This window comes from Paenibacillus sp. GCM10027630 (genome assembly GCF_042676305.1).
In the GTDB taxonomy this organism is placed as follows: domain Bacteria; phylum Bacillota; class Bacilli; order Paenibacillales; family NBRC-103111; genus Paenibacillus_S.
Genome location: NZ_JBHTGY010000026.1, coordinates 1 through 57671 on the forward strand (window position 1 = coordinate 1; position 57671 = coordinate 57671).

The window sequence follows — 57671 nt, forward strand, 5'->3', positions numbered from 1 at the left end:
ATCTGGCTTTTAACACCTAGATTGAGCTTTGCGAGAACACTATTGAGAAATAGGGTGTATGGATTAAAATTTGAGAGATATTGAAAGCGCTTAATTCGACAGCCTAAAATCCTCACGCTAATCCAGCGTGGATATCGCCTGAAATCAATCTAACTGGAAAAACTAACTCTAATAGAGGTGATATGGTGGATATCAGCCAAAATACGTAGAATTAGCATGAGAAATTCCAGCTATAAGGCTTGGAACGCTATTTTCGGAGTAACTAACTTGACATTTTCCTGATAATTGCACGGAGTGCGCAAGACTGCCATGCAATGCCGTACGAACCACGAACCACGAATCCGATACCCGCGATGAGTACGCGCTGGAAAGCGACCTCATCTTATTCATCACTAAGAATACACAAGAATATGCAAAAAAGCCTTCAACTATTAAAGTGGAATTGAGGGCTCTTTTGCAACCATCTATTCAGGATAAAATGGTGGAGGGGTTGTCTCAAAGATATTAGATACAAAAGCCAGCAGATAAAACAATAACCAATAGGATAAACAGAACCAAGATCGTTGCAGTGGAAGTAAATCCGACGGTGCTCATTGCAATCCCTCCTTTTTCGTTTCTAAGGATATGTTATTCGCAGCAAACCTATTTTGAATGGACTAATATCCACTAATAGCATAAGTCCATTACAATATTATTTTTCATTCATATGATGAGATTAAAATGCTGTGAAAGGAAGTAAGCCGGATGGAATATTTAGATATGCTGGCCAAATTAGGAATCGGCAACGCTCATCCTGGAGGATTTACCGCAACATTAAAGCAACTTGAGCAGTATCCACTTCCAATGAACTCGCGAATTCTTGAAGTTGGTTGTGGTACAGGAAGAACATCTTGTTATTTAGCTGCACAAGGCCATGATGTGACAGGGATTGATATTCGCTCGGATATGATTTCAAAAGCAATTATGCGGGCAAATGAAGAGAATGTCTCTGCCGTCTTTTTGGAAGGAGACGCATGCTCACTTCCATTTGAAAGCTATTCTTTTGATGTGATTCTTGTTGAATCCGTATCAATATTTGTAGATACTGCTAAAGCCTTAACGGAATATTATAGAGTTCTGCGTACTGGAGGCAAGGTTTATGACAGAGAAATGGTTCAAATCAAACCAATGCCAAAAGAAATTTATGATGATATTGCCCTTTTTTTTCAGATAGGCACACTGTGGAATTATCAGGATTGGTCCCAATTAGTAAATAAAGCAGCCTTTAAAGACGTACAGATAGAAGGCCCTTTTTTGTTTCCCAAGATCAGCGAGGATCTTCTCGAACATCCCGATCACCATCAACACATAGATGCCGGTTCTTTTTATGACACAGCACTTTGGGAAGTAACTAATAAATATAATAGTATAATGGAACGATATCATGAATATATGGGATCCATCCATTTTATGGGGACTAAATAAATTTTGAATTTCTCCAAATAAACCAATCAACAATTTTCGGTTGATTTATTTGTCATGACGGTGGCCTTCTGCAAAAAAGTGGAGTAAAAGGGAGAGGACAAATGACAGCAGAAGACTACTTAAATCACGTAATAACAAGCCGCGTGGGGTGAGCGAAGCTTCCCCCTTATTTCAATTTTTGCGTCGGAACCCCACACCGAACTCCCTCCACTCGCACACACGTATGTGTTTGTATATAAAAGGACCGTCAATGTTCTGACGATTTTTCTTGATTTTTCTAATATCTGGGTTATTTTTCTAAATATAATCATTTAATGGGTTGACTTCGAGTGCGCTCTAACTTGTATGATAAAAAAATAGCAAAGAGGGAGGCCATTCAGTGATACAAAAGATGGACATTGAATTGACGATTCAGCAGGTTGCAGCAAGAACGGGCTTAAGCGTACATACACTTCGTTATTATGAGAGAATCGGTCTCATGGAACCGATCTGTCGAGCTTCCAATGGGCATCGATCCTATAAGGAGAATGATCTTGAGTGGATCATTTTGCTTACGCGGTTACGATCAACAGGAATGCCTATTTCAGAAATGCGGCGCTTCGCTGACATGATGCGTCACGGCGATTTGACCATTGCGCAAAGGCGGCAAGTATTGGAGGAGCATGAACAAAAATTACTGATGCAGGTTCAAGAGCTGCAAAACACCCTGACCGTGCTTCGAGATAAAATTGTGTATTATCGTTCATGGGAAGCCGCACAGCAGCAAGAGGAAAAATCGATAACAGGCTGACCTCAATCATTCAATTGCGATTTTAGGGGGAGGAGTTTGACATGCATAAGCTATCATTAGGGAAAACGGGCATGAAAGTCAGTGCTTTAGGTTTGGGATGTTTGAACTTTGGCTCCCGGGCGGACAAAGCTGCGTCCTATCGGTTGTTGGATCAGTATAGGGATGCTGGCGGGGATTTTTTGGATACGTCCAATAATTATGCATTTTGGAACGAGGGATGCGTCGGCGGGGAGAGCGAATTGCTGCTCGGTCAGTGGCTCAAGGATCGTGGAAATCGCAATAGTATTTTTTTGGCTACGAAAGTTGGAGCCAATCCGATTTTCCCGGGCGGCGGCTTTGAGAATAAGGAAGGATTGTCCCGAAGAGCTATCGAGAAGGCAATCGATGAAAGTCTGATGCGGCTTAAAACCGATTATGTGGATTTGTACTATGCTCACATTGATGACGAAAATACACCTCTTGAAGAGACAATGGAAGCCATGGATGGCTTGATAAAGGCTGGAAAAGTTAGAGCTTTAGGCTGCAGCAACCATTGGGCTTGGCGGATAGAGAAGTCCAAAGGCATCAGTCTCGCCAATCATTGGACGCCGTACTGCTGCGTACAGCAGAGGTATACCTATCTTCGCCCTAAGCCAGGAGCTGATTTTGGCGTACAGCTAAGTGTTACTGACGAGCTGCTGAACTATTGCAAGACTCATGATGATTTCTCCCTCCTCGCGTATTCTCCTTTGTTAAATGGCGCGTATACCCGTCAGGATGTATCCATCCCGGAGCAATACGAAGGTCCGGATACTCAAGCTAGAATCAAGGTTTTGACCGAAGTTGCCAGCGAAACGGGAGGAACCTTAAATCAGGTGGTGTTGGCTTGGCTCCTGCAGAACACTCCCAGGACCATTCCAATAATAGCGGCAAGCAAGCCTGAACAGCTTCAAGAGAATTTGGATGCTTTGAACATTCAACTCAATCAGGAACAGCTGCATCGGCTAAACACGGCTTAACATGGATTAACATGGATTAACATGGTTAAACAGAAGAACCTCTGGAAGGATTGAGCTAAACAGAATAGGAGTCGGATTACGATGAAAGCACCGATAAGAAAGGCAATTTGCCTACTCTTACCGGTGCTTTCGTCGTAAAGGACTTCATGAAATTCAACGCTGGGATCCTGATGTATTTTGACTAACCAACCTTTTTTGCTGCCGCTGTTCCTTGAGTAGAGAGGCCATCTGCTCTTGAATTATTTTCGATTGCTCAGAGGCATAAGCAGGATATGCGAGATTGCGGGTTTCGAGTGGATCATCGGTCAAGTTATACAGTTCATATTCATCGGGGAGAGGCTGGTTTTTAACTGAGGTGACGCAATAAGCAGCATACTGCGTTGACTGCATTCCAGCAGGATACCCACTCATTGGCTGGACGGTGACATCTTTTTTTCCTGGATGGCTCCAGAATTGATCGTTGTCGAAATAGCGGGAGTACTTCCACAGTTCTTTTCTGTTATTCCTTTCTATGCGTGAGATCACGGTTTCAATGTGATTTGGCTGCACGACGGAGGGATAGGGCTCCCCCAAGGGGTTGATTTGGTGCTGGCCTTGCGTAACATCATCGTCAATCATAAAATAGATCGGTTCTTCAACGGGATCGGACTTATTATGCCCTAGGAGGTAAGGAGAAAGGTCGCGTCCGACAAAGGGATGGACTTCGCTGAATTTATTTTGCAGGCGATTTTGAATATCTTCTGTATCGGCATGGGCCAGCCCCAGCATGGTGGGCAGTAAATCTAGATGGCTTGTAAGTGTGTTAAAATGATGCTGCTGCGGGAAAAGCTTCTTGTTATGAATGAGAAAAGGCACATGCAGCATTTCTTCGTAAGCACAGTAAAATTTTTGGTGAAGATGGCCGTGAGCCCCAAGCAGCTCTCCGTGATCGGATGTAAAAATGATAATTGTATCATCATAGAAGGAAGAGCGGGCAAGAGCTTCAAAAACCTTGAGCATTTGCTGATCGGCATTTTTTTGCAGCTGATAGTAGAGCTTGCGGTAATGCTGCTGGTTGATTATAGGCTGTAGTGCTCTGGGATATATATGCTGATAGCTGGCTTGACAGCGGGGCTTCGTATCCAAGGGTTCATTTATTGTAGGCGGGGGAGCGACCGAAGGCATAGGCTCCACATCAAAATTAAACATGGGAAGTCGTTCGGTAAGCGACCCATATAAAACAATATCATGCGGGTTCACGAACGAAGCTACAACAAGCCATGGCAACGCATCGTTGTCGATGGCTTTCTGTTGGTCGAGGGCTTCGATGAGCTCAACCACTTCCGAGGCGTAGACTACGTCTCGGCCGCTCACTCCGAAAGCAGCGGAAGAAGCCGAGTTTCGAGGATTTTTTCCATGGGGCTCCGGACCGATCCAGCTGGAAAACCCGAAGCTGTCCAGCGGGTCCGCGTTCAGGTATAAATCTTCCTTTTTTTGATCAGGTACGCCGGTTAGGGGATGATAGCTAGGGAGTCCTTGATGTGTACCGGGAATAACAATGTCTTCATACGATATATGCCATTTCCCTTTATAGTACGTCTGGTACCCGGCTTCACGAAAGTAATTTCCCATGGTAGGCACCGTGTTTCTGCCGAGCCAGAACATATCGGAGTCAAAGGCTCCTTTGGCGATTCCGTTTGTCTGGCTTACGCCATGAAGCGATGGATAGTGACCTGTAAACATCGTAGCTCGACTTGGGCAGCAGGCGGCACTTCCAATATAGTGCCTGTGGAATTCGATGCTGTTAGACCTCAAAAGCTCCTGTGTCACAAGATTTTCGCGGCGCCATTGTTGGATTTCCTTGTTTTCATATACAGGGGGATACCGCTCTTCATCTACCAGTATTACGAGAAAATTAGGTTTTTCACATGGGTATGAAAGAGACCTGTTACTAATCATCGTATACACATCCCTGCTTATTGAATAATTTTACACTAAATTATGTAGCAACTCTCTAAAAGAGAAGTATTTCAGAAAATGATACAAAACTCCGCTAACTTCCGTCTTTATAATAGCTGCAGCTGAAGGAGGACAATGCATTGGAAATTCCGGAAACAAAATTATTTCAAGAACTATTCTACACCCACTATCCCACGGTTCGCCGTAAGCTGATCGCTTTAGTCCGGGACGAAGCAGCGGCTGAGGATTTAGCACAGGAAGTATTCCTGAGGTTGTATCGCAACCCGCCGGACGACTTGAATGTGGTGGGCGCTTGGCTTCACAGGGTACTGACGCGAATCGGATACGATCATTTAAATAAAAAATCCCGGGAACGCTCTTTGCAGGAGAAGCAGGAGCATCAGGTGCTTCTCATGGGAAGCGATGAGCCGTCAGGGGAAGAAGCGGTGTTGCAAAAACTGGACCATGAGGAAGTTCAACAGTGGCTTAATGAACTGCCTGAGCGGGACCGCCAATTGCTGCTCCTCCGATATTCGGGTTATAGCTATGCGGAGATTGCGGAGCAATTACAGGTCAGACAGCCGCTTGTCGGCACGCTCATACATCGAGCCACAGCGAAGCTGAAACGTCAAGCAAAGACACATGTCCAGTTAGATTAGGAGGGAATAAACATTGTCAAATCAGCCAAAAGATGAGCAAATGCTAACGGATCAGGCTTGGGCGAAGCTTCAGGACAAGCTGGCCAAGGAGCCGCGGAGTTTGCAGTGGGCGCAATTAGAGCGCAATTCAGCAGCAAGAGCAAGCTCCTTACAGGGAGATAGATTCATACAACCTCTGCCAAGTGGTATTCATTCGGAAACAATGCACAATAGTGAATGGAACCAAACACCATCCTTGAAGAAGGAAGCTCCAGTAAAGACAAGGAAGGGATTCGCCCAGTGGATTCAAAAACGGCGTAAGCTGGTTGGCACGGCGACAGCCGCAGCTCTGCTGGTCATCATCGTAAGCACAACGGCTGGAAACGAAGCGTTGGCTGCGATACTCCATAAATTCCGCATGCAAGAGATGGCAGTCGTGCAGCAGGATGATCTGCAAATGATATTAAACGGTGCTTTCCGTGACGATAAAACGAGAGAAGCGATTAATAAGTTCGGAACGTTTACACAAAAGAGCGGCACACCTCGAAATGAACCTATATCAGCCGAGGAAGCCAAGCAGCTTATGAACGGCAAGCTGCGTTTACCGAAACAAGCCAAAACAGATAAGTTCAACGTTTCTCCCTCAAATACGATAACTTTCCAGATGAATGTGAACGAAGTTAATAGCGCTATGAAGCGGCTGGGAGCCAAAAAACTGCTGCCTGCATCCGTTGACGGGAAGCCGATAACGTTGGAGTTGGGACCAAGTATTCATGCAAGCTTCAAGAGCGGGGAAGGCAAAGGGCAAGAGACTAGTTATTGGATGTCCCAGCAGCCAGTTCCTGAGCTCACCGTAGATCCTTCTATTCCTATAGCGGAAGCGATGGAGGCTGTGCTTGATTTCCCGCTGCTGCCAGAAAACCTGAAGCAGGCGATGCAGACCACCAATATGCTGAAGGGCGGTTCCGTACCGCTGCCGGTTATTTCCAACCAAAAGATGGAGCAAATTAAAGTTGAAGGAATCCCGGTTCTTGTTAAGAAGCAGGGGGATGAGAGAAATCGGTACTATAGCGCCTACTGGGTTCAAGATGGCCACTTGCTTGAACTGGGAGCTCAAGGAAATGCAATTACCCAAGACAAACTAATCGCTCAAATTAAGGAGTTGATTCGCCCTTGAACAAGGCTGCCATTGAAGCCCGGGGACTGACCAAGGATTACGGAAACGGACGGGGATGCAGAAGTATTAGCCTAACCGTAGGACAAGGGGAAGTCTTCGGATTCCTTGGCCCAAATGGGGCGGGTAAAAGCACATTTGTTAAAATGCTGGTCGGACTTATCCAGCCTACCGGAGGAGAGGCCACCTTATACGGTCACCCGATTGGTTCACTCGAAGCGAGGCGCAATATCGGTTATTTACCTGAGCTGTATAGATACCAGGAATGGCTCAGCGGCGAGGAAGTGCTCCAACTGCATGCAAAATTATGCGGTTGGAAGCCCTCCAACCCCGTGGGGCGGATCCGGCAATTATTGGATGAGGTGGGTATTGGTCTCCGCGGCAAGGATCGGGTGAAGCATTATTCGAAGGGGATGCAGCAGCGGCTTGGATTGGCATGCGCTTTACTATCCGATCCGCCGCTTCTTTTTCTGGACGAGCCGTCATCAGCGATGGACCCAGTAGGTCGTAAGGAAGTTAGAGAGCTTGTACATAGGCTGAAGGCTGCTGGAAAAACGATATTTCTTAACTCACATCTGCTTGAGGATGTGGAGGTGCTTTGCGACCGGGTGGCGCTGCTGAACAATGGCACCATTCTGCAGAGCGGCACGGTTTCCGAGGTGTTGCAGGAGAAGAAGCTTTGGCAGCTTAGGATCGGCGGTTTTGAATCTTCTATGCTTAATTGGCTTCAAGAAACAACCGGGTTGTCCTTACATATTCACTGCGGAAGCGGAGCGGCTTCGATGGATGAGAGTATATGGCTCGAGGCTGAGGTTGAAACAGAGGAGCAAATCGGCTGGCTTAATCATCTGATTATCGAGCAGGGAATGACACTGTATGAAGTGAAGAAGGCAGGCGGGAAGCTGGACGAGTGGTTCGTCGGCGCAGTTGCCGGAAGGAGCCACAGGGGGGAAAGAGAATGATTACGATCACGCTGATGACTTGGAAAGAAATGCTGCGCAAGCGGGTGCTTATGCTCACGTTCCTGATGACAGCAATATTCCTGGTTGCTTTCTGGTTTGTTGCCGGAACGCTGGGAGATCAGACGAATAGGCTGTTGGAGAGATTTGATCCATCCAGCTCCCAGTTTCTGATTGAGCAGTACCAGGCCGGAGTGACAATTCTGACTTTGGGCTTCTTTTTTGCTTCGTTCGTGCTCGCCTTTTTATCCATATTCAGTTCATTCTCGGTTGTGGCCGGCGAAGCGGAGCAGGGGGTGCTGCAGGCACTCATTCCTCGCCCGTTGTCCCGCGCCGGATGGTATACGGGACGTTGGATCGGTTATGTATCGATGGGGGTGCTGTACGCAGCTATTCTATTTGTCTCCATCTTGGTAATTACCCAAATTCATGCTGCCGTTCCACGTGATATAGGAGCGCTTGTCCGCGCTTTCTTACTGTTTGCTGCTGTGGTTCCAATGCTCATATCTGTATCGATGCTGGGCTCATGCTTTTTGTCAGCCCTCGGAAATGGCGTATTTATGACCATGCTGTTCGGTGCAGGCTGGCTGGGCGGGATGATTGGCAAAATAACATCCTCATTTAGACTGGAGGAGATTGCCGCCAAGCAGCTTGCTACCATTGCGGGGTTGATGTCGATCGTCATGCCTGCGGATTCCTTGCAAAGCCGTATGCTGGCAGAGCTGTTCTCGCTGCAGGAAATGAATGAACTGGTTCAATTAAACAGGTTGACCGGAACTCTTGCTTTAGGGCCTATTCCATCCAATACCTTCTTATGGTATGTGGCGGGATATACCCTGCTCACCTTCGGAGGCGGGTTGTGGTTGTTTCGCAGGAAGGATTTATAGCTTTTAATATTCGATTATAGGGTTTATCTGTCGCTTAATAAGAGTTTTTTCAAAATAATGTTCGGAATTTGGTTATTAATTCAGTTGTTTTATTTAGTAAATCGTATTCAAATGCTGTAAACACGAAATATAAATGTTGACATCGTGACGGATCTGCTATAACATTCAATTTGTCTTAAAAAACAAGTGAATATTCATCCGTTCATATATCCTCAATAATACGGTTTGAGGGTTTCTAGTAGGAACCGCTAAATTCCTAACTATGAATGGGGTGCTGTCTATCCGCACACCCATTCACGGTTAGGGATTTTTTTGTTTGCTCGGAACCAAATGAATAATGATCTATGGAGGCCTGATATGAGCAAGTATGATGTAATTGTAGTTGGAGCCGGACCTGCGGGGATTTTTGCGTGTTATGAATTTATGTTGAAATCACCTCACTACAAAGTACTGTTGATCGATAAAGGTCAAGATATTTATCATAGACGATGTCCCATTTTGGAAGGAAAAATTAAACTCTGTCCTCCTGCGGCAGGAAAAAAAGACTTCGCTGGCTGTTTGCCTGCATGTTCGATCACGAGCGGTTTTGGCGGTGCGGGAGCCTATAGCGATGGGAAATTTAATATAACGACACAGTACGGCGGATGGATGACCGATTACTTGAGTCCTTCCAAAGTTTTGGAGCTTATTAAATATGTGGATCACATTAATTTGGAGCACGGAGCCACGCAGAACATAACCGACCCAACGACCGATACGATAAAAAATATTGAACAACGCGGGTTTGCCGCTGGTCTTAAGCTGCTGCGAGCCGAGGTCAGACATCTGGGCACCGAACAAAACCTGGAAATTCTGAGGTCCATCTATGAATATCTGAATCAACGGATCGACATGCAATTCAGGACCGAAGTGGAAGATATTATCACCGCAAAAGACAATGACGTCAGCAGCGTCCAAGGCATTCTTTTAAAAAATGGCAAGCAGTATTTCAGCGATCATGTAGTTATAGCTCCCGGAAGAGATGGCTCTGCGTGGCTTAGTGAAGTTTTCAAAAGAAAGAAACTGAAGATGTACAACAATCAAGTGGATGTTGGGGTGCGTGTTGAGACTTCAGATGTCGTGATGAGAGAGATTAATGAGCATCTGTATGAGGGTAAATTTATTTTCAATACGTCAGTCGGTACTCAGGTCCGAACGTTCTGCAGCAATCCTTCCGGCCATGTTGTTGTGGAGAATCACAGCGGCGTCATGGCGGCCAACGGACACTCTTATAAGGACCCGGAGCTGGGCTCAACGAATACCAACTTCGCTTTGCTGGTCTCCCATAAATTCACGGAGCCTTTTGATAAGCCGAATGAGTATGCGCGGGAAATTTGTCAAAGAGCTAATGATCTCTCCAGTGGCGGTGTTATCGTTCAGAAATACGGGGATATCATCAGGGGAAGGCGTTCAACGGTAAGCCGGATTAAAGAGGGGTTTATTGAACCGACATTAAAAGAAGCGGTACCCGGCGATCTGGGCTTAGTTCTGCCCTACAATACAATGAAAAGCTTAATTGAGATGATAGAAGCTTTGGAAAAGGTTACTCCCGGCATTGCTTCCGAGCATACGTTGTTTTATGGCGTGGAGGCCAAGTTCTACTCGGCTCGACCTAAGCTTACCGAAGCGTTCGAAACCGAGATCAAGGGCTTATATTGCGGAGGCGACGGTGCAGGAATAACGAGAGGTCTCGCACAGGCAGGCGCTGCCGGAGTATGGATAGCGAGAAATATTATTAGCGGTAAAGCGTAAGCGGATGCAGTACCAACTGAAACTAATCTTGACTGGACCGCTATTTGCTTCATACTGTATGCTTTTTGGATAGTTTATTGGTTGTCGTAAGTAACTGACCGGATAGCCCGATAAACCCAACGAGTGCTTACAGGCCAGTAGGGAAAAGGGGTAACTGGAATTTCTGGAGCTAATCTAGCCTTTAAACCCGGCATAAGGAGACTAACTGGAAAAGCTCCATCTATATGAAGCATTTATTGGGGAAAGTACTGTAAGGGGCGGAATTAGCTTGAGGTTTTCCTGTTACTTATAGTGATGGGCTCCCATGGACCACCATTAACTGGAGGTTTTCCCACTATTTCATGTTGGAGTCGTGTCTGCTTACTTTCAAGTACTGCTTAGTGGTATTGAGCTGTTAACTTAAAAGTGAAGCCAGTAAAAAGAGGAACCTGCATGCTTGCAGGTTCCTCTTTTTACTAGATATTCGGGACTAACCGTTCCATCCCATTCATGTAGGGCCGCAGGACAGCTTCATATCGGAATCCTTAAATAGACCACAGTTCCCCGGCCGTATTTGCTGCGAACTTTAACCCCGAACGATTCACCGTACAGCAATTTCATCCTCTTGTTAGTATTGAACAGGCCGATATGGTCGGTCTCGCCGGTGTCCATCTCCAGGACATGCCTAACTTCTCCAAGACGCTCCTTGCTGATACCGATTCCGTTATCTATCACGGCCAATTGAAGCAGCTCACCGGTCTGCCAAATTTTTATTTTGATACGGTAGTTGCCTTCCATCACTTTAATACCGTGGTAAATGCTGTTTTCAATAAGCGGCTGCAAAATCAGCTTCGGGACGTTGTACTTTTTCACGCGATCCTCATATTCCCATACGACATCGAACTTGTCCTGATACCGGACCTTCTGGATGTCGATGTAGCTTAACGTGTAGGCAATTTCCTTTTGCAGAATGACCGGCTTGTTATGTCCCTCCAAAGAATAGCGCAATATATCGGCCAAATTCTCGACCATCTTGTTCAGCTTTCCTGGCTTCCCGGTGAGACCGGAAATTTGCCAGTTGATCGTCTCAAGCGTATTGTATAGAAAATGAGGGTTCAGCTGAGACTGCAGAGCTACCAATTCCATGGCCTGGGCTTTGTATTTCCTTTCGGACAGCTGAATGTTCAAGTAGTTCTGCTCGATAAAATTTTTCAAGATGCTGTGAACGATGTAGCTGTAAACGTCCTTGATGCGAGCAGGAAGGGCAGGCAAAGGTTTACTATTCTCGGCAGATTCCAGGATCGTCACGATCGTTTTGATATCCCGATAATTTTTTCTCGTAAAATAAAACGTTAATCCGCTGCCGAATAAAAATGAAAGCAGCAGGAGCAGCTGAATCGTCTGATTCAAGCTGTTCGGAACCTGATACAGCTTTGCTTTGGGTGCGATAGATAGGTAGGTCCAACCGTACCTATCCGAATTCAGCTTGGAAACGATTAACGGCTGGCCTTTCAGATCCATCTCATAAAACGAGCGATTCTCCGAAATGAGATCATTAAAGGGCAAGCTGTCAAAATAGGGAAGCTTTTTGTTTTTAAACACAACCTCCCCGTTAGGTCCAAGTATGAGAAGAGTTTGATCCTGCAGCGTGGACAAATTGGACAAATGGTTTTCGATATATTTGGCGTTGATGTTTAAGACAATGAGGCCGTCTCCTTGATCGAGGGACAGCTTGCGGTACAGACTGATTAGCTCCGTGGCGGAGTTTTCAAAGTTATATTTTTTAATTGTGCGGTTTTCCGTCCATACCAATTGTTCGTCGTGTTGATGCCTTATATAGCTGTTGAACCATGCTTTATCATAAAATTGGTTGAGTTCGGTCAGTCCGCCGGAGGTTGTGGATAGAAAGCGGCTTTTGTCGTTATTCAAATAAACGTATACGGAATCGATATAGGGCATCGCCATGGCAGGTGCATCGATCAGATTTTTGATCGTCGCTAATATTTTATAGTCATCGAGCTCCAGAGACGGCTTGAGCATGAGGCTTTTCAAATTCGCAAATTCGATGGCGTTGGCCATAAAGTGGATGTTAAGAGAATCCAGCTCGCTAAAGATCAGCTCGATATTTCCCTTCGTTTGCTTCAGCATATTGGTCGTGTTGTTGTTGATTTCTTCCGTTACATACCTCTTGATAATGATCGTGGACATCGTACCGAGAATCAGGATGGGCACAAGCATCGGGATCAAGAAGGTGAACAAGTTTTTAAGGAAAAATGCATGGTAGGTTTTCATCTGCTTGTCTGACCTCTATCCCTTATTCTGCATTTCTGAATTCCCGAGGGCTTTTACCAAAATAATTTTTGAAGGTGCGAGTGAAGTTTTTAGGGTTGCTGTAACCGATCATTTCGCTGATTTCATACGTTTTATAATCGATTTCCTTCAAAAATTGAGCAGCCTTCTGCATCTTGATGGAAATGACGTAATCGGAAAAGTTTTCCCCGGTCTTCTGCTTGAAATATTTGCTGATATAGAAAGGGCTCATATGAACCAATTTCGCTGCTTCCTCGAGGGCCGCATCCCGGTAATGCTCTTTCACGTAATTTTTGATTACCGCGATTACTTTGTCGGAAATGCCTCCTTCGCACGCCGATTTCCCCTCACGGTTCAATTCCTCACGTATCCCCATGAAAATACACATTAAATCCTCGTATTTGGTTGGTTTGACGATATAATTTTTTACACCGTAGATGAGCGCCTGCTGGGCGAACTCGAAATCCTTGTAACCGCTTAAAAAAATAATTTTCACAGGTGATTTTTGTCGATGGAGCTCTCGGGCAACATCAATTCCGGTCATAACCGGCATCTGGATATCACAAAGAAGCACATCCACTGTATGGTTGGCTATATATTCGATTACCTGCATACCGTTTTCTGCTGCACTCACGACCTCGAAACCGGTTTCATTCCAAGGAAAATAGTTGCTTAAACCGTTTCTGATTTCATATTCATCATCAGCAATTAGAAGCTTATACACGGTGGCTCACCTCACTATACATGCTCTATACAAGCTACAATCAGTCGCATATTTCAATAGGCACATTATAACATTGATCGGTGGGTAGGGTAGCGTAATTTACCAAATGGACATTTGATGATTCCCTTTTGTTAAAAGATGACACTTCTTGGTCCCATCGGTTTTAATTGAGCCAATATATGATACTAAAAGAGGGATGAACAGCCTTTTTATTATTTCCGTATCTTTTATAATCAAAGGTAACCGGAAGCGCCATACATCACATCGATCACAAAATTAATTTGAGAAACAAATAGGGGGGCTAGAAATGATCAGAATTTCTGTAACTACGGCAAGAGTAGATCTTCCTGACAGTTATTTGAAGCAGCTTGTCCAGTTAGGGGTTGATTGTCTTGATTTTGGGAACGGCTCCAGCTTCATCGGAGTGAAGGAGCAGGGGTATCCCGATTTGGATGAACTGCTGAAGCTAAGGCGCAGACTCCGTTCGTTCGGACTCGATATCAACCGTGTGACGCTGCCTAATATGTCGGAGAGCTTTATGCGCAATCTCCCCGGCTCGGAAAAGGAGCTCGACAACACCGTAAATGCTATGAAGGTATTTGGTGCTGCGGGAGTCCCCATCGTAAGGCAGCGGTTCGCCGGTGATACGTTCGATAACTTAATGACGCGGTATGATGCGGTGCAAAGAGGAGGCTATATCACGCGTGGCGAAAGCTTGGGGCTTACCAAGCAACCGCAGGAAACGCCGACCTATGAGGAGCTGCAGGCTTGGTGGGACCGTTTCCTGACCGTCTACGGGCAGTTGGTTCCAATTGCCGAGGAGTACAACGTGAAGCTGTCGATGCATCCGTCGGATACCCCTAATACGGACACACCATTCGGCGGTCTGGGCTACCATCGGGTTACCGATGCTTTTCCGAGCAAGCAGGTAGGTTACATCTATTGCATCGGCACCCGTTCTGAAGCGGGCGGGTCCTCGCTCGTGCTAGATGAAATCAACCATTACGGTAGAAAAGGCCGGATTCATCTGATTCATATGAGGAATATTCGCGGCAGCCTGCCAACGTCAGGCGGGTTTGAAGAAACACTACTGGACGATGGGGATTTAAATATGTTCAAAATTTTGATGAAATTGAAGAAGGTGGGCTATGACGGCTGTATCAACCCTGATCACATTCCAGTTCTCGAAGGGGATGACCGGATTAGGCACAGCGGCGACCATCGTACGGTGTGCGGAATCGGACTAGCCTATTCCATTGGATATTTGAAAGCGCTTCTTTGCGCGATGTATGCCTAACGGCTTCAAAAAATACCATGATGAGGTGAAACTATTGAAAAATAAAAAAATGATTTCGATTCTGGCAGCAACCGCCTTGCTTGGAATCACAGCAGCAGGCTGCTCCTCAGGCGAGCAAGCCTCATCGCCTGCGGCTTCCGGTACTTCTAACGCTCCTAAAGAGAAGTTCATCTTTTGGGATAAAGGGGAGTATACACAAGCTTATAACGACCTGATGAAGCAGCGCGTGGAAGAATTCGGAAAGGCCAACAATATAGAGGCCGAGTATGTGGTGGTATCTCAGAATGATTTGAAAACAAAGCTTCTGGCTGCCATCGAAGCCAAGAATCCTCCTGATCTTATTGTAGCTAACGACCCGGTAGCGAAGCAGTTTGTTGCTTCTGACCAACTCGTGGACGCCTCGGATATCATTACGAAAATTAATTTTACCGAGGGCTCTAAAAAATTTGTCGTAGTCAAAGACAAATATTTCATGGTACCCCAATCGTACCAAATGGGCGGAGCCTATCTGCGTAAAGATTTATGGGAAAAGCACAATCTGTCTGTACCGAAAACATGGCAGGAGCTGTATGAGCAAGCCAAAATCGTCAATGATCCGAAAAATGGCATTTACGCTGTAGGCTTCCCGTTAGGTCAATCCGGGGGCGGCGATGCCGAGGGAATGGTCAGAGACGTGATTATCGCCTATGGCGGTGCTATCGTCGATAAGGACAATAATATCGTGGTCAATTCCAAGGAAACGTTGGAAGCGATTACGTTCATGTCTAAGTTTTGGAAGGAAGGCTTATCGCCGACGTCTTCGGTGACTTGGGACGATAATGGAAATAACAACGCTTATCTCGCAGGTACGGTCGGTTTCATCATAAACAGCGGAAGTGTTTATGATCAGGCGAAGAAGGAGAAGCCGGAGCTGGAGAAAAATACGCTCCTTATTCCAAAGCTCGCCGGTCCTAAGGGTGAATTTATTCTGGGCAGCGGCAACGTTTTCGCCATTTTCAAAAACGCCAAAGGCACCAAATGGGCTAAAAAATTCGTTACCGAATTTTATGACAAGGATTTCTATAATAAATTTGTCGAGGTCATGGGCGGGAAATTCCAGCCTGTGCTGAAGGGCTCGGAAGAGGCGGCCTTCTGGAAGGATCCGAACAATAAAGCAGCCGGTTGGATGAAAATGATTGATTCAGTCGTCGGCTCAAGCAACTATCCGGGTCCAGAGGACGATCTCGGTTCTAAGGCCAAATCTTCTCAGCTCGCCACCAGAGCGGTGCAAAGAGTTGTTGTAGAGAAGATGGATCCGCAAAAATCCCTCGATCAGCTTGAACAGGAGCTTAAACAGCTGTACGGCAAAAAGTAACGAACCCATAGACGACGGGGACATTTGCGAAGCATATCCGGCAATTGAGGATGTGCCTCGCCTCCCCAACTCACAGAAACTGAAGTCAGGAGGTGGCCCAATACGATGGAACAGTTAAGCAGAAAATACGACAGGTCGCTCGGGTATATTTTGATCATACCCGTTGCTTTTGTCATCTTTGTGGTCATCGGTTTTCCGTTCCTTAATGCGGTTTATTTAAGCTTTACGGACAAAGTTGTAGGTGTGGACCCTAAATTTGTCGGTCTTGACAACTACCTCTACATTTTTACGGATAAAGAGTACTGGAAGGTGCTTAAAAATACATTCATCTATATGATCGCAAGTGTAGGCATCAAATTAGCCGTCGGTCTGCTGCTGGCGGTTGTGGTTAATGAAACTTTTTTTGGCCGGGGAATTTTTCGTATGATTCTGCTTATTCCCTGGGCTCTTTCCGGCATGGTTGCGGCTATCACTTGGCGTTGGATGTATGACGATACTTACGGCATTATCAATTCCCTGCTGATGCGCTGGAATATTACGGATACGCCTGTGCCGTGGACCTCGGGAATTCATATGGCGCTTATTTCGGTCATTATTGTGAATGTGTGGAAGGGACTTCCTTTCTTTATATTTAGTCTGCTGGGCGGTCTGCAAACGATCGATTCGCAAATGTATGAAGCGGCGACGATCGATGGAGCAGGTTCCATAAGACAGTTTTTTTCGATTACGGTTCCTTCGATTATGCCGGTCATAACGATAACAACGCTGCTTTCATGTATATGGACCTTTAACAATTTTGAGAGTGTATATCTGATCACGGGTGGAGGGCCTTTGAATGCGTCGGCGGTCATTTCCACTTATACGTACGAAGTCGCCTTCCAACAAAATCTGATGGGTCGGGCGCTAGCAGTGGCGGGCTCCGTCGTTCCAATTCTCGTCTTGATGATTGTCGTCTCCATGAGAAAAATGCAAACGGATGATTAGGAGGGGAATGCTGATGAAGCCGAAAACATGGAAAAAGCTACAGAAAAAAATACTAATATACATAACGGTGATTATTTTTACGATCTGGACGTTATTTCCGGTGTATTGGATGGTCAAGTCGTCCTTCACTCCTAACGAGCTGATGTATACGCCGAAGCCTAGCATGATACCTGAAGCGTGGACAGTAAATCATTACAAGGATTTGTTTCAAAAAACCAAGTTCATGAATTATGTGAAAAACAGCCTTTATGTCGCTTCGCTCGTCACCTTGATCTCGGTCAGCATCAGCATACTGGGCTCGTACAGCATGACCCGACTCCGTTACCGGGGGAGAGTCTTTTTTTCACAAAGTATTATTTATACCTATCTACTGCCCACAGCCGTATTGTTTATCCCAATGTATGTAGCAGTCAGCAAGCTTGGACTTAGCGATAATAAGAACGCGCTGCTTATTGTTTACCCGACCATTATCGTTCCTTATTGCTGCTACATGCTGATCAGCTATTTCAAGGCGATTCCCAAAGAGCTTGAGGAAGCGGCAATGATCGATGGCTGCAGCAGTCTTCAGTCGCTGTTCAGAATCATTCTGCCGATAGCTTCTCCGGGTATTGCTGTCGTATCTACGTTTGCGTTTACCCTGGCATGGAACGAATATTTGTATGCTCTTGTTTTGACGACCACTCCTGCTCAGCAGACGGTTAATATCGGAATTGCTGGGTTTAAGTTTTCCGATCAGGCCGTATGGGGCTTACTGATGGGATCATCAGTTGTCGCTTCTTTGCCAGCCATTTTTCTATATTTCTTAGCTCAACGCTTTTTAAAAAGCGGCTTGGCTGCCGGCGGAGTTAAATAATATACAGCCGGTGGGTGGGCAGGTGTTTATGAAGCCGACTTTTCCGGCGAAAAACAGCAGAACCGTGTAGGAGCACCAGAATTCGAAGGTGAATGCAAGATTCGATGTCGAATAAGCTTCCTGAGTTACTTCGTGATCAAAAGGGGACTTTTTGAACTACATCTTAATAGGAGTGTGACAACGAGGATGATGAACCTGTCGGTAACGGTTAACACCTGCGATTTGACGGACCGCGATTTGAAGCAAATGTGCCAATTAGGCGTCGATTATATCGATTTTGGAAAAGGATCATCCTTCAGCGGAGTGCAGGAGCAGGGCTTTCCGGATCTGGATAGGCTGCTTCAGCTCCGAAAACGGGTACGTTCGTTTGGGCTTGATATGAATCGGGTTACGTTGCCTGATTTCACTGAACGGTTCATGAACAATTTGCCAGGCTGTGAAAAGGAGCTGGAGCATTCAGCGAATGCGATCAAAGTATTTGGTGAAGCGGGCTTGCCGATTGTCCGGCAGCGGTTCTCCGGAGATACCGTGCCTGCTCTGACGGCCGGGTACAAAGCGGTGCAGCGGGGCGGAGCCATTGCGCGGGGGGAAAGCCTTGGCTTGCTAAAGGTTAATCCCGAAGTACCCGATTTGGAAGAGCGGGAGCGGTGGTGGAGCCGCTTTACAGAAGCTTTTCGCACACTGGTTCCAATAGCAGCGGATTATAATGTGAAATTAACGGTGCATCCGTCCGATACGCCAAACCATGGGACGGCTTTTGGCGGACTGGGCTTCCATCGGATTATCGATGCGTTCCCGAATGCCCACGTCGGATTCGTCTACTGCGTCGGCACGAGGGCCACAGAAGGCGGAAGCTCCTTAGTTACGGATGAAATCAATCATTACGGTCGAAGGGGGAAAATCTTTCTAGTACACCTTCGCAATATTAGGGGCAGTCTCCCTACTGCAGGAGCCTTTGAAGAAGCGCTTCTCGATGACGGAGATTTGAATGTGTTTAAAATTTTGCTGGAGCTGAGAAAGGTCGGGTACGAGGGCTGTATTAATCCCGATCATATTACTCAGTTGGAGGGCGACAGTGTCGATACAGATCAAAACTGGGCGCATTCGGGTATCGGCTGGAAGCAATCCAGCATTGGTTGGGGTTATTCCATCGGCTACACGAGAGCGCTGCTGGCTGCATTGGCAGAGTTTGAAGGCATACGGCATTGACGGACATAACAGCAAGTATGCGAGAAGGATCATAAAGGGTCAGGAGCGGTGCGGCCTATAAAAGAGGTTAGGGGAGAAAATATGGACACCAGCTTTATTCGCGGAGTTATTCCGCCTATCGTTACTCCGCTAGATAACGAGGAAAATGTAGACGAAGCGGGACTTCGCCGTGTTGTAGAGCACGTAATTGCAGGAGGTGTTCACGGCATTCTTTCGCTTGGCAGCAACGGCGAATTTTATGGTCTCGATCATGAGCAGCAGGAGCGGGCGGTTACGGTCACGGTGGATCAGGTAAAGGGTCGCGTACCGGTATATATGGGGATTGGAGCGATCTCGACCAAAGAGTGCGTGAAGCTGGTCCGGATGGGAGAGGCGCTGCACACACAGGCGATTACTATTTTGCCTCCAATGTTTCTGACGCCAACCGAGGAGGAATTGTATCAGCATTTTCGTAAGGTGGCCGAGGCGACTTCCTTGCCGGTTGTTCTGTACAACAATCCGGATCGTGTAGGAAACAACATTTCTGTCGGTTTAATGGAGCGTTTGGCTGATATTCCAAACATTGTCGGGGTTAAAGACAGCAGCGGCGATATGACATTAACAGCGGAATATATTCGCAGAACCCGGAATAAAGGCTTCAAGGTCATGGCAGGGAGAGATGTCATGATTCTGGGTTCCCTGGTTTATGGGGCAGTCGGGTGCGTAGCTTCGACTGCTAATATCGTGCCTGCTCTTGTAGTTGAGATTTACGAAAAGTTTATGGCAGGACAATTGGCGGGCGCCTTGGAAGCCCAGTTTAAGCTGGCACCCCTGCGCATGGCCTTTAATCTGGGGAGCTTCCCGGTCGTAACCAAGGATGCGATGAATCTATTGGGTATTAACGTAGGCAGTCCAATTAAGCCGAACAGCAGCTGCTCGGAGCCTAATAGGGATAAGCTCATGGATATTTTGAAACAGATGGGAGAGCTATAAGAGGTTGTTCAAAAAGCTCCTTTTGATCACTTACTATAAGGAGGTTTCAATAGTATGAAAGTAGGATTTATCGGTCTTGGTGTTATGGGTAAGCCTATGAGCAAAAACCTGATAAAAGCAGGTTACGAGCTCATCGTTCTCGACAAAAATAAATATGCCTCCGAACTGATTGCCGCAGGTGCGGCATCGGCATCGACTCCTAAAGCTGTAGCCGAGTGGGCAGACGTCGTCATCACGATGCTGCCTGACTCGCATCAAGTGCGCGAAGCCATTATAGGACCGGACGGCATCATGGAAGGCGCCAAACCGGGGACGGTTGTTATCGACATGAGCTCCATTGCCCCTCTCGTAAGCCAAGAGGTTGCCACTAAACTTGCTGAAAAAGGTATCGATATGCTTGATGCCCCTGTGAGCGGCGGCGAGCCGAAAGCGATTGAAGGGACTCTTTCGGTGATGGCCGGGGGAAAGAAGGATGTATTCAACAGATGCTATCCTGTAATGAAGGCGATGGCCGCTTCCGTTGTACTCACTGGCGACATCGGAGCGGGCAATGTAACGAAGCTGGCTAACCAAATTATTGTAGCTATTAACATTGCCGCAATGTCGGAAGCATTTGTTCTGGCCAGCAAGGCCGGTGTCGAGCCGGAGCTGGTGTATCAAGCCATTCGCGGGGGCTTGGCAGGCAGCACGGTGTTGGACGCTAAAGCGTATATGATTATGGACCGGAAGTTTGACCCGGGCTTCCGCATTAATCTGCATATAAAGGACTTAAGCAATGTGTTGGAAACCTCACGTGAAGTAGGAGTTTCGCTGCCGCTTACCGCTGCAGTAATAGAAATGATGCAAGCGCTGAAGGCAGACGGAATGGGAGATGACGATCACAGCAGCCTAATTCGCTACTATGAGAAAATGGCTAATACGGAAGTGAAGAGAAGTGGAAACATTTAACCAAAACATTAAAACAGGCCAGAACCTATACATCCAGGTTCTGGCTCTGTTTCATTTTTTTAAGAGATATACACGAATGTATCTTCATTGAAAGGGCTTCGAATAGCTTTTCTCATACGATAGAGCTAGCTGAGCAGATTCGGGACTAACCGATCCATCCCATTCATGTAGGGCCGCAGCGCCAGCGGAATCCGTATGGCCCCATCCTCCTCTTGATGATTCTCAAGCAAAGGAATTAATATGCGAGGCGATGCTACGGCCGTATTATTGAGCGTGTAACAATATTTCAGGCTGCCTTGATCATCACGGTACCGAATATTGGAGCGGCGGGCCTGAAAGTCAAGGATGTTGGACGACGAATGAGTTTCGCCGTATGCTTGACGGCTGGGCATCCAGCTTTCAAGGTCATACTGCTTGTAAGTCTTCTGCGACATGTCGCCGGTACAGACGGACATTACGCGGTATGGCAGCTCCAGCAGCTGCAAGAGCTCCTCCGCGTTTTGGGTCAGCTCCTGAAGCATCTGCTCTGACTCCTCCAGGTTAGCCCGGCACAGGATAACCTGTTCTACCTTGGCGAATTGATGTACCCGATACAGGCCATGCACATCCCTTCCAGCTGAGCCGACTTCATTGCGGAAGCACTGGGAAACGGCAGCAAGCTTGAGTGGGTGCGTTACATCTACAATCTCGTTGCTGTAAAAGGAGACGATAGGAACCTCCGATGTTCCTACAAGCCACTTGTCATCGTCAGCAATGCGGAATGTCTGCTCTTCACCTGCCGGGAAAAAACCGGTATTCATCATCGCGGCGGTGCGGACCAACAGAGGTACCTCGAGCAGAGTGAATCCTTTGCTTGTTAGTAAATCCACAGCAAGCTGCTGTACGGCGCGGTGAAGCTGCACGCCTGCCCCCTTGAGATAGTAGTTGCGTGATCCGGCTGTTTTTACGCCCCGCGGGAGATCGATGATCTGATGAAGCTCCCCAAGTGCAATATGATCCAAGGCTTCGAAGTCAAGCTGGGCAGGCTCCCCTACCCGCCGTATTTCCACATTGTCCTCGTCCGAGCGCCCGTAAGGGGTATCCGTTGAAGTGATATTAGGTACCTGCAGCAATAATGTGTGGAGCTCAGCTTCTATTTCAGACAGTTCATTCTCCAGCACAATCAGCTTCCCGTTGACTTCTCTTACTTTTGCCTTGCTTGCATCAGCCTCTTCTTGTTTTCCGTGTTTCATGAGATCGTTAGTTTCTCGGGTTAGTCGATTTCGGGCCTGCCGAAGCTGTTCGATTTCTTGCAGCAGCGAGCGTCTCCGGCCATCGGATGCAAGTAAATCCTCGATGGAAAGTGGAATTCCCTTCCGTTCTGCCGCCCTTTGTACCTCTTCCTTGTGTTCACGAATCCATTTGATGTCTAACATACCGCCACGCTCCTTTTTTAGTAAAAAAGACAAAAAGCGCCCTCATCCGTTTGGGACGAGGAGCGCTTCGGCTCGCGGTGCCACCCAACTTGATCAAACAACAAAAGTTGTCTGATCCACTTTGGTTCCGCGATAACGGGCGGGTCCGTTTAACTTAGGGAGATCCACAGTCTCCTTGACGAGAACGCCTCCGAGTTGGATGCTCTTCATAGGCAGGTTGTCATTTTTTCTTTTAAGTAGTATACCTCAGGTATGCTCAAACATTCAATGGTTTATTCAGGAGCTATGATGATAATGGAAATTTATAGAAACTATTTCAAATTCGTCTAGTCTAATACTTTATACATATATCTTTTTAAGAGGATGGTGATTCATTTGAACGGTTTGATTGCCTTCTTCATTGTTCTAACAATGGGATGGGGGACAATGACTATGCAACCGACTGATCTACCTCTCCTAACTAACTCCAACAATGAATTGCAGGCTTCGCAGCCTTCTTTGGAGCTTCAACATATCCAGGAGCAACTCCCTGCATGGACCGAGGTATATCTTCGTTTATCCGTACAGCTTATGAATAGTTACACAGAAGATGGAGCTGTTCACATGCAGGTGAGAAAGCTGAACGAGCACAGGGAGCCCCTAACCGAGGAAGAGAAATTAACGCTCCAGCAAGCCATATATGATGCTGTTGGCTATTCTTTTCTTTTACAGATTGAGTCCTTTACGATTTCTGAGCAACCTGATATAGAGGGCGTCATTTCAATGATTCGCAAGGAGGAGCGCCGAGTTCTAGTAGTGGATCAGGAAAAATACAAACCTCATGAAAACACCATGGAGGGAGTTTATTGGGTTTCTTTCGCAAATGATGCCCAATTGTACCAAAAGAATGGCAAGCAGCCACTTAAATTTGAGGACTTGAAGGAGGGTCAGAGGATTGACGGATGGAGTACAGGGCCAATAACAAGGGTACTATCCAATAATGATCCGGAACCAAGGGTATTAGTGGAATTCGCCGTGTGGGACCCGCCGTCAGCGGATCAAGCGGTGGAGTTGACCGATATTTTACATCACGATTTGAAAGGCATTGTTCAGATAAGTATCCGGTTTGGAGACGGGAAACAGGTCATTGTTAAGGATGCGGACACAGTTGGAGAAATTGTGAAGAGGCTGAAGGCAATGAAGCTTGTTAAATCCTATGATCAGCAATGGAGGGTTGGCTACTTGTATTTCATGGACTTGTATGATGGGGATAAAACTGTCCGTTACGGAAGCGGTCTACAATTAGAAGGTGTAAGGTACGATACGAACGCAGCTACAGACAGCCTGAACGAGTGGATTGTTGAGATGGCCAGGCGCATAAATCCCGACATTCTTCCCGGATATCCAGTCCAGAAATAAGCGAATTGTATGTTGCAGCACTAATCGTAACAGGCCTTCCTCCGCTACTGTGGTGATCGGCCTTTTTTCCCTACAGAAGCTTCGGATGAATTGCGTCTTCCCGGCAAATTTCGTAAAATAAATACAAGTCGTGCAAGCAGGAGGAAGACAGAAGTGGATGATCAAATAAAAAATTTATTGTTCGATGTGGATATTATTGCCCGTCTCGTAGTAGGAATTGGCGAGGCAGCGGAGATTACCGGCGTTCCGCAGAGGCAAATCCGATATTGGGAAACGAAAGGAATCATTAAATGCTTACCTGATCAGGAGGTAACAACTAGACGGTATGATTATGCGAATCTAAAAAAGATTATTCTCATCAAAGAGCTGCTGGACGATGGATTCACATTGGATGCAGCGGCACGCAAAGTTGAGGATAGAATATCCAAGATTAATGAAGCCATTGGCAAGGTTATGGAGCAGCAGCAAACCAAAGAAGGGGCCCAGTAGGATCGTATTGGAAAAGGAAGAGGCTTCGAAAAGGAAGATGAAGGCGTCCAGCTAAGCCGCCGCAAATAAGCAAGCCCGTTAGCACCGGAAATACCCACCGTAACGAGCTTGGCCAGCTTCAAGAAATGTTACGGTTATCGCAAAAAGGCAAGTTTCTTTTTTGATATGAATGCGCTATCATTTTATATAATCATAGAGGATTTCAGGTTATTTCTAGCACAAAATGACTCGCACAATTCAGTAGATCCCATTGTAATGGAAGCAGGATAAGGCTGCTACACAATTGTAGCTTTTAAGCAGAGGAAAATGCTTCGATATGTAGAATGTTAATGTAGTTAAGAACAAATTCATAAGAAAGAAGGCGATGATGATCAAGACTGTCACCGTTCAAGATTTAGTGAATCGGTTCTCACTGGAAGTGCTGGCCGGCAAGTCGGAGCTGCACCGGGTGATAACCAAGCCTAAGACACATCGTCCGGGTCTTGAGTTTGTCGGATATTTCGATTTTTTCCCGCAGGCGCATGTGCAGGTTTTGGGGAGGAAGGAAATCACTTATCTGCATAAGCATAGCGAAGAAGAACGAAATTTGAGTATTGGCAACATTGTGAAATACCATCCCCCTTGCTTCGTCGTAACGCGTAACCAGGAGGGGCTTAAATATTTGAAAAAGTATTGCGAAGAAGAGGGTATACCTCTGTTAAGAACTCCCGAGCCGACCTCCAAGTTTTCGGATCTGATGGATAATTACTTGGCTAAAGCATTAGCGTCGGAGATCACTATCCATGGTGTATGCGTCAACGTGTCCGGCATCGGGATTATACTTCGCGGCAAATCGGGCGTTGGCAAGAGCGAGACTGCGCATACTTTGATTCGCCGCGGGCATCGGCTTGTAGCTGACGACATCGTGGTGCTGAAAAAAACGAGTCCCGAAACGATCATAGGCTCGCATAACGGCAAAAGCAAAGAGTTTCTGGCTCTTCGCAGTATCGGACTTATCAATGTATCCCGGTTGTATGGAAGAAGAGCGTTTCAAGATGAAACCCGCATCGTTCTCGATATCGAGTTGACCAAATGGCAGGAGAACGATTTGAATAATGATTTGGAGCTGGAGCCGAAGTTTACCGATTATCTGGACGTTCGCATTCCGCATATAGAAATCCAGCTTCAACCCGGAAGAGATGTGGCGGGACTTGTGGAGGCGGCTGCGAATAACTGGTATTTGAAGCAGCAGGGCTACAGCGCAGTTGAGGATTTTATGAAACGATTGGAAAGTGATTAGGCTGCTAGCGGAAGAAAGCTGGAATTAAGAGGAGATTCGTGTAAAACTCCGGGATAACGAGATAATGAAGTGTGTCGTATAATCCTTGTGCTGTACCCGCTTTCTAAGGACCTTTCTCTTGTTCGACAGAATCATCTTCGAGGAGTAATATCTGTAGATGAGTATATGTTGGGGATATAAGGAGACGAGGCGGTTCATGGTACGGTCATATATACTCCTGCTTTTTTGTGTCTGCTGTTGGGGGAGCAATTTTGTATTCGGTTCCATATTGGTTAATGAATTTCCGCCTATTCTTCTCTCTGCGATTCGGCTGTCGGCAACCTCATTATTTCTGATTGGATACGGATGGAGCTTTAAAAAGCTCGGTCATTTAACACGCAGAGACTTTCTGCTGCTCGTTCCGCTTGGTTTTGTGGGAACGCTGATTAATCAAGCTGCTTTTTTCACAGGACTGGAAACAGTCGATGCGACTACGGCGTCGCTGATACTCTCGCTTGCGCCGATTACTGTTGCTGTGCTGGCCGCGGTGTTTCTGAAGGAAACCATTACGAGAAAGATGGTAATCGGATCGGTTATAGCTATGGTCGGTATTTTCTTTGTAGTCGGTAAATCCGGGGGCATCAAGCCCTCAATCGGGATGCTGTACATTGTATTGGCTATGATTTCCTTTGCTATCTCGATTATTATTATGCGCAAGTTGACAGAACGGATCGATCCATTGACAGCTACCGTATATTCCACATTAATTGGCTCAGGTATGGTTATACCCGTTGCTTTGATTAAGGAGCCCATCACTCACGTGAGCTCTCATCCGTGGGCTTGGGTGCTGCTGTTTGTAACGGCCATCCTTATGCAGGGTCTGTGCGGCCTTATTTGGAATGTTCAGCTTAAACGAATAGGAGCGGGGAAGGCATCGGTTTTCCTAAACCTGCAGCCCTTTGTTGCTATGGTCGTCGGTTTCCTGCTTCTGGGCACACCGGTGACAATAGTTCAAATAGTCGGCTCTATGCTGATAGTGGGGGGCGTCGTGCTGGCGACAGGACTGAAAAAAGGGAAGCCAGAAGAAAGCGGCAAGCCTGTGACCGCAACCGGTATTTTACAGAAGGTGCCGAAAGTGAATGGATAAATGGATGGAGACACTGCGTGCGTTATTCGCGGTGTCTTATTTGCATACAAAACGCGCTTCGAATCATCGGTCGGTCCATAGGAGCCGAAGGTCGAACAAACGGTGTATGAAGCATGAGCATAGAGGAGTGGTAGCTTGAATAATGGATATGACATCATTATCGTAGGAGCCGGGAGCTTCGGCATGAACGCTGGTTACTTTACTGCCAAGTCAGGTCTGCGGGTGCTTCTGATCGACGCTCATAATCCTCCGCATGAGCAAGGCAGCCATCATGGAGGAACACGTATTTACCGCTCCGCCTATACCATGGGGCCAGCCTATGCGGAACTCGCTTTGCGAGCGGGTGAGCTCTGGTCGGAGCTTGCGGAGGAGGCGAAAGAATGGGCTAGCAGCCATTATAGCGGTATGACGGATGCGGATGCGGAAATTTTCAAAAAGACGGGAGTAGTGAGTATAGGGGATACGAATTCCAGTTTTTTGCAATCGAAGCAGGATAGCTGTATGGAGTTCGGTATTCCTTACGAGCGTTTGAAGCCTAAGGAATTGATGGACAGGTGGCCTGGCTTCTGCATCCCGGAGTATACGGAAGGCTTGTACGAGCCGCAGGCTGGAGTGTTATTCAGCGAGAACATTATCCGTGTTTATCGGAAATTGGCCGAACGCTGCGGAGCCGACTTTCGAACCAATGAACGGGTGGAGTCCATCGTGTCCGGTTCGGCGCAGCAAATGGTTCGCACTTCAGCAGGAACCTATTATGCTGATCGTGTGCTTGTCTGCGGAGGAGCCTTCTCAGCCGCACTGCTGCCTGAGCTGAAGCAGCTGGTACGCCCTGTGAGAAAAGCTATAGGCTGGTTTGAAGCACCTACAAGCTTATATGGTAGCGAGGTCTTCCCGGCTTTTATTGTTAATAAAGGCGGAACGGAAGAATATTACGGTTTCCCTGATCTTGACGGCAGAGGGGTAAAGGTAGGGAGGCATGATGGAGGCGAAACGGTGCTTCCAGGGGCAGAGCTTCATCCGTTCGGAATCCATCCTGAAGATGAAGAGGATTTGCAAAGCTTTTTGAACCTGTACTTGCCGAAGGTGGGAAGCTTATCCAAGGGGGGAACCTGCTTATATGAGAACGCTCCGGGTGAACATTTCTTGATAGGGGAGCTCCCGGAGCGTCCGGGCATCTGGTTTGCTGGCGGCGGATCAGGCCATGGCTTTAAATTCAGCAGCTCGATCGGTGAAGCTTTGAGCCAACTGCTGGCAGTGGGACGGAGCTACTGTGATTTGTCTTCCTTTGCATTTCAACGGTCGTTATAATGTAACGGCCGGTTAGGATCACAGGTTCCTAACGCTGCTAACTAACAGAGGTTTCCGTTTGCGTCAGCAGCTCGTCAAGCGTTTCCGCAACCTCCTTTAGTACTGGAAGAACAGGTACAAGACCGGCTGCGGGTATGCTGGTTAACAATGCAGCCAGTATTTCATCCTTGGAGGCCCCTGCTTTAATGGCTAAAGGCAGGTGGGATTTAATGGCGGGAGCGTAGCCAAGAGCGGCCAAGTTGGAAATATAAATGAGCTGCTGTGTTTTTGGATCTAATGCCGATTGGGCAATGACAGAGCGGTGCAGGCTGCGGAATTGATCGGCAACCTCAGGGAATTGCTCAGCAAAAAATTCGAAATCGGGGTTTTTCATAGGCATATAAGCTCCTCTCACAATAATTGAAATATTTCCCACAATAATAATTGTAATACTTTATCAATTTAGGTCAATATGTTACAATTTAAATATTATAATTACATTTTCTAATTCAAATAATGAGGAGTGAAGTTATGCTGAATGCAGCTGTTGAAGCACATTCTTTTATATTGAATGCGGGTAAGCTGCCTACCGAGAAGGGAGAGGCTCTGTACATACGGGGGGAAGTTAGATTTCAGCAAGAGCCAGGCGATGATTCGTTGTCACCCAAGCCGGTACTTCTTATAAGCCACGGGTTTAAAGGGTTTAAGGATTGGGGCTTTTTTCCTTACGCGGCTTCACAGTTTGCCGAGCGAGGTTTCTTTGTTGTAACGTTTAATTTCTCGTGCAACGGAGTTAATGAGACTGATTTTGACGAACTGGATAAATTTTCTTTCAACACTTATTCCCGTGAACAGGCCGACTTGAGCCTTCTTCTTCAAGCGCTATTGGATAAGCAGCTGCCGGAAGGGGAGCGAGCGGATTTACAGCGTATTTATTTGCTTGGGCACAGCCGTGGAGGAGGGAACAGCATTCTCTTTGCGAGCGAGCATCCTGAAGTTAAGGCGGTAGTCACCTGGAATGGCAATGCTAATCCAGATTTATTTGATGATGCCTTCAAGGCTGTCATTGCGGAGCATGGTGTCGCTTATGTAGCTAATGCGAGGACGAAGCAGCAGATGCCGATCCGGCGTGGCTTTTATGAGGATTTGGCTGAGCATCGGTCACGCTATCATATTCCTGAAAGGCTATCAGCGTTGGGCATCCCTGTTTTGCAGCTTCAGGGAAACAGGGATTCCGATAGGCTTCAGGCCGGCTTTGAAACGCTGCGGCAAGCTGCTCCCCAGCATCGTTGCGTTACGATTGCCGAGGGAACGCATACGTTCGGCGCTGTGCATCCTTTTGTCGGAACGACTGATCAATTGGAGGAAGCTATTCAGCTCACGGCAGATTTCTTGAAAGACCTTCCCCCTACTGCCGACTAGTGGCAGCATATAGCATCGTGAGTTTAATCTCGCCTCTTAGGGGGCGGGATTGTTTGCACATCTCGAGGATAAACAAGGGCACTTGGTTGATTAAATGTCCCGCGGCGGTTACAGTAAATGCAGATAGACCCAAAAGAAATTTGATAAAAAGGGGGATTATTTATGAAGCGGCCCATACTTTCTATTCCGAAAACTAACCTGGAGGTATTGCATGATGTTATTTCAATTGCTGTGATCCTATCGTCCATAGCTTACTTATTCGTAGAGTGGCCGAAGCTGCCTGCCCAAATACCGACTCATTTTAACGGTTCCGGGAAGGTAGATGGCTGGGGAGGGAAAGGGACTTTATTTATACTGCCAATTATTTCTATAGTTATCTATATTGGACTCACAGTTTTAAGTAAATTTCCTCATTCTTTTAATTATCTCAGTGAGATCACAGAAAGCAATGCCCAAAGGCAATATACAAACGCAAAAATGCTGCTGAGCTGGTTAAAGGTAGAGATTGCAGTCTTGTTCAGTTACTTATTGTGGAAATCGGTAGAAGTGGCAGCAGACAAGATAAACGATCTTGGAGTCTTTATCTATGTCATTCTAGCCCTCGTTGTGCTAACTATTATTTTCTATATCTATCGAACCATAAAATTAAAATGATGCACAAGGGCAAGCTAGGACTTAATTCCGCTCCTATCAACTCGAAATTCACATTCGCTTCGCACATAATAAATTCCATTTATTTTGACGCTGACGGGCGTAATTCGCTCAATAGTACCGCCATCCTCAACTCTGACAGGAATATCATCAGCCGTGCGCTCCCAAACGGACACTTGCAGCTGGAACAAGGCTGCAGCGAATAGCTCTGTATCGGAGCAAAGAGCTTTTGATTCTGACATGTTTAGTCACCTCATCCAACATTATTCGACGTAATAGATAGGATACCTTCAGTGAAGGGTGCTACATGATAGGGCAGATTATTTATCCACATGGATATCCACATTATCAACATAGCACCATCCTTTATTGTGCATATCTTTGAAAATATTATCAACATATCCACAGTTGTAGTTATCCACAAGCTATTGACGAGAAGGCAAGCATTACAGGCTTAAATGCCGTCTATAGTTTACATACGATCCGGGGCCGGTAAACCAAGAACATTCAGAGCATCACCTAGTGTTTGTTTGAATATTGAGGTGAGCCACACGCGGAATTTCTTCCTCTCATCATCCGCTTTAAGAATCGGACAGACAGCATAAAAGTTGTTAAACAGCGTTGCCAGATCGAATGCATAGCTGCAGATCGAATTTGGCGTCAGCTCGCGGCTGGCGGCAATTAATGTATCTTGCCAATTGGCAAGATGTCTAAGCAGAGCATATTCTGCTTTCTCCATCTCAGGGAAGTCCCCGGGCACGGCCGGTACGATATGCAGCTCTTGCTCCGCTTTGTTGATAAGACTGACGGCACGTGCATACGAATACATTAAATATACGCCTGAATTACCCGATATTTCAGTAGCCTGCTGCAGATCAAATACCACCTCGGTGTGCAGGTTAAAACGAAGCAAGTAGTACCGAATCGCCGCGGCTGCGATGGTCCTGCTGGAGATGCCGGTTTTATCCGAGCGCTTCTCTTCCACAACGCCTTCCATCAAATCAAGCAGATGGGAGATTTTGATGCCAATTCCTTGCCGCCCGGACATGGCGTACGATGTTTTCTTGTCTGTTGTATCGATGCCTAGCTCTGCGGCCGATCCAGGACTTAGGGAAACAACTCCATAGCTGACATGACGCAGCTGGGCTGCTTGTTCGGAGTAGCCTAATGCCTCAAGAGCCTGCTTGACCATCATTTGCGGATATTCCTGCCTATGATCAATTACGTTGATCACAAGATCGGCGTTACCGAATGCTTCCTTCGAGCCTGCTGTATAGGTTGTCCACAAGCCCTCGCTAAACTTTTTGTACCTAAAATCTTTTTCCAGCAGCCCGAACTTCCATAAGTGATAAGCGATATCTTTGGCAGTGTAGGTCAAGATGCCGTTAGAACGGACTAGAACTTTATCCGCGCTATGCTCCGACTCCTCCTCTTCTCCTGTAGAAGACGGTTGTTTTAACACCCAGCAGCCCGCCAATTTCCCTTCCGATTCTTCATAAAAAAGTGAGGTTTGCTGCAAAAGCGCAAACGCGGATGACCAGAATCCTTCTCTGACAATGTTGCTTTCCCATACTAACAAATCATAATCAATTCCGAATGGCTTCATTTCCTCAATATGCTCGCGGACAATTCGTTCCGCTACCAGCATGCCGACCCATGCTAAATTGTTGTTGCCTTCCTCCAGATTGTGGAGCACATGTGCGCGTTGTTCCGTCAGCTTCGAGTTAGCTTGGTATTCTTTATTAATCGCAGAATAAATATCCCAGCAATAATCGCCGAAACGGACATGCTCCTTTTGCAGCGGAGTATGAAGAAGGCCGACAACCGTATCCGCTAGCTGATTGCCAAGGTCATCGATGTAGTTATGAACCTCGACCTGATAGCCGACTCTTTGCAGCAGCCTCACCAATGTATCGCCAATACAGGAATTTCTTAAATGCCCGATATGCGCCGATTTATTCGGATTAATGGATGTATGTTCAATGACGACTTTAAGTCCGGGGGACACTTCAGCTGCGGCAAGGGGATGGTGTGCCCACTGCTTCCAGCTTATAAACAGGTTGATAAATCCGGGCGGGACTATCTCGATTTTATACACCCTGTTTTCAATGAAACCGTCCTGCTCCAGCCTTGCTTGCAGGAGCTGTGCTATATGCATCGGGGGCTTGCGCAGTACCTTCGCCAGCTGCATAGCTATGTTGGTGGAGTAATCGCCATGCTCGATATGGGATGGTTGTTCAATGATAACTTTGATGGGTGAAGCTTGTGGAAGATCGAGCTCATCCAACAGCTTGGTTACCGCCGCTTCAATATGAGTAGCTAACAGTTGATTTAACATAATACCCCTCCTGAATAATAGTCTTTTTAACGCAAAAAAGCCCTCATCTCTAATAAGAGACGAAGGCTTACAGCACTCGCGGTACCACTCTTGTTGTTAAACCGAGGTTTAACCACTCCAAAGATAACGGTCTTAGCCGGATCTTCCTACTTACCGTTCAGAAGATCATCTCATGGGTCCGTTTCATTAATGACTCCGTACCGGCTCTCACTATCCCGGCTCGCTTGAACTATTGTCAATAATTACTGTCCCAATCATCGAAGGATTATGAAATTTTATGGCTCGAATAAAAAAGCTTTTTATCAGTATACCCGCATTTCAGAAAAAATCAACCGTGATTTTACCTAAATTTGGCTATATGGGTCTGGTTTCTTCCCGATTGCTTAGCCTTATACAAGGCTTGGTCGGCCATATGGATCAGCTCTTCTGCAGACGCGGAGTGTGAAGGATAGTGTGCGATACCCTGTGAGACCGTAATAGGATGGCCGATAGGATGGATATTTTTTTCCAACGTATGGCGAATTCGTTCTGCCACAAGAAAAGCCTCATCAATAGCGGCATGCGATATAAGGGCAATAAATTCTTCACCTCCGAAACGACAGCATACATCACCCGGCCGTACTGTGGAAGTAATAATTTGTGCAAAATGCTTTAATACTTCGTCCCCGGCTTGATGACCGTAGGTGTCATTAATGGATTTAAATCTATCAATATCCATAATAATTATAGAGAAAGGGGTCTGCTCCTCCATCCATTGATGCATGATGATTTCGAGCGTTCTTCGGTTTGTTAACCCGGTTAATGGATCTGTCATCGCCTCATGCGTCAATTGGTCCGTCTGTTTTTTTATATCCGATAAAGCATACCTAATTGATTTTGTTAACAAATCCGCCTCTCTATTCCAATGGTGTTTTATTTCAGGGACTTCGACTTTTTCTCTACCGATTTTGCTCACGAGGTCAGCCAAGCCTACGAAGGGTTTGGCCAGCTTGCGTGCAAAGCCTATGACTACTAGCAGCAATATTAAAAAAGGAAGCATCATATACAAAAGAACGGCATTGATATGATGTTTCAGTTGGTCATATACGACGTTGATAGGCGACACCACAACTACGCCCCAGTCGTTTTCCGGAACCTTCACGTATCCTGCCAGCAACGTTTCTCCATGTAAGTTGACCATTTGTTCGTGTCCGCTTTGACCCTGAATAAGCTTCCGAACGACTTGGTTGGCGCTAATATCCTCGCCTATCCGATTCGTGTCGCGATGGAACAATATACGACCGTCGGATTGCACGATATAAAAATAAGAACCTATTTTATCGGTTGGGTTGCTCCCGAAAATCATATTCAAAATATTGTCCTCTTGAAGATAAATAGTTCCACCAATATATCCCCGGTAAGTACCGTTCATATCATATATGGGCTCGCTCATAAATACGAGAAGACGTCCGGTAGTTGTGGCTATGTAAGGCTTGGAAAGGTAGGGCTTGTGTAACTCCAATGCGGTTTTCGCCTCTTCTGTTGTTATATATTTGCCTGCAGTACCGATGGATTTCGGAGACACACTTCGAACAAGTCCCGTTTCATCTACCAGGGCAATGGAATTAAAATAGTTGCTGCTATAACGTATCAATTCCAGATTAGAATAGACTTCATCTGCGTTCATCAAGTTTATATTTGAAAAGATTATTGCGGATTTGTGCAGGCTGCTCCTCATGGATTTAAACAAAGAATCTATCGTCTGACTCATTTTGCTTGCGTTTGTAAGATTCAAAGTGAGCGTAGTATCTATTAGTGATTTTTTGCTTGATTGATAGGATGCTATGAGAAGAATGGTTAAAGTCAAAAGGACAGACAGGGAGACCAAGCCTGTTAAAAGTGTGGCAAGGCTAATCTTTTTCTGTTGAGTTGCTTTTATTTCGTGCAGCATAGGTATCAAATGTCAAATGCTCCCTTGTGTTGAGTTTAGATTACAGCACATAACCAATAAAACCCCATTGTAGCATATATTGGGGCTATTTATAGATTAAGCATTCGTGAATTTTATGAACAAAACGTACTAAATGAAGTTATTATTGTTAATTTGGTTAAACTATTATATTTTATATTTAATGATATAATGAAAGCGCTTTATAAGGCTTTTGCGATATTTAAGCGAAAGGCATCCTAAAATTGGAGGGATTTAGATGAGCGGTTTGGATACTAAGGCAATTGTGGAAATAAATCAGAAGGCCTCCCAGTTTAGATCAAGCATTGTTATCTGTTTAGACAATAAAATTATAGACGCAAAGAGTATATTGGGGTTAAGCATTACTTTGTTGAACGATCAGCACTACAGACTGGAGATTCACGGTCTTGATGAAGCAGAAGCAAAGGCGGAGATGACTGAAGTTTTTAAAAAGCATCATCTGTCAGTAACTGTCAATTAGATTGATTTAGCTGTTCAGCTCCGCTGAAAACGTATAAAGTTTGTTATAACAAAATAAGCCTCCGGCCACTTATATAGTGCGTTCGGAGGTTTTTTTCAAGATTGGAGGAGCAAATTTGTTATTCAAGTTAGCTGCCTGGTTTTCTCGTGCTCGATCCAGTCGATGGAGCATATCAAAAATTATGTTTGTTTCATTTTTTATTATGATTTTGCTGCCGATATTTCTAATAACCGTTATATCTGTGACTTTGTATCACTCCATTTTAATGGAAACCATCACTTCACGTGCGACAACGACACTTGAGCTTGTCTCCTCTACTGTAGATAATGAAGTAGGCCGAATCAAGAAGACGATAGCGTCACTTCTTAAAGATCATGAAGTTAGCGCAAGTATCTCTCAAATCCTTACAGCTAAAGATTTATTGGAGAGCCCTACCTATAAGCAGAAGCTTGATCAGCAATTGTCCAATTATTTCCATCATTATGGGCCTGATTTGATTTCGATTGTTTTTTTTCGTAAAAATCAAGGAGCCTATTATTATCAGCGAAATCTTAATTTAAATGAGAAAGAAATCAGGCAAACCCCATGGTATAGCGAGATGCTGCAATCAAAAAATAAAGTACATTTATTTGACGTTCAAGAGCAAGTATTTCTAGCTGACACGGATATGAAATCCTCCTTCACGGCTGTAGTTGCCCCAGGAGACGACGGCCCATCCTTTGCTGATATTGATTTGATTCTGTTTGTTTTTAATGACAATATTTTGCAGCAGCATCTGGAGTCCCAGGTATCGAAGTCGGGTGAACTGCTTGTTCTAAATGAAAACGCTTCCTTCATAGTGTCTGGAAATACTGAGGGTTACAAAGGGGTTTTCGAAGATCCGTATTTGTTGAGGGCACAGAAAGAGGAAGCGGGCTATTATGTCGCTGAAATTAATCAGAAGGAATCATTCGTCGTTTATTTGACTTCGAAATTAGGATGGAAGTATATCCGAATCATTCCTTACGAGCGGTTTATCAAAAAGGTGAAGGGTGTCTATGAACAAACCATTTGGATAGGCTCGATTGGCATAATTATTTTCCTGCTCATTTCTGTCCTTATCGTATCCTACATAGTTAAGCCGATTCTCTCATTGGTCAAGCAAATGAATGTAATGAAAACCGGAAATTTGAACGTGCAGATCGCAGAGCGCGGTCCAATGGAAATATTTTTGTTGTCCAAAACCTTCAATCAGATGGTGCTGCGGATGAAAGAATTGATTCTGGATGTCGAAGAGAAGGAAAGGCAGAAGAAACACGCGGAGATTGCTGCGCTACAATCGCAAATTAACCCTCATTTTCTATTAAATACGTTAAATACAATCAAGCTGATGGCGGTTATGGCCAAGTCCCAGCATATTCAGAAAATGACCGAATCGCTTACTAAACTGCTCTCTTTTACATTCAACAGGGGAGGGATATACATTACAATCGAAGAGGAAATCGGGCTGCTGGGTCATTATTTAAATATTATGAAGGTACGGTATGGAGATAGCTTTGACGTTGAGATTCGTGTGGAAGAGCGTCTGAAAAGTTTTCATATTCTTAAACTGCTGCTTCAGCCTATCATCGAAAATGCTGTTATACACGGTCTCCAGAGTGCAGAGGGGAGAGGGAAGCTTAGTATTACGGGGGAGTTCTTGAACGAGGAGTCTCTATGCTTTTGCATTCAAGATAATGGAGTCGGCATGTCGGATGCGGAGCTGGGAGAAATAGAACCCCAATACCCTAAGAGAGAGAGCTTCAACGGAATGGGACTGCAGAACGTCCACCAGCGAATTCAATTAAATTATGGGCCTAAGTATGGACTGAAAATTGTGAGCAAGCCGGGTAAGGGGACCAAGGTGGATATTTGCCTGCCTTTATTAGAAGCCCCTTTGAATCTGGATTCAGGAGGTGATTGAATTGCTGCGGGTATTAATCGCCGATGATGAGCCGTTGTTTCGAATAGCGATGCGGGAAATGATACGCTGGGAGCACTATGATTGTGAGATCGTTGCGGAAGTATCCAACGGCGGAGAAGCTTTGCGGTACATGGAGCGCCATCCTGTAGACATCGTGATTATGGATGTGCAGATGCCGGTTCTAAACGGAATCGCTTTTCTTGAACAGCTGAAGGAAAGGGAAGAGAAGCATAAGCCGATGGTGATCGTACTCAGTGCGTATTCCAATTACAATTATGTGCGGAAAGCCTTTTTATTAGGGGCGAGCGACTATATCGTAAAGGAGGATTTAGAAGAATCCGTGGTTACCCCTGTCATTGCTAAAGCGGTAGCCAAGCGGAAAGAACATATGCAAGAAACAGAGCAGCAGCTTCAGGAGTCGAAAATTCAGCAGAAGCGTATGAAGGAGCAAGCTCTTTTGCTGACCTTAAACCATGCTGTGGAAGATGAAGGCTTGCCCGAAGAACAAATAAGGATGATCAGGGAATGGCGGGCTGAATCGTCTCAGTCACGCCAGATTCTTATAAGCATCTGGATCGATAGAACATTTTCCGAAGAATCGAAGGATCTTGATTCGCAGAAGCTGAGGTATATCTCAATTACCATCATGCAAGTACTGGAGGCCAACTATCCGGAATCTGTCATTGTCCCCTTTAATAAGGCCGAATTCGCTATATTGGTGGTTTATCCTGTCAACGAAAGCGTGCAGCATACGAGACATCGAATTATCGAAACAGTGAATACGATCAGCAATCATCTCAGACAGTACTTGAATATATCGGTCAGCATGGGGGTATCGCTTCCTTGTGCGGGTTGGACGCAATGGAGTGAGCACTATGATGCTGCGAGGCAACTCGCGGCACTTCGTTTGTATAACGGACTTGGCCACGCTTACTTTCCTGAGGATAGTCCGTTTAAAAGCTCTCAATCGTCAGTTTCGCCGCTATGCAGCACCGGTGAGCTCTTGTATAAGCTTGAAATGGGGACGGCAGATTGGAAGGGGGAATTCGACAAATGGATTCAAGCTGTAAAATCTATTGGGGTCGTTGATGCTGAAATTATTTTTCAACAATATAAGTCACTTCTAAGAGAGTTAAGCATGCTAATTCACGCTAAAGGCTTCACTTGGCCGGATATATTGGATCTTGCCGATTCCCCGTATGAACAATTGGAGCAACTGGAGTGGATGCCCCGGATTCATGACTGGCTGCGTGCAGTGCTGCACAAAATTTATAATGTTTTGGATTCGGGAAGGAAGGCGGCCGACAGCATTCCGAGGCTGATCGATAAGGCCAAGAAATTGATCGAGCGCCATTATGCCGCCCCGATTTCATTATCTTTGGTCAGTCAGCAGGTGGGGGTTAGCGAAAGCTATTTAAGCAAAGTATTTGTTAAAGATACCGGGGAAAATTTTAGTGAATATGTCACTCGATTTCGCATAGAGAAAGCTAAACAGATGCTGTACAGCGGCATGAAAATTTATGAGGTTGGTGAGAGTGTGGGTTATCCGAATCAGACCCATTTTAGCCGAATTTTTAAAAAGGTTACAGGAAAAACACCGCTGGAATTCAAAAGTGGAAAATAACCTCAGATGGAACCGGCCAATTAAGCCGACACTGCTTTCAAGTACAAAAACAGAAAAGAAAAGGACAAATATATGCATTTGAAAGCGCATTCGTTAATTGTAGAATTTGCATGTAACGTAACTACATTAGCGAAAGAGGTTAAAGTATGAACAAACTGTTAAAAGGATTGACGGTATTTTCGGTTGTAGCATCCTGCGTTTTAGGCGGTTATGGGAATTATGCCAAGGCGGCCGAGTCGAATATGGTGGAAATGGTAATCCCGCCTCTTCCGACGAACCTGAAGCAGACAGACGAACAAGATGCTTTTAATAAAAAAAATGGCCGCCCGCTGCCTACACCGGAATTTATGCAGCCATTGATTGATTCGTCTTTGCCATCTTATAAGCCGCGTAAGGATATCGAGCTCTCCGGCAGCTTTAAGGGTGCATCATCTGACGTGCTGCCCAGTCTTGTAAGTCTGTGGATTGAGGAGTTCAAGAAATATTATCCAAAAGTGAACATAGAAATAGTTCCTCCTTATGCAGGTAGCCTTGGAGCACGGGAACTACTTAAGGAAACGGTCGAATTTGTTTTCGTATCGCGGGAGCTTAAGCCTGAGGATGTCGTTGATTTCAAGGCACAGTATGGCTATGAGCCGCTTAGCGTACCCATTTCAGGAGCTTCCTACCGTCACTTTGGATTCCTTGATTCTATGGGGTTCTATGTCCATAAAGACAATCCGCTTGAGAAGCTGAACTTTGACCAGCTCGATGCATTATACTCGGCTACGCATCATCGTGGAGGAGGCGCTATCACTACATGGGGGGAGCTCGGATTAACCGGCGAATGGGCCGACAAGCCGATCAATCTGTACGGTATACAGCCTTGGAACGGCTTCGAGGAGTTCATCCGTCAAAAAGTGTTGAGCACTGACGGGCAACGCGGTGAATGGCGCGAGGGTATTACCTTTGATAAGCTTGTTTTTCCTGCAGCCGGCCGCGTAGCGGATGATCGTTACGGTCTTGGATATTCAGGTCTTGCTTACATCGACAAAGGTGTGAAATTGATTGCTCTGGCAGAAAACTCAACAAGTCCGTATTATTCACCAACCTACGAGAATGTGGCAAGTGCTAAATACCCGCTGAGCCGCTTAATTTACTTTAATGCGAATAAGCAGCCGGGTAAGGAGTTGAATCCTGTGCTTGATGAGTTTATGAAATTCATCCTGAGTAAAGAAGGACAGCAGCAGGTTCTCAAGCACGCAATCTACCTTCCGCTGCGTGCAGAGCAGGCAAGTGATAGCTTGGCTATGGTTACCGGTGTGCCGGAAGTGAAAGTAGCAATCAATAATGCGGCACAGAGCTTTGTGCAAGCTCCTGTCATCAGAGACGGCAATGTGTTAGTGCCATTAGGAGATATCTTCGGAAAGCTGGGAGCCGCTGTTGTATGGGATGGCGACAAAAGGAGCGTAACGGCGAGTAAAGGGAATACGAAGCTGAAATTAACTATCGGCTCAACAACGGCCGTTCTCAACGGAGCAGAAAAAACGCTTGAGGTTCCAGTTCAGGTTGTCAGAAATCCTTCGAATTACAATAGTACAATGGTTCCGCTAAGATTCGTAAGCGAAGCGTTTGGTGCCAATGTAACATTTGATAAAGCCACCCGAACGGTTACTGTTAATACTAAATAACAGGACACACATAGCAGGCTAAAGATTATCATGTGTTCCATGTTTCCAGAAGACATAACGGAAGAATAGGCTGCGAGCTATTGCTCGCAGCCTATAGGCGGTCTCTGATGCTATTTTTTAGTACGGCCATCTGAAGGCAGATATAATCATTGTGAAAGAGAGGAAGCATCAATGAGCCATACACAAGTATGCGGGTTATGTTACCAAGAAGCGAAGGAACCGGGATGGGAAGGTGACATTTGCGATACATGCCAAGATATATTGGAATTTGGCTATCGCTCTTTTCCTGCTTACGAATTGAAGAATACAAGCTCAGACGACTTGTATAAAGAGCGGCCCTACATTTCTTCATGCAATCTTCATGATTAATATGGATGAAGATGGTATGATTAATTTATAAATTTAGATTAAGTCTAAATATAAACTAAGCGAGTCACTGCAGCATCTGAAAGAATGATGCTGTTCAACGACTTATGAGGAGGAACCTAAGATGAGCGAAGCATTAAACACTATTCTTAACCGGCAGCTTGCGAACTGGTCCGTGCTGCATGTCAAATTGCACAATTTCCATTGGTATGTGAAAGGCCATCAATTCTTCACTTTGCACCTCAAATTCGAGGAGCTGTATACGGAAGCGGCTCTCCATGTGGATGTGCTGGCGGAACGCTTGCTGGCTTTGGGCGGAAAGCCGGTAGCAACCCTGCAGGGATACCTGGATGTGGCGTCGGTCCGCGATGCGGCAGGGATTGAGACCGCAGAGCAGATGGTTGAAGCCGTAGTCAACGACTTCCAGACGGTTATTAATGAATTGAAAGCCGGCATGAAGTTGGCGGCATCGTTGGGCGATGAGACGACAGGCGATTTGCTGCTCGGCATTCATGCCAGCCTTGAGAAGCATGTCTGGATGTTGAATTCCTTCCTGGGGAAATGATTGAAGGCAAGTGAATGAAGGCAAGTGAATGAAGGCAAGTGAATGAAGGCAAGGGAATGATAGCAAGGGAATGATATGCAAGCCGAAGCCTCCGGTTTTTTAGCCGGAAGGCTTTTTCAGCTTGTATGCGATAAGCCCACGGTCGGACCGCCGCTGCTTTGAGGTCATGTTACCTGGAAAAACTCCTGCTAATTATGCTGCATATTGCCTCGAACCCTAGCTTAGATGGAAAACCTCATGTTAATATCGCCTCCTATTCCTCTAGTTGGGGTTACACGCTGTATTAGAGGGAGGAAATCCATCTATATGCAATTTTTCTCCAAAAATTCTAAAAATAGATGGATGTTTTCCAGTTATTGCGGCGTTGCATGGCGGTCGGTCCACGGGGAGTGTCGCAAGACTACTGAAACTTCCACACGATGGCGGATTTAAAGCTTTTAGTTCAACTTATATGGCGGGAAAATATTTGCTTGCTCTAAACGAAACGGGTGTTGTTATAATAAAGGGGTAAAATGCCAATTTACCAGGAAAGGTAACGCCCTGCATGATAAATGTGTCCAAAGCATTGAAATTGACTTTATTTAAACGGTCCATCGTCCGTACGATGCTCTTGTCTTATTTGGTTGCAAACATTTTACTTATTTCAAGTCTTGGTTACTTGACCCTCCGTGATACAACAAGCCTATTTACCGAAGAAATTATCAATTCCAGCAAAAAGGTAATGGAGCAAGCGACGGTTGGTCTTAATTTCAATCTGGAGGAAGTAAAGCGAGCGTTGGTGTTGATGGGCACCCATCCTTCGGTCATCGCGTCCCTCAACTCCTTTCATTTGATGAATGCAGCTGAAAGAATCAATCACGAGAGACTCATCACGGATGCCAGCCGCAGCATCAGCTCCTCCTTAATTAGCGATGTTCTGATTATTGGCATCAATGGCTATATTATGAATTTGGATGGCAGGCGGTCCTTGAAGTGGGATTATGATTTCAGGCAGCAGCCATGGTTTCAAAAAACGGTGGAGCTTCCCCAAAACAATTTCATTACTTTAGGCTTGCACAAACAAGACTATTATTTAAATGATTACGCCTCGAAATATAACCAGCAGACGTTATCCGTGGCCATTCCTATTTTAAATTTTGAGCAAAAGGTAGTCGGGTCCATTGTGTGCAACATCGATCTGGATCATTTGAACGGCTTGTTTGATTTAAGCGCTTCCGAATATAGCGGCAGCATGTTTCTTATCGATAAGGATGAGCAGATCATCGTTCATAAAAATAAAAGCTTGATCGGCACGCGGTTTTCCATTGCAGCAGGTCAGAGAGAGGGTCCGAACAATTTTATTGCCGAAATCGATGGGCAAGATTATCTAGTTATTTATCATCCTGCGACGATTGGCGACTGGAAGCTTGTGTCCGCTGTTCCGATGTCAGAAATAAGGAAGCATACAAGTCCTCTCGGCAAAAACCTGCAAAGCATTCTGTATCTTGGTTTCGCGCTCAATATATGTCTGGGTATCGTCATCACGATTCGGATTTCCAGACCGGTCAACAAGCTGCTTAGAACTTTGGACAAGACAGGGAATGAGAGCTTGGTAATTCGGCCGTTCGATTACAGATATTCGGAGCTTAACCAGATTGGAATGAAGTTTGAAGACTTGATAGGAAGAATCAAACTGCTGATTGATCAGAACTACATCTCGCAAATTACTTTAAAGGAGACGGAGTTTAAAGCGCTGCAATCGCAAATCAATCCCCATTTTTTGTTCAATACGCTGCAGCTGCTGCAGACCGAGATCGTTTATGGAAATAACGAGGAGTCGAATCAAATCATTGTTTCCTTAAGCAATTTGCTCCGGTATTCAATGAACCATGCGAATGAAGTGGTATCGCTTCAGCATGAAATTAATAATGTGAAAGATTATCTGTTTATTTTACATAAAAAATTCAGCGGCAATCTTACTGTTCGATACAACATCCCGGATGCAGCCGTATTTGAGCACAGAACACTGAAGCTGTTGCTGCAGCCGATAGTTGAAAACTGTATCAAGCATGGCTTCCAGGAAGCTCCCTACAACAATGAAATATACATCAGTGCAACTATAGTGAGAAAAGGCATCCTCGTATTAATTCAGGACAATGGAATGGGTATGGCGAAAGCCGAATTAAACCGTTTGCGTCAGCGTATTAATGAAGCATCCTATCAACCCCGCAATCATATCGGACTGGATAATGTGAACCATCGAATCCACTTAAAGTATGGTAGCGGCTACGGAATTTTTATACGCAGTAAAGAAGGGGCTTACACGAAGGTGTATATGCTGCTGCCAAGAACGGATTAAGATTTAAAAGGAAGGAGTCGAGCACTCTTGAAGCTGGTAATTGCAGATGATCAACAATCGACCCATCAATTTTTACATAAAATGATCGAATGGAAGTCGCTTGGAATAACGGAGGTGCATCACGCTTTTCACGGAAAAGAAGCTGTCGAACTTATAGCGGAGCTGTCCCCGGAGCTGCTGATTTTGGATTTGAAAATGCCTATGTTAGACGGGATCGGTGTTCTGCGAGAGATAAGGGATTTGCCGCAAAAGCCAAAAACGATGATCTTAAGCGCACATGACGAATTTGAATATGCCCGGGACGCGATGAAATTCGGTGTTCAGCATTACTTATTGAAGCCCATTGATATTGTGGCGGTAAGTCAAGCGGTTGAAATATTGCGCAAAGAGGTTGAGAGGGAAACGCGGGATCATTTGGAAGGTTTGATTGCTCAAGTATGCCGCTTTAAAACGATGGACGCTGTAACCTCACAATTGATCCATATCGGTTTTCAAGCTTTGGCTGTCAACGGATATTTATGTGTATATGTAAAAGAGCCGGACATGGAAGCAGGCCAAGCGGTATCCTTGCTCCCGACAAGCCCATGCCAATTTGCAGTGCGAATAAATAATGCTGAAGCTTATATCATTCATGGCCTGACGGAGGAGCAAGCTGCAAGCGATATAGCCAGGTTGTATGAGAACGGATTACCGAGCAGCGCGGTCATTGGTATTAGCGGCGTTCAACGACAAGCCGATTTATTGGTAACAGGATTGCTGCAATGCGAATCGGCTGCCAAGATGGGCTTCTATGAGGGCGGCGGTGTGTACGTTTATTCGGAATCGATGTTTACGGAAACTCTAACTCAACATCAAACGGATGAAATGGTGAGAGGCATGCTTGCCAAGCTAGAGCTGGACTATTCGGAACAAGCATGGGAAAAAGCTGTCAGCACTATGTTCGCCGCCTTTCGTGATAAGAAGGTGAAGCCTGAGGCGGTCTACCAAATTTGTTGTCATTTACTATTTATGATGTTAAGCAAGAAGCAGGGGTATGAAGCGAAGTTTTCTGTGAGTATGCTGGAAGCCCAACAAACACTGGAGCAGCTGCAGCAACTGTTCTCGCAATACATGGTGGATATCATCGGGAGTATGACGAAGCCTTCTTTTGCCCCCGAGGATACGATTCATCAAATCAAACAGTATGTAGAGTCGAACTGCAGCGAGGATTTATCATTGGACAGTATGGCAGCCAAATTTATTATGAATAAATATCAATTGTGCCGGTTGTTTAAACGCGAATTTGACGTCAGCTATTGGTCTTATGTAACTACGGTGCGTATGCAGAAGGCAGCAGAACTGCTGCTTTATACTTCTTACAAAGTGGTTCATATTGGGCAAAAGGTCGGGTATCCGGACGAAAGTCATTTTAGCAATGCGTTTAAGAAATATTACGGGATTAGACCGAGAGATTATAAGCACAAGCATACGCAAGAATCCTCAACAACAAATCAATAATATCAATGGGATTTATCGTTCATATTGCGTAAGATCAATCTTGTAAGCGCTTTTACATGAACGAGAGGGGATAGAAAAAGAATGAAGAGATTATGGTCTGTGCCGATTGTTTTGAGCTTGCTGACTACAGCTGCCGCCGGATGCAGTACATCCGGGGAACCGAGCGGAGGGAGTGCAGCGCCCAAAGCGGGTGATAAGGTGACACTTAGTATTTTGTCATGGGAAAATGAAACGAAGATGAAGCCGGTTGTCGATGGCTTTAAGCAGAAATATCCGAATGTCACGTTCGATTTCCAATATGCGCCGCCAGTAAAGGACTATATCGAGAAGCTGAAAACATTGCTGCTTACCAACTCCGGCCCGGACCTCTTCGTTATGGCGCTGGAAAACAGAGATCTGATTGACGGAGGCTATACGCTGGATATTACTAATGAGCCCTTCATGAAGGGGATAGCGGAAAATAACAAAAAGGCCTACTCGAAGGATGGCAAGGTTTATGCTTTATCGCAGTCCTCATGGGTTGGGGGTATTTTTTACAACAAGGATTTGTTCACCAAAGCGGGCATTGCCGGCGAGCCGAAAACATGGCAGGAGCTCGTTGACCTTTCCGGTAAGCTTAAAGCCGCAGGCATCACGCCCATTCTCAACAACACGCAGGACGCGGCGGTGAACATGGTGACCTCCTTGTTTGCTTCGCAGACGCTTACGCAAAATGCCAATTTTGACAAAGAGGTCCTCGAAGGCAAGAAGAAGTATGCGGACGGATGGACCGAACCCATAAAAATCTGGCATGAAGGAATGGTGAAAACCGGGTTCATTACTTCCGATATGGTCGGTTTGAATGGTGATCAGGTGGTCAGCGAGTTTTCCGCCGGAAAGACGGCGATGATACTTGGCGGCCCTTGGAATATTGGAGCGATCGACAAGCAAAATCCGAATTTGAAATACAGTATGATACCGGTTCCGGGGTTGAAAGCGGGCAGTGAATATTATTTTGGAGCGCCTGGTATTGCTTACGCTATTAACAGCAAGACGAAAAATAAAGACTCGGCGTTGAAGTTTTTGGACTATTTATCCAGCCCGGAAGGCTTGAAGGCCTATTATGAAGGCACAGGGCAAATTATTACGGCCAAAGGCTTCGAGCATAAGGTGCATCCGTCGCTAGAAACCGCCTACAAAGGATTGTTAAGCAACCGGACCTACATTCCGATGGCGGAGTGGAGGAAGCATACGGAGGCGATCCGCAATCAATATATCATTTCATTGCAGGATCTGCTGTTGAACAAAATAACACCGGAGCAAGCCGCACAATCTCTGGATAAAAAGTTCAAGGAAATGGAAGGCAAATAATGATGTTCAAGGCCCCCATATCCCGGCATGTTCAATATGGTATTTTCCTGGTCCCTGCACTTATTGCCTATACCTTGTTTACCGTCTACCCGATGGTCAAAACATTCGTGTACAGCTTAACCAATTTTAATGGGATGAGCAAACAAATGGCATTTGTCGGCTTCAACAACTATGTGCAGGTTTTTCGCGATGACGCCATTGTTTCCGCTTTATTATTTACCTTGTTCTATACGTTGTTCTCTGTTGTGGTCATTACTTTATTAGCGATACCACTCGCGTTAGTGCTGGATTTGAATTCGTATACGAAACATATGCAGCGTGCCATCTTCTTCTTTCCCTCCATCCCAAGCGGCTTGCTGCTTGGGTATGTATGGGGCTTTATTCTATCTCCTATTTCATCAGGAGTTGCTAACCGGATTTTGCATGCTCTGTTTAACATGAAGGCTGTACCTTGGCTGTCGGACCCTCTGTTAGCGAAAATTTCATCGGTTATCGTCCATGTATGGTCGAGTACCGGCTGGCATGCGATTCTATATCTTGCTTTTCTGCAGTCCATTCCGAAGGATTATTACGAGGCAGCAAGTATTGATGGAGCAAGCCGGTGGCAGAAAATCAGATTCATCACTCTTCCGATGCTGGCTCCGGCCATGACCGTCAGTGTTATGCTGCTGGTTACCGGGAGCTTGAAGGTGTTTGAAATCCCGTTTGCATTGACCAAGGGAGGCCCAGGCTACGAGACGTATACAGTTACCCAAGTCATTATTACACGTGGGGTATCGGAATTGCAGTACGGAAAAGCGTCGGCGATGTCGATCATATTCTTTCTATGTATCCTGCTTATTACGTTCGTTCAGTTCGGTAAAATGCAAAAAAGAGAGGAAAACCTGCAATGAAGAAGGACCGGAAGCTGCTGCTGCTTGATGTGCTGATGCTGCCGTTTTGCCTGGTTACGTTGTTTCCATTTTATTATATGGTGATCAATACGTTTAAGACATCGATGGATGCCAATGAAAATCCGCTATCGCTGCCTGGGGCGTTCACGCTGGAAAATTATAAGCAAGTATTTGCGCAGACGCCGGTGTTTCAGAGCTTTTTTAACAGCTTGTTCATTACGGCTTGCTCGGTCTTATTGATCGTGCTTATAGGTGCTATGGCAGCCTATCCTATCGTGTATAATCCGAGCAAATGGATGAAAATCGCCATGTATTACTTGTTATGCGGCTTTTTGATTCCCTTTCAATCGACGCTTATTCCATTGTTCGAGCTTATGCGGGACTTGAATTTAGTTAATACAATGAGCGGGCTTATCGTGTTTTATACATCGGGCTCGGTGTTCTCGTTTTTTCTAATTATGGGTTATATGAGAACCGTTCCTAAGGAATTGGGCGAAGCTGCTATCATTGACGGCTGCTCGGTAGGAAAGATTTTCTGGGTTATCATTCTCCCATTATTAAGGCCTATCACAACTACAGCCCTTATCTATCATACGATGTGGATATGGAATGATTTTCTTGCCCCGATGCTGTTTCTTAACACGAGAAAAAAAGCGACATTGGTATTGGAAATTTATCAGGCGAGAGGACAATTCAGTGTGGATTGGCCATCCTTTATGTCATTAACTGTTCTAGTGCTGCTGCCCATTCTGGTGTTTTTTATTGTCATGCAAAAGCATATTATTAAAGGTCTCGTTGGCGGGGCTATGAAAGGATAAAGCATAGAGGATACCAAGTTAAAGGAGGCTAATTTATGATCAAACCGGTGAAAATTATACTGGATACCGACATAGGTCCGGATTGCGATGATGCTGCTGCACTCGCTGTACTGCACGCTTTGGCAAGCCGCGGAGAGGCTGAGATTCTGGGCATCACCCATTGTACCTCCAGCCCCTGGGGGGCAGGCTGCATAGACGCCATCAACCGATATTACGGCCGATCTGATATACGTATTGGAACGCTGAAGGATCAGGGCTTTCTGGATGGTGAGCAGTATCATAAATACAACCGCCGTATTTGCGAAACACACCCTAATCCATACGGGGAAGGACATGAACCGGAGGATGCGGCCGTGCTGCTTCGGGAGCTTCTGGCGGCGGAGACGGATGGCAGTGTCGTAATTGTTGCGATTGGTCCTTTGCGCAACCTGCGCCATCTTTTGCAATCCCAGCCCGACTCGTTATGCCCGTTAAGCGGAAGGGAGCTGGCTGCCCGGAAGGTTGCGGAGCTCGTTGTCATGGGAGGGACATTTCCTTCGGGGATGGAATGGAATTTTCAGATGGATGCTCCATCTGCGAGACTTGTGGCGGAGCAATGGCCGACGCCGATCATGTTCAGCGGCTTTGAGATCGGACATGAACTGATGACGGGCGAGCGGCTATTTCTGGAAACCCCCGAGCACAATCCGGTACGCCAATCGTATGAATGGTACTTGGGACGGCAGGGAAGCCGGAACAGCTGGGATTTAACCGCAGTGCTGTATGGGGTTCGCGGGCTTGCCGGGTACTGGGAGGCGAGTCCTGCCGGTTGTGTGAAAGTAAGAGCTGACGGGGAAAGCGAATGGGTAGCATCCCCGGATCAAGGGCATCGTTATTTAATGCCAAGTATGGACTTACGGGAACTGGAGAAGCTGATGGAGGATTTGCTGGTCCAGTACCCGTAATATGCGGCTTTATCAAGCCATAGTAAGCAGCTAAAATAAGCTTGGAACCTCTTCGATACAGTCCTCCGAGTCATTCTTCACATTGCCGACCGTGCTTGATACGGGATAGACGGACATCTCACGGTCATCATACGGCTTCAATAGGGACATTAGCAGCCCGACGTCCTGATTGCTGCGGTTCAGCCATGTTTGTTCATCTTCAGGGCGCAGAATTACAGGCATTCTATTGTGAATCGGCTCCACCAACCGGTTCGGTGCGGTTGTAATGATGGTGCAAGTGCTGATCTTGGTGCCGTCTTGGCTCAGCCAGGTATCATATAATCCGGCCATGCTGAATATATCGCGCTCCTTCATCACGATACGCATCGGCTGCTTGGCAGTGCCTTCCTTCTTCCATTCGTAGAACCCGTCAGCAGGAATCAAGCAGCGTTTCCGATGAATGAGGCTTTTGAAAGCCGGCTTCTCAAGCAGCGTTTCGGAGCGGGCATTGATCATGGAAGCGGCCGATTTGGCATCTTTGGCCCATGAAGGAACCAATCCCCATCGAAGCTCTCCGATCCGGTTATGTTCGCCGTCATGTACGATCGCCATTACCTGCTGCATGGGAGCTACGTTATATCTTGGGATGTGATATTTGATGGTGGGCATATCCAGATGAAACCTTAGCATGAGCTCCTCAAGTGTTACCGTGATTGTATACCTTCCGCACATGGAGCACACCTCCTTTTACTCAGTATAAGCGATTTTACTAACAGGTTAAAACTTTACCGGATTGTACGCAAGGATCGATTTGGCTATGGAATACATACTTATGGGCAAAAATGGGAACCCTTCAGATACTAACTACTGAAGATCCAAAGGGAACCTCATGATGAGCGACATTTCAACCAATTCTATGGATCCAATATCTGCCTATCTTGGCGAAAACTCGCTTCGATTGCATCAATTGTACGATACATGCAGTGATATGGTTTTTTTGGAATGTTCTTTCGGGCATAAGCTGCGTGGATTGTTTGTTTACTTTGATGGACTTACCGATGACGAGCGTTTGAACGAAATCAGGCATCAGGTAAGCTCATTGGAGAAGGATTACGACGAGCGTGTTGATTTGGAAAGAGCGATCCGCAGTGAGATCGCTCATTTTAGTTTCAAGGAAGTATGTACGTTCACCGAATTGAATGAGCAGGTGACTAACGGGAATCCCGTTTTATTGATCGATGGAATGACGGAGGGACATGCTTTTTCTCTTGCAAAATGGAGAAAAAGAGCGATTGAAGATCCTGTAGCGGAATCCGTTATAAGAGGTCCGAGAGAAGGCTTCTCAGAATCATTGACCGACAACACGGCCATGCTGCGCAGAAAGCTGCGTGACTCCAGGCTGAAAATGAAAGGAGTAGAAGTCGGCCGTTACAGTAAAACTCGCGTCATGATCGCTTATATGGAAGAGCTGGCAGCGCCCGGGCTTATTAAGGAAGTGGAGGACCGGCTTTCGAAGATTGATGTGGATGGTATCTTGGAAAGCGGGAATATCGAGGAGTTTATTGAAGATCAGCCCTATTCCCCCTTCCCGCAGGTTATGGCTACCGAGCGTCCCGATACGGCTACCGCGGGGCTGTTGGAGGGCAGAGCGGTAATATTGACGGATGGGACGCCGTTTGTGCTTGTTGCTCCTATTGGTTTTTTCTCGCTGGTACAGTCGCCCGAGGATTACTACCAGCGGTTCATGATTTCTATAGCCATTCGCTGGCTCCGCTATCTCTTTTTGCTGGTGGCTCTGCTCCTTCCTTCTGCTTATGTGGCCATTCTGACTTATCATCAGGAAATGATCCCTACCGCGTTATTGCTCAGCGTAGCTAAATCAAGAGAAGAGATTCCGTTTCCTGCGTTGATGGAAGCCATTATTATGGAAATTATGTTCGAGGCTTTACGCGAGGCGGGCGTCCGCCTTCCCAAGCAGGTCGGTGCAGCCGTCAGTATCGTCGGTGCGCTCGTAATTGGGCAGGCTGCAACATCCGCAGGCCTCGTATCCTCTCCTATGGTGATGGTAGTGGCGATTACCGGAATTGCGTCCTTCATGCTTCCGCACTATACGATGGGCATTTCTATCCGATTGCTGCGTTTCCCGATCATGCTGATGGCTGGATTATTAGGGCTGCTCGGACTACTGCTGGGCGTAATTGCGATCGTCATTCATCTGAGCTCGCTTCGCTCCTTCGGTCTTCCGTATTTGTCTCCTCTTGGGCCCGGAATGAAGGAGGAATGGCAGGATGTGCTGCTAAGGATGCCTGCATGGTCGCCTTCCAGAAGGCCTCGTTTGACAAGATCAGGGGGTGGGGAGCGCCGGGGCAAAGGTGGGAAGCCTGCTCCGCCTGTTAAAGAAGAGAGTGATCAGGGATGAAAGGAACCGGAATCCGCAGTATGCTCCTGCTCGTTATAGGTGCAGCCTCTTGCTTGCTCTCAGGCTGTTGGGATCGGATGGAAGTGAATGATATGGCGATCATTCTGGCGGCGGGCATCGACCAGGGGGCTCATAATGAAGTCGAGCTCTCCCTTCAGGTGTTCATTCCAGCAAGCGGCAATTCCTCTGTTATGACGCAGGATAGCAGAAAGTCAAGTGGAAGGGGGGAGCAAACCTTGGTTAGTGTCGCCAAGGGGACATCTCTTGCTGATGCCGTATCCCATCTTCAGGAGCGTCTTTCGAGGAGGCTGTTCTGGGGACATAACAAAATTTTTGTGTTCGGCAAACAGAGAGCTGAAGCTGGAGTCAAGGATGATTTGGATTTTCTTCTACGCTATGTTGAAATGCGCGAGCGAGCGGATATGTATGTTTCGGAAGGCAAAGCCATCGATGTCATGAGGGTTATTCCCGAGCTGGAGCGCAGCTCAATGGAAGCTCTCCGCGAGTTGTCCAAGACGGAGGTCAGCACGGAAGTGGATCTGAGGGATGTCATTGAACAGATCGTGGAGACCCCAGGGCAAACGTTCTATGTTCCCTATGTGCTGAGCGGCTCGGCCATGTCGCATGAGAACTTTGTGCGCAATACGGCAGCTCCCTATTTCAAAGGTTTAGCCATCTTTAAAGAGGGAAAAATGGTAGGCAATGTAGATAATAATTTGACACGCGGGGTGCTTTGGTTAACCAATAAAATAAAAAAAACAACGATAACCGTAGTTCCAGCATCAGTGCCCGGAAACGTCTCGATCAGCCTTTCGAGAAATGAGAGCCGCTTGCAACCCCACATTAATGCAAACGGTAAATGGGGGTTAACCATTTCTATTCAATGTGAAGGGGATGTGCTGCAGAACACCTCCAGTCTCGATTTGATGAAACCGGATCAGATGCACTTAATCGAGGAAAAAGCGAGTGAGCTTATTCGAAGTCGGGTAATGGGCGCACTTGAAAAAATCAAAAAGGGTATGGGCGCGGATGTATTCGGGATCGGGGAAGCTTTTCACCGAAAGTATCCGCGTCAGTGGAATAAAGAGAAGATGAAATGGAGAGAGAGCTTTTCTGAGATTGATATCGAGCTGACTATTTACGTCCACATACTTCGTCCTGGTATTATGAGCAAAAATATCCCCTCGTTAAATCAGAAGGAGCGATAGGATGAATGGAAACTCTGTATGGATACTTGGAATCATTGGCGGATTGATGTGGTGGATAGACAGAAAAGCACTGAAAAATGAAAAGCGGGCGAGTCTCATTTATTTAGGCTTGCTGGGCCTTAGCGGGTCGATTTCTCTAATCCTTGTGTTTTATCCGGAAATGCCTGGTCCAACTCAGTGGATCGATGCATTGTATAAGCCGCTCGGCAAGCTGATACAGCCTTAAAATTTATATGGACATATGGAGGCGAAAGATGGATAGAGGCAGAATATCTTGCTTGCAGTTGGCTTTCCTTATGTTTCAGTGCGTGCTGGGCTCATCGGTGCTGCTCATGCCTTCTATTACAACAAGCTTGTCAGGAAGAGATATGTGGATGACGCCCATTGTTGCTTCTATCGGCGGCTATTTCATCGTGTGGCTGGCTGTGAGGCTATACAGAATCTCACCGCAGGGCTCTATTCAAAAGCTGCTGGAGCTTGTATTTGGCAAGCTGCTAGGCAAAACATTCGGTTTGCTTTTTTTACTATTTCAAATCCATATTTTATCTATCGTCATACGGGATTACAGCGATTTCATTCTTAGCAATTTTTTCTTCAAAACACCTTTGCTGCTGATCACGGGAAGCATGGCATTATTATGCGCCTGGGTCGTCAGGGAGGGGGTGGAAGTACTGGCCAGATGCAGTCAAATTTTTCTGCCTGTAGGGCTTCTTTTTACTTTGCTAACCTTCATATTTTTGATACCAGAGCTGACTCCTAATAAGATTCTTCCGGTTTTTGAGCAGGGCATGAGGCCATTATTGAAAGGCTCGATTGTAGTGGAAGGCTGGTTCTGCCAGTTCACGCTGGTGATCTATTTCTTGCCGCGGATCAAAGATGAGAAGAAGATACTGAAATGGGGAGTTCTCTCCGTAACGGGAGTAGGGGTGATGATGCTTGCTGTAAACAGCCTCGTGTTCATGCTTCTGGGCGACAGCTCCTCGTATTACAATTACCCGGTATTCATGGCGGCGAGGTACATCAGCTTGGCTGATTTTTTTGAACATGTGGAAGCTATGCTGATGATGGTATGGGTGCTGGCCGCTTTTATCAAAATCAGTGTTTTTTATTATGCGATCTCTATTGGATGCACGGAATGTTTAGGATTGAAAAGCTACAAAGTGATCGTGTTGCCTATAGGATTATTGGTGATGGTAGCCTCTTTCTGGTCAGCAAGGGATTTCCAGGTTCTGGCCTCCTTCGTATCAACAACGGGGACTATATATATTCTTGTGGGATATATGGTATTCCCCTGCCTCGTCTATATCACTGCCTCGATCAAGAAGCGGCTATTTGCCCATCTATTCTAAAGAAAAGTAAATGTATATATATTCCACTTGCATAAGAACGGGCTGTTCGGTATATAATAAAAATACGAACACCAGTTCTTAATTCGAGGTGGTTTTGTATGAGCATTGATTTATTAAGGTATGTAGGCTGTATGGTGGAGATTATCTACGTGGACCGATCCGGTAAGTTTTCCAAACGGTTGATTAAGCTTCGTTCGCTTAGCCATGAACATGCCGTTGCTTACTGTTATGAACGGAAAGCGCCGCGTCTATTCAAAATAAGCTGTATTCTGGCCGTTGCGCCCACGGAGAAGTCTGTTATATGAAACAAGCGCCGCTACTTACACTCGAAGAGCTTCAATTCGTTAAGATGGGGATTATTCTGCCTGTCATGCTCGATGTGCTTCAACGGGATATCAACCAGATCAATCAAATTAAGCTGAAGCTGAATATTCTCTACATCATGAGTCTCGGCAAGGCACAGGACAGCGCTCACTCTGAATTAATGGAATTGAAGGCAGAGCTGCGGAAGCGCGGTATCAAGATAGTTGAAGAAGTTCGTGCAGCCGAGGGAATACAGGCCAGGTTCAAATGCCGCGGCTATGATCATAAGCTGCTGCTTCAGTGGGAGAAGGTGCGGACGGAAATTTTGCAGAAGGGCAGTCAGTATTTGGGGATTATTTTAACGGATGGTGGATGAGGACCGATGGGAAGCAAACAACAGCGAGTGATCTTTTTAGCGGATTGTCAAAGTTTCTACGCTTCGGTAGAGAAGGCGGCGCATCCGGAGTACAAGAATAAGCCTCTGGTCGTGGCGGGAAATCCAGAGGAGCGCCGCGGTATCATACTTGCTGCTTGCCCCCTTGCCAAGAAGTTTGGAGTTACAACCGCGGAGTCGGTGAAAGAGTCGATCGCCAAATGTCCGGATCTCATTATTATTAAGCCGAGAATGCAGAAATATATCGATGTTTCGTCACAAATTACGGAAATTCTTGAGTCGTATACCGATTTGGTAGAGCCCTATTCCATTGACGAGCAGTTCGCCGACCTTACCGGCAGCATTCGCCTGTTCGGCAGCCCACTGCAAATTGCCAAGGCTATTCAAGCCAAGGTGTGGAATGATACAGGCGTATATACCCGCATTGGCATCAGCGAGAACAAAGTGATCGCGAAGATGGCCTGTGATAATATAGCGAAGAAGAACGATACAGGGTTACACCAGATGAGTAAAGCGGATATGCCGAAGATGCTATGGAACTATCCCTTGAATAAGATGTTCATGGTAGGCTCACGGATGACGGCCCATTTTGAACGTATGAACATCCGTACTATCGGCGAATTAGCGAGGGTACCGCTAAATGAGCTCAAGATCATGCTGCGCAAACGTATGGGCAGGCAGAGTGACATTCATGCTGAAATGCTTTGGAAAATTGCCAATGGAATGGACGATGCCCCAGTCAGTCCATTTACTCATGGAACTGTGCAAAAGGCGATAGGTCACCAAATGACGCTCCCCATCGATTTTCGTACTATGGATGACTTGCGTGTCGTACTGCTTGAATTGTCTGATCTGGTATGCCGCCGGAGCAGATGCAAGGGGCAGATGGGGTGGGTGGTGTCAGCCGGAGCACAAGGTGCTGATTTTGATTACCCGACCGGCTTCTATCGGCAATCCAAGCTTCCGGATCCTACGGATATCACCAAGTATGTTTACGAGGCGGCTTGTCGAATTTTCGAGAAGCATTGGGATGGTTCGCCTATTCGCAAGGTCGGCGTAACGCTCTCATCGCTCGTCCCGGCTGATAGCTACCAGCTGACGCTTTTTGACGACAGCGAACGGCTGCGGAAGCTGGAGCGGGAAACCGATTTGATCCGCGACAGATTCGGTGACACAGCGATTATGCGCGCATCCTCATTAACGAACGCCGGGCAGGCGGAGAGAAGAAGTAAAATGATCGGAGGGCACTGGAAATAATGAGAAAAAAACTGGAAGGCAACGGCATGTGGGAGAGCAGCCGGATGATGCTGCCCGAGCATAAGGACCGGATTAACCGTCATAACAAGGAGCTTGATATCAAGAGAATGCCGATCCTGGACGAGCAGAAGCTTGAGATCATAAACAATACGCTGCGGGAAGCGTTCGAGGGGCGGCAGGAAATTGCGCTTACCCTGTTTCACCCCACGCAAAGCTATGTCGTAACAGGATATATAAGCAAATTTGATGTGTTGAATCAGAGAATATGGATGGGACAAAAATGGATAAATTTATCAGAGATCATTGATTGTAAATAATATAGCTTCGATAGGCTAAAGAGAGGTTTGTTTATGGGTAAGCAGTCTACTGCTACTTCTCTCCATGAGCGACTCTAAACATATGCCCGTTGATATCCCGAAAGGTAAACTCCCTTACGCCCCAAGGCTTGGACTCAATTTCCTGAATAATTTCTACATGTTTGCTCTTATAAAGGTCATAAATCTCATCGGCGTTTTCCACAAAGAGATAAGAATGGGACCTGTATACGGCAAAATGATCTTGCTTATCCAAATGAATCTCGATATCGCCGCATTGTACTACAGCATACCCGTCCTCATCCCATACCGAAGCTACTTCAAAGCCGAGCACGTCCCGATAGTATTCAAGAGACGCCTTGACATCGTTCACGGGTAAGATAGGTATTAGACAGTGAATATAGCTTTGCATATAGGTCCACCACTTTCCTTAAAAGAATGTTATTTAGTACTTGGGGCTTGCTAATTGACCTCTTCTGTATCATAATAAGTAGTCTAGAAATTGATGCAGGGAGATCTGATTGAACGATGGCAACCACGACTTTAGATGAGGAACAGAAGCAAGAATTGGAACAGATAGAGATTTGGAAGTGCAAACAACCTGAGTGCAAAGCATGGACGCGTAAGGAGTTTGTTAAAGAAGACTTGCCGGATTGTCCTTTATGTAAAAATCCAATGGTGCGGAGCTATAAACACGTGCCGGTTGTACATAAAAAAGGTAACAAAAAGTTTCTTGTAGGCAAGGGTCGTTCTTAACAACCTTATATCAGGGAATTATTGGGAAGGGCTGCCGCGATGCAGCTTTTTTTGCCTATATAGAATTATATTCCGGGCTCCCCGCAAAGTATCTGAACCAACTTCGAATCAAGACCCCACTTTGTGGGAATTCTTTGTCGCTACAACGAATATGCCTTAGTCCAAGCATTAAGAAACTTGAGCTTTCGGTCAAAATAGCTGTCATCCTGCCAAGCGCCCCAGATGGCGCTATTTCCTGTATGCAGCCCCATCAGCCATAGTTGTCTTACTGCAACGAAGATTGGAATCGCTACAAGATCAGCCTCTTGTAAAGGGCGTTCTTTCATATACGCATCGAGAAAAGCATCCCAGCATTCATCCTTGAACTCCTCCTTCTTAGTACGGGATTCGACCCGGCACCATAGAAAAACAGAGAGATCGTAGGAACGCCATCCCCTGCCACAGCAGTCAAGATCGAAATGTGTCAGCGCTTCGGCATCCGTGTAATGAACGTTCCAACCATGCAAATCTCCGTGACAAGCCCCCCAGTCGAGCAGACCCTCAGGCAACGCATCAAGATAGCCCCTTAAACGACGGGTCACC

55 protein-coding genes, 1 riboswitch and 1 other annotated feature (1 of these 57 running past the window's edge) are annotated in these 57671 nt (G+C 46.1%); of the genes, 43 read left to right on the forward strand and 12 right to left on the reverse strand.

The window, feature by feature from the left end; genetic code table 11:
- Positions 1 to 504 precede the first annotated feature (504 nt).
- Entirely contained in the window at positions 505 to 594 is a 90-nt protein-coding gene (gene yjcZ, locus ACFQ0C_RS11760) for a sporulation protein YjcZ (RefSeq protein ID WP_379366908.1), read from the reverse strand.
- A 150-nt stretch (positions 595 to 744) separates the two neighbouring features.
- Between yjcZ and ACFQ0C_RS11765 the strand changes: the two genes are divergently transcribed.
- The 3 genes from ACFQ0C_RS11765 to ACFQ0C_RS11775 all read left to right on the forward strand — a co-directional run bounded on the left by ACFQ0C_RS11765 (position 745) and on the right by ACFQ0C_RS11775 (position 3252).
- Positions 745 to 1464: a class I SAM-dependent methyltransferase gene (locus ACFQ0C_RS11765; RefSeq protein ID WP_379366910.1), complete on the forward strand. Its 720-nt coding sequence runs from the start codon at positions 745 to 747 to the stop codon at positions 1462 to 1464.
- A gap of 379 nt (positions 1465 to 1843) precedes the next feature.
- Positions 1844 to 2254, forward strand: coding sequence for a MerR family transcriptional regulator (locus tag ACFQ0C_RS11770; protein WP_379366912.1), 411 nt, complete (start codon positions 1844 to 1846; stop codon positions 2252 to 2254).
- Between the two features lie 41 nt (positions 2255 to 2295).
- Positions 2296 to 3252: an aldo/keto reductase gene (locus tag ACFQ0C_RS11775; RefSeq protein WP_379366914.1), complete on the forward strand. Its 957-nt coding sequence runs from the start codon at positions 2296 to 2298 to the stop codon at positions 3250 to 3252.
- 153 nt (positions 3253 to 3405) lie between these two features.
- On the opposite strand, the gene ACFQ0C_RS11780 is transcribed toward ACFQ0C_RS11775, so the two are convergent.
- On the reverse strand, positions 3406 to 5190 hold the full coding sequence (locus ACFQ0C_RS11780) for a sulfatase family protein (protein ID WP_379366916.1): 1785 nt from the start codon (positions 5188 to 5190) through the stop codon (positions 3406 to 3408).
- Positions 5191 to 5330: 140 nt separating this feature from the next.
- Here ACFQ0C_RS11780 and ACFQ0C_RS11785 point away from each other — a divergent pair, with 140 nt between their 5' ends.
- The 5 genes from ACFQ0C_RS11785 (at position 5331) to ACFQ0C_RS11805 (ending at position 10639) form a co-directional block, all read left to right on the forward strand.
- Complete coding sequence (locus ACFQ0C_RS11785) at positions 5331 to 5849, forward strand: sigma-70 family RNA polymerase sigma factor (protein ID WP_379366918.1); 519 nt, start codon at positions 5331 to 5333, stop codon at positions 5847 to 5849.
- A gap of 13 nt (positions 5850 to 5862) precedes the next feature.
- Positions 5863 to 7005, forward strand: a complete 1143-nt coding sequence (locus tag ACFQ0C_RS11790; protein WP_379366920.1) for a hypothetical protein — start codon at positions 5863 to 5865, stop codon at positions 7003 to 7005.
- Complete coding sequence (locus ACFQ0C_RS11795; protein WP_379366922.1) at positions 7002 to 7964, forward strand: ABC transporter ATP-binding protein; 963 nt, start codon at positions 7002 to 7004, stop codon at positions 7962 to 7964. The genes ACFQ0C_RS11790 and ACFQ0C_RS11795 overlap by 4 nt, the downstream gene beginning before the upstream one ends.
- Positions 7961 to 8848 carry an ABC transporter permease subunit gene (locus ACFQ0C_RS11800; RefSeq protein WP_379366924.1) on the forward strand — a complete coding sequence of 296 codons (888 nt, stop codon included), beginning with the start codon at positions 7961 to 7963 and terminating at the stop codon, positions 8846 to 8848. Before ACFQ0C_RS11795 ends, ACFQ0C_RS11800 begins: the two co-directional genes overlap by 4 nt.
- Before the next feature lie 182 nt (positions 8849 to 9030).
- Positions 9031 to 9131, forward strand: a riboswitch (purine riboswitch).
- A gap of 74 nt (positions 9132 to 9205) precedes the next feature.
- Positions 9206 to 10639, forward strand: a complete 1434-nt coding sequence (locus ACFQ0C_RS11805; RefSeq protein WP_379366926.1) for an NAD(P)/FAD-dependent oxidoreductase — start codon at positions 9206 to 9208, stop codon at positions 10637 to 10639.
- Between the two features lie 510 nt (positions 10640 to 11149).
- Here the strand turns inward: ACFQ0C_RS11805 and ACFQ0C_RS11810 are convergent.
- Positions 11150 to 12910, reverse strand: a complete 1761-nt coding sequence (locus ACFQ0C_RS11810) for a sensor histidine kinase (RefSeq protein WP_379366928.1) — start codon at positions 12908 to 12910, stop codon at positions 11150 to 11152.
- Positions 12911 to 12932: 22 nt separating this feature from the next.
- A complete protein-coding gene (locus ACFQ0C_RS11815) occupies positions 12933 to 13652 on the reverse strand; it encodes a response regulator transcription factor (RefSeq protein ID WP_379366930.1) in 720 nt (239 codons plus the stop codon).
- 307 nt (positions 13653 to 13959) lie between these two features.
- On the opposite strand from ACFQ0C_RS11815, the gene ACFQ0C_RS11820 reads away from it, so the two are divergent.
- The 7 genes from ACFQ0C_RS11820 (at position 13960) to garR (ending at position 21269) form a co-directional block, all read left to right on the forward strand.
- The gene (locus tag ACFQ0C_RS11820; protein WP_379366932.1) at positions 13960 to 14949 is read left to right on the forward strand and encodes a mannonate dehydratase; all 990 of its coding nucleotides are present in this window, start codon (positions 13960 to 13962) and stop codon (positions 14947 to 14949) included.
- Positions 14950 to 14983: 34 nt separating this feature from the next.
- A complete protein-coding gene (locus tag ACFQ0C_RS11825) occupies positions 14984 to 16303 on the forward strand; it encodes an ABC transporter substrate-binding protein (RefSeq protein WP_379366934.1) in 1320 nt (439 codons plus the stop codon).
- A 105-nt stretch (positions 16304 to 16408) separates the two neighbouring features.
- Entirely contained in the window at positions 16409 to 17287 is an 879-nt protein-coding gene (locus ACFQ0C_RS11830) for a carbohydrate ABC transporter permease (RefSeq protein WP_379366937.1), read from the forward strand.
- Positions 17288 to 17300: 13 nt separating this feature from the next.
- On the forward strand, positions 17301 to 18140 hold the full coding sequence (locus ACFQ0C_RS11835; RefSeq protein WP_379366939.1) for a carbohydrate ABC transporter permease: 840 nt from the start codon (positions 17301 to 17303) through the stop codon (positions 18138 to 18140).
- Between the two features lie 186 nt (positions 18141 to 18326).
- The gene (locus tag ACFQ0C_RS11840) at positions 18327 to 19349 is read left to right on the forward strand and encodes a mannonate dehydratase (protein ID WP_379366941.1); all 1023 of its coding nucleotides are present in this window, start codon (positions 18327 to 18329) and stop codon (positions 19347 to 19349) included.
- Between the two features lie 81 nt (positions 19350 to 19430).
- The gene (dapA, locus tag ACFQ0C_RS11845; RefSeq protein ID WP_379366943.1) at positions 19431 to 20321 is read left to right on the forward strand and encodes a 4-hydroxy-tetrahydrodipicolinate synthase; all 891 of its coding nucleotides are present in this window, start codon (positions 19431 to 19433) and stop codon (positions 20319 to 20321) included.
- Positions 20322 to 20375: 54 nt separating this feature from the next.
- Complete coding sequence (gene garR, locus ACFQ0C_RS11850) at positions 20376 to 21269, forward strand: 2-hydroxy-3-oxopropionate reductase (RefSeq protein ID WP_379366945.1); 894 nt, start codon at positions 20376 to 20378, stop codon at positions 21267 to 21269.
- A gap of 125 nt (positions 21270 to 21394) precedes the next feature.
- On the opposite strand, the gene serS is transcribed toward garR, so the two are convergent.
- Entirely contained in the window at positions 21395 to 22684 is a 1290-nt protein-coding gene (gene serS, locus ACFQ0C_RS11855) for a serine--tRNA ligase (protein WP_379366947.1), read from the reverse strand.
- Positions 22685 to 23110: 426 nt separating this feature from the next.
- Here serS and ACFQ0C_RS11860 point away from each other — a divergent pair, with 426 nt between their 5' ends.
- The 5 genes from ACFQ0C_RS11860 to solA all read left to right on the forward strand — a co-directional run bounded on the left by ACFQ0C_RS11860 (position 23111) and on the right by solA (position 28284).
- The gene (locus ACFQ0C_RS11860; protein WP_379366949.1) at positions 23111 to 24082 is read left to right on the forward strand and encodes a hypothetical protein; all 972 of its coding nucleotides are present in this window, start codon (positions 23111 to 23113) and stop codon (positions 24080 to 24082) included.
- 153 nt (positions 24083 to 24235) lie between these two features.
- Entirely contained in the window at positions 24236 to 24571 is a 336-nt protein-coding gene (locus ACFQ0C_RS11865; protein ID WP_258215855.1) for a MerR family transcriptional regulator, read from the forward strand.
- A gap of 370 nt (positions 24572 to 24941) precedes the next feature.
- On the forward strand, positions 24942 to 25850 hold the full coding sequence (hprK, locus tag ACFQ0C_RS11870; RefSeq protein ID WP_258215969.1) for an HPr(Ser) kinase/phosphatase: 909 nt from the start codon (positions 24942 to 24944) through the stop codon (positions 25848 to 25850).
- 196 nt (positions 25851 to 26046) lie between these two features.
- Entirely contained in the window at positions 26047 to 26976 is a 930-nt protein-coding gene (locus ACFQ0C_RS11875) for a DMT family transporter (RefSeq protein WP_379366951.1), read from the forward strand.
- A gap of 135 nt (positions 26977 to 27111) precedes the next feature.
- Positions 27112 to 28284 (forward strand): N-methyl-L-tryptophan oxidase, encoded by a 1173-nt coding sequence (gene solA / locus ACFQ0C_RS11880; protein ID WP_379366953.1) that lies wholly within the window; start codon positions 27112 to 27114, stop codon positions 28282 to 28284.
- A 37-nt stretch (positions 28285 to 28321) separates the two neighbouring features.
- On the opposite strand, the gene ACFQ0C_RS11885 is transcribed toward solA, so the two are convergent.
- Positions 28322 to 28657, reverse strand: a complete 336-nt coding sequence (locus ACFQ0C_RS11885) for a carboxymuconolactone decarboxylase family protein (protein ID WP_379366954.1) — start codon at positions 28655 to 28657, stop codon at positions 28322 to 28324.
- A gap of 137 nt (positions 28658 to 28794) precedes the next feature.
- Here ACFQ0C_RS11885 and ACFQ0C_RS11890 point away from each other — a divergent pair, with 137 nt between their 5' ends.
- Positions 28795 to 29685 carry an alpha/beta hydrolase family protein gene (locus tag ACFQ0C_RS11890; RefSeq protein WP_379366955.1) on the forward strand — a complete coding sequence of 297 codons (891 nt, stop codon included), beginning with the start codon at positions 28795 to 28797 and terminating at the stop codon, positions 29683 to 29685.
- A gap of 162 nt (positions 29686 to 29847) precedes the next feature.
- Positions 29848 to 30339 carry a DUF1648 domain-containing protein gene (locus ACFQ0C_RS11895; protein WP_379366957.1) on the forward strand — a complete coding sequence of 164 codons (492 nt, stop codon included), beginning with the start codon at positions 29848 to 29850 and terminating at the stop codon, positions 30337 to 30339.
- A 14-nt stretch (positions 30340 to 30353) separates the two neighbouring features.
- Here ACFQ0C_RS11895 and ACFQ0C_RS11900 read toward each other — a convergent pair whose 3' ends face one another.
- From ACFQ0C_RS11900 to ACFQ0C_RS11910, 3 genes are all read right to left on the reverse strand, one after another.
- The gene (locus ACFQ0C_RS11900) at positions 30354 to 30578 is read right to left on the reverse strand and encodes a hypothetical protein (RefSeq protein ID WP_379366959.1); all 225 of its coding nucleotides are present in this window, start codon (positions 30576 to 30578) and stop codon (positions 30354 to 30356) included.
- Positions 30579 to 30808: 230 nt separating this feature from the next.
- Positions 30809 to 32674, reverse strand: a complete 1866-nt coding sequence (locus tag ACFQ0C_RS11905) for an arginine--tRNA ligase (protein ID WP_379366961.1) — start codon at positions 32672 to 32674, stop codon at positions 30809 to 30811.
- A gap of 52 nt (positions 32675 to 32726) precedes the next feature.
- Positions 32727 to 32941: a binding site (T-box leader), on the reverse strand.
- Positions 32942 to 33014: 73 nt separating this feature from the next.
- Positions 33015 to 34604, reverse strand: coding sequence for a sensor domain-containing diguanylate cyclase (locus ACFQ0C_RS11910; RefSeq protein WP_379367321.1), 1590 nt, complete (start codon positions 34602 to 34604; stop codon positions 33015 to 33017).
- 256 nt (positions 34605 to 34860) lie between these two features.
- Here ACFQ0C_RS11910 and ACFQ0C_RS11915 point away from each other — a divergent pair, with 256 nt between their 5' ends.
- From ACFQ0C_RS11915 to ACFQ0C_RS11970, 12 genes are all read left to right on the forward strand, one after another.
- Positions 34861 to 35103: an HPr family phosphocarrier protein gene (locus ACFQ0C_RS11915; protein WP_258215864.1), complete on the forward strand. Its 243-nt coding sequence runs from the start codon at positions 34861 to 34863 to the stop codon at positions 35101 to 35103.
- 181 nt (positions 35104 to 35284) lie between these two features.
- Entirely contained in the window at positions 35285 to 37045 is a 1761-nt protein-coding gene (locus ACFQ0C_RS11920) for a sensor histidine kinase (protein ID WP_379366964.1), read from the forward strand.
- 1 nt (position 37046) lies between these two features.
- Positions 37047 to 38669 (forward strand): response regulator transcription factor, encoded by a 1623-nt coding sequence (locus ACFQ0C_RS11925; RefSeq protein ID WP_379366966.1) that lies wholly within the window; start codon positions 37047 to 37049, stop codon positions 38667 to 38669.
- A gap of 146 nt (positions 38670 to 38815) precedes the next feature.
- Positions 38816 to 40339, forward strand: coding sequence for a stalk domain-containing protein (locus ACFQ0C_RS11930; protein WP_379366968.1), 1524 nt, complete (start codon positions 38816 to 38818; stop codon positions 40337 to 40339).
- A 171-nt stretch (positions 40340 to 40510) separates the two neighbouring features.
- The gene (locus tag ACFQ0C_RS11935; RefSeq protein WP_379366970.1) at positions 40511 to 40708 is read left to right on the forward strand and encodes a hypothetical protein; all 198 of its coding nucleotides are present in this window, start codon (positions 40511 to 40513) and stop codon (positions 40706 to 40708) included.
- Positions 40709 to 40829: 121 nt separating this feature from the next.
- A complete protein-coding gene (locus ACFQ0C_RS11940) occupies positions 40830 to 41270 on the forward strand; it encodes a Dps family protein (protein ID WP_379366972.1) in 441 nt (146 codons plus the stop codon).
- Positions 41271 to 41814: 544 nt separating this feature from the next.
- Positions 41815 to 43608 carry a sensor histidine kinase gene (locus ACFQ0C_RS11945; RefSeq protein WP_379366974.1) on the forward strand — a complete coding sequence of 598 codons (1794 nt, stop codon included), beginning with the start codon at positions 41815 to 41817 and terminating at the stop codon, positions 43606 to 43608.
- Between the two features lie 27 nt (positions 43609 to 43635).
- Positions 43636 to 45105 carry a response regulator transcription factor gene (locus tag ACFQ0C_RS11950; protein ID WP_379366976.1) on the forward strand — a complete coding sequence of 490 codons (1470 nt, stop codon included), beginning with the start codon at positions 43636 to 43638 and terminating at the stop codon, positions 45103 to 45105.
- A gap of 81 nt (positions 45106 to 45186) precedes the next feature.
- The gene (locus ACFQ0C_RS11955; RefSeq protein WP_379366978.1) at positions 45187 to 46455 is read left to right on the forward strand and encodes an ABC transporter substrate-binding protein; all 1269 of its coding nucleotides are present in this window, start codon (positions 45187 to 45189) and stop codon (positions 46453 to 46455) included.
- Positions 46455 to 47348 (forward strand): carbohydrate ABC transporter permease, encoded by an 894-nt coding sequence (locus ACFQ0C_RS11960; RefSeq protein ID WP_379366980.1) that lies wholly within the window; start codon positions 46455 to 46457, stop codon positions 47346 to 47348. Before ACFQ0C_RS11955 ends, ACFQ0C_RS11960 begins: the two co-directional genes overlap by 1 nt.
- Positions 47345 to 48166, forward strand: coding sequence for a carbohydrate ABC transporter permease (locus ACFQ0C_RS11965; RefSeq protein ID WP_258215873.1), 822 nt, complete (start codon positions 47345 to 47347; stop codon positions 48164 to 48166). Before ACFQ0C_RS11960 ends, ACFQ0C_RS11965 begins: the two co-directional genes overlap by 4 nt.
- Positions 48167 to 48201: 35 nt before the next feature.
- Positions 48202 to 49110: a nucleoside hydrolase gene (locus tag ACFQ0C_RS11970; RefSeq protein WP_379366983.1), complete on the forward strand. Its 909-nt coding sequence runs from the start codon at positions 48202 to 48204 to the stop codon at positions 49108 to 49110.
- 30 nt (positions 49111 to 49140) lie between these two features.
- Here ACFQ0C_RS11970 and ACFQ0C_RS11975 read toward each other — a convergent pair whose 3' ends face one another.
- On the reverse strand, positions 49141 to 49821 hold the full coding sequence (locus tag ACFQ0C_RS11975; protein ID WP_379366986.1) for an SOS response-associated peptidase: 681 nt from the start codon (positions 49819 to 49821) through the stop codon (positions 49141 to 49143).
- Positions 49822 to 49978: 157 nt separating this feature from the next.
- Here ACFQ0C_RS11975 and ACFQ0C_RS11980 point away from each other — a divergent pair, with 157 nt between their 5' ends.
- From ACFQ0C_RS11980 to ACFQ0C_RS12015, 8 genes are all read left to right on the forward strand, one after another.
- Positions 49979 to 51508 carry a spore germination protein gene (locus ACFQ0C_RS11980; protein ID WP_379366988.1) on the forward strand — a complete coding sequence of 510 codons (1530 nt, stop codon included), beginning with the start codon at positions 49979 to 49981 and terminating at the stop codon, positions 51506 to 51508.
- Positions 51505 to 52716, forward strand: a complete 1212-nt coding sequence (locus ACFQ0C_RS11985; RefSeq protein ID WP_379366990.1) for a Ger(x)C family spore germination protein — start codon at positions 51505 to 51507, stop codon at positions 52714 to 52716. The genes ACFQ0C_RS11980 and ACFQ0C_RS11985 overlap by 4 nt, the downstream gene beginning before the upstream one ends.
- 1 nt (position 52717) lies before the next feature.
- Positions 52718 to 52942 (forward strand): hypothetical protein, encoded by a 225-nt coding sequence (locus ACFQ0C_RS11990; RefSeq protein WP_379366992.1) that lies wholly within the window; start codon positions 52718 to 52720, stop codon positions 52940 to 52942.
- 28 nt (positions 52943 to 52970) lie between these two features.
- A complete protein-coding gene (locus tag ACFQ0C_RS11995) occupies positions 52971 to 54065 on the forward strand; it encodes a GerAB/ArcD/ProY family transporter (RefSeq protein WP_379366994.1) in 1095 nt (364 codons plus the stop codon).
- A gap of 98 nt (positions 54066 to 54163) precedes the next feature.
- Complete coding sequence (locus ACFQ0C_RS12000; RefSeq protein WP_379366996.1) at positions 54164 to 54370, forward strand: hypothetical protein; 207 nt, start codon at positions 54164 to 54166, stop codon at positions 54368 to 54370.
- Entirely contained in the window at positions 54367 to 54744 is a 378-nt protein-coding gene (locus tag ACFQ0C_RS12005) for a YhjD family protein (protein WP_258215881.1), read from the forward strand. Before ACFQ0C_RS12000 ends, ACFQ0C_RS12005 begins: the two co-directional genes overlap by 4 nt.
- Positions 54745 to 54750: 6 nt before the next feature.
- Positions 54751 to 56019 carry a DNA polymerase IV gene (locus ACFQ0C_RS12010; RefSeq protein ID WP_379366998.1) on the forward strand — a complete coding sequence of 423 codons (1269 nt, stop codon included), beginning with the start codon at positions 54751 to 54753 and terminating at the stop codon, positions 56017 to 56019.
- Positions 56019 to 56336 (forward strand): YolD-like family protein, encoded by a 318-nt coding sequence (locus tag ACFQ0C_RS12015; protein WP_379367000.1) that lies wholly within the window; start codon positions 56019 to 56021, stop codon positions 56334 to 56336. The genes ACFQ0C_RS12010 and ACFQ0C_RS12015 overlap by 1 nt, the downstream gene beginning before the upstream one ends.
- A gap of 52 nt (positions 56337 to 56388) precedes the next feature.
- Here the strand turns inward: ACFQ0C_RS12015 and ACFQ0C_RS12020 are convergent, their stop codons facing one another.
- A complete protein-coding gene (locus ACFQ0C_RS12020; protein WP_258215884.1) occupies positions 56389 to 56745 on the reverse strand; it encodes a bleomycin resistance protein in 357 nt (118 codons plus the stop codon).
- Between the two features lie 116 nt (positions 56746 to 56861).
- Here ACFQ0C_RS12020 and ACFQ0C_RS12025 point away from each other — a divergent pair, with 116 nt between their 5' ends.
- The gene (locus ACFQ0C_RS12025; protein WP_258215885.1) at positions 56862 to 57089 is read left to right on the forward strand and encodes a cold-shock protein; all 228 of its coding nucleotides are present in this window, start codon (positions 56862 to 56864) and stop codon (positions 57087 to 57089) included.
- 140 nt (positions 57090 to 57229) lie between these two features.
- Here the strand turns inward: ACFQ0C_RS12025 and ACFQ0C_RS12030 are convergent, their stop codons facing one another.
- A protein-coding gene (locus ACFQ0C_RS12030; protein ID WP_379367003.1) for a phosphotransferase crosses the window boundary here: on the reverse strand, positions 57230 to 57671 show its 3' end. 512 nt of this gene lie beyond the right edge of the window; 442 of the gene's 954 nt are visible here — the last part of the coding sequence; its start codon lies off the right edge, out of view; it ends in the stop codon at positions 57230 to 57232.

Coding starts and splice junctions, on each gene's coding strand:
- yjcZ (WP_379366908.1), bottom strand. CDS start 594: ATGAGCACCGTCGGATTTACTTCCACTGCAACGATCTTGGTTCTGTTT.
- ACFQ0C_RS11765 (WP_379366910.1), top strand. CDS start 745: ATGGAATATTTAGATATGCTGGCCAAATTAGGAATCGGCAACGCTCAT.
- ACFQ0C_RS11775 (WP_379366914.1), top strand. CDS start 2,296: ATGCATAAGCTATCATTAGGGAAAACGGGCATGAAAGTCAGTGCTTTA.
- ACFQ0C_RS11780 (WP_379366916.1), bottom strand. CDS start 5,190: ATGATTAGTAACAGGTCTCTTTCATACCCATGTGAAAAACCTAATTTT.
- ACFQ0C_RS11800 (WP_379366924.1), top strand. CDS start 7,961: ATGATTACGATCACGCTGATGACTTGGAAAGAAATGCTGCGCAAGCGG.
- ACFQ0C_RS11805 (WP_379366926.1), top strand. CDS start 9,206: ATGAGCAAGTATGATGTAATTGTAGTTGGAGCCGGACCTGCGGGGATT.
- ACFQ0C_RS11810 (WP_379366928.1), bottom strand. CDS start 12,910: ATGAAAACCTACCATGCATTTTTCCTTAAAAACTTGTTCACCTTCTTG.
- ACFQ0C_RS11820 (WP_379366932.1), top strand. CDS start 13,960: ATGATCAGAATTTCTGTAACTACGGCAAGAGTAGATCTTCCTGACAGT.
- ACFQ0C_RS11830 (WP_379366937.1), top strand. CDS start 16,409: ATGGAACAGTTAAGCAGAAAATACGACAGGTCGCTCGGGTATATTTTG.
- ACFQ0C_RS11835 (WP_379366939.1), top strand. CDS start 17,301: ATGAAGCCGAAAACATGGAAAAAGCTACAGAAAAAAATACTAATATAC.
- ACFQ0C_RS11840 (WP_379366941.1), top strand. CDS start 18,327: ATGATGAACCTGTCGGTAACGGTTAACACCTGCGATTTGACGGACCGC.
- dapA (WP_379366943.1), top strand. CDS start 19,431: ATGGACACCAGCTTTATTCGCGGAGTTATTCCGCCTATCGTTACTCCG.
- garR (WP_379366945.1), top strand. CDS start 20,376: ATGAAAGTAGGATTTATCGGTCTTGGTGTTATGGGTAAGCCTATGAGC.
- serS (WP_379366947.1), bottom strand. CDS start 22,684: ATGTTAGACATCAAATGGATTCGTGAACACAAGGAAGAGGTACAAAGG.
- ACFQ0C_RS11860 (WP_379366949.1), top strand. CDS start 23,111: ATGACTATGCAACCGACTGATCTACCTCTCCTAACTAACTCCAACAAT.
- ACFQ0C_RS11875 (WP_379366951.1), top strand. CDS start 26,047: ATGGTACGGTCATATATACTCCTGCTTTTTTGTGTCTGCTGTTGGGGG.
- ACFQ0C_RS11885 (WP_379366954.1), bottom strand. CDS start 28,657: ATGAAAAACCCCGATTTCGAATTTTTTGCTGAGCAATTCCCTGAGGTT.
- ACFQ0C_RS11890 (WP_379366955.1), top strand. CDS start 28,795: ATGCTGAATGCAGCTGTTGAAGCACATTCTTTTATATTGAATGCGGGT.
- ACFQ0C_RS11895 (WP_379366957.1), top strand. CDS start 29,848: ATGAAGCGGCCCATACTTTCTATTCCGAAAACTAACCTGGAGGTATTG.
- ACFQ0C_RS11900 (WP_379366959.1), bottom strand. CDS start 30,578: ATGTCAGAATCAAAAGCTCTTTGCTCCGATACAGAGCTATTCGCTGCA.
- ACFQ0C_RS11905 (WP_379366961.1), bottom strand. CDS start 32,674: ATGTTAAATCAACTGTTAGCTACTCATATTGAAGCGGCGGTAACCAAG.
- ACFQ0C_RS11910 (WP_379367321.1), bottom strand. CDS start 34,604: ATGCTGCACGAAATAAAAGCAACTCAACAGAAAAAGATTAGCCTTGCC.
- ACFQ0C_RS11915 (WP_258215864.1), top strand. CDS start 34,861: ATGAGCGGTTTGGATACTAAGGCAATTGTGGAAATAAATCAGAAGGCC.
- ACFQ0C_RS11920 (WP_379366964.1), top strand. CDS start 35,285: ATGTTTGTTTCATTTTTTATTATGATTTTGCTGCCGATATTTCTAATA.
- ACFQ0C_RS11930 (WP_379366968.1), top strand. CDS start 38,816: ATGAACAAACTGTTAAAAGGATTGACGGTATTTTCGGTTGTAGCATCC.
- ACFQ0C_RS11935 (WP_379366970.1), top strand. CDS start 40,511: ATGAGCCATACACAAGTATGCGGGTTATGTTACCAAGAAGCGAAGGAA.
- ACFQ0C_RS11940 (WP_379366972.1), top strand. CDS start 40,830: ATGAGCGAAGCATTAAACACTATTCTTAACCGGCAGCTTGCGAACTGG.
- ACFQ0C_RS11945 (WP_379366974.1), top strand. CDS start 41,815: ATGATAAATGTGTCCAAAGCATTGAAATTGACTTTATTTAAACGGTCC.
- ACFQ0C_RS11955 (WP_379366978.1), top strand. CDS start 45,187: ATGAAGAGATTATGGTCTGTGCCGATTGTTTTGAGCTTGCTGACTACA.
- ACFQ0C_RS11960 (WP_379366980.1), top strand. CDS start 46,455: ATGATGTTCAAGGCCCCCATATCCCGGCATGTTCAATATGGTATTTTC.
- ACFQ0C_RS11965 (WP_258215873.1), top strand. CDS start 47,345: ATGAAGAAGGACCGGAAGCTGCTGCTGCTTGATGTGCTGATGCTGCCG.
- ACFQ0C_RS11970 (WP_379366983.1), top strand. CDS start 48,202: ATGATCAAACCGGTGAAAATTATACTGGATACCGACATAGGTCCGGAT.
- ACFQ0C_RS11975 (WP_379366986.1), bottom strand. CDS start 49,821: ATGTGCGGAAGGTATACAATCACGGTAACACTTGAGGAGCTCATGCTA.
- ACFQ0C_RS11980 (WP_379366988.1), top strand. CDS start 49,979: ATGATGAGCGACATTTCAACCAATTCTATGGATCCAATATCTGCCTAT.
- ACFQ0C_RS11985 (WP_379366990.1), top strand. CDS start 51,505: ATGAAAGGAACCGGAATCCGCAGTATGCTCCTGCTCGTTATAGGTGCA.
- ACFQ0C_RS11990 (WP_379366992.1), top strand. CDS start 52,718: ATGAATGGAAACTCTGTATGGATACTTGGAATCATTGGCGGATTGATG.
- ACFQ0C_RS11995 (WP_379366994.1), top strand. CDS start 52,971: ATGGATAGAGGCAGAATATCTTGCTTGCAGTTGGCTTTCCTTATGTTT.
- ACFQ0C_RS12000 (WP_379366996.1), top strand. CDS start 54,164: ATGAGCATTGATTTATTAAGGTATGTAGGCTGTATGGTGGAGATTATC.
- ACFQ0C_RS12005 (WP_258215881.1), top strand. CDS start 54,367: ATGAAACAAGCGCCGCTACTTACACTCGAAGAGCTTCAATTCGTTAAG.
- ACFQ0C_RS12010 (WP_379366998.1), top strand. CDS start 54,751: ATGGGAAGCAAACAACAGCGAGTGATCTTTTTAGCGGATTGTCAAAGT.
- ACFQ0C_RS12015 (WP_379367000.1), top strand. CDS start 56,019: ATGAGAAAAAAACTGGAAGGCAACGGCATGTGGGAGAGCAGCCGGATG.
- ACFQ0C_RS12020 (WP_258215884.1), bottom strand. CDS start 56,745: ATGCAAAGCTATATTCACTGTCTAATACCTATCTTACCCGTGAACGAT.
- ACFQ0C_RS12025 (WP_258215885.1), top strand. CDS start 56,862: ATGGCAACCACGACTTTAGATGAGGAACAGAAGCAAGAATTGGAACAG.